Source organism: Bariatricus sp. HCP28S3_D3, from assembly GCF_052065755.1.
GTDB lineage: Bacteria > Bacillota > Clostridia > Lachnospirales > Lachnospiraceae > Allocoprococcus.
The window spans coordinates 1-57455 of sequence record NZ_JBQHTK010000010.1 but is presented as its reverse complement, the minus strand read 5'-3'; the positions used below and the strand labels follow the sequence as shown (position 1 = coordinate 57455).

At 42.5% G+C, this 57455-nt stretch carries 58 protein-coding genes, 2 tRNA genes, 1 rRNA gene and 2 riboswitches (1 of these 63 running past the window's edge); of the genes, 50 read left to right on the top strand and 11 right to left on the bottom strand.

The features are described from left to right. The 14 genes from rpoC to tuf form a co-directional block, all read left to right on the top strand. Positions 1 to 120 carry the 3' portion of a DNA-directed RNA polymerase subunit beta' gene (gene rpoC, locus ACTNB3_RS08725; RefSeq protein WP_441025113.1) on the top strand. It extends 3588 nt beyond the left edge of the window, so 120 of the gene's 3708 nt are visible here — the last part of the coding sequence; the start codon falls outside the window, past its left edge; its stop codon occupies positions 118 to 120. Between the two features lie 184 nt (positions 121 to 304). Further along, positions 305 to 847: an XRE family transcriptional regulator gene (locus ACTNB3_RS08720; protein WP_441025111.1), complete on the top strand. Its 543-nt coding sequence runs from the start codon at positions 305 to 307 to the stop codon at positions 845 to 847. Positions 848 to 1215: 368 nt separating this feature from the next. Beyond that, a complete protein-coding gene (locus ACTNB3_RS08715; RefSeq protein WP_441025109.1) occupies positions 1216 to 2289 on the top strand; it encodes a M24 family metallopeptidase in 1074 nt (357 codons plus the stop codon). A 17-nt stretch (positions 2290 to 2306) separates the two neighbouring features. Further along, positions 2307 to 3950 carry a peptide ABC transporter substrate-binding protein gene (locus ACTNB3_RS08710; RefSeq protein WP_441025107.1) on the top strand — a complete coding sequence of 548 codons (1644 nt, stop codon included), beginning with the start codon at positions 2307 to 2309 and terminating at the stop codon, positions 3948 to 3950. Positions 3951 to 4133: 183 nt separating this feature from the next. Beyond that, on the top strand, positions 4134 to 5060 hold the full coding sequence (locus tag ACTNB3_RS08705) for an ABC transporter permease (RefSeq protein ID WP_427806084.1): 927 nt from the start codon (positions 4134 to 4136) through the stop codon (positions 5058 to 5060). Positions 5061 to 5070: 10 nt separating this feature from the next. Beyond that, on the top strand, positions 5071 to 5994 hold the full coding sequence (locus ACTNB3_RS08700; RefSeq protein ID WP_427806083.1) for an ABC transporter permease: 924 nt from the start codon (positions 5071 to 5073) through the stop codon (positions 5992 to 5994). 17 nt (positions 5995 to 6011) lie between these two features. After that, complete coding sequence (locus ACTNB3_RS08695; RefSeq protein ID WP_427806082.1) at positions 6012 to 7037, top strand: ABC transporter ATP-binding protein; 1026 nt, start codon at positions 6012 to 6014, stop codon at positions 7035 to 7037. Beyond that, entirely contained in the window at positions 7037 to 8011 is a 975-nt protein-coding gene (locus ACTNB3_RS08690; protein WP_427806081.1) for an ABC transporter ATP-binding protein, read from the top strand. Before ACTNB3_RS08695 ends, ACTNB3_RS08690 begins: the two co-directional genes overlap by 1 nt. A 181-nt stretch (positions 8012 to 8192) precedes the next feature. Beyond that, positions 8193 to 9278 (top strand): M24 family metallopeptidase, encoded by a 1086-nt coding sequence (locus ACTNB3_RS08685; RefSeq protein WP_441025106.1) that lies wholly within the window; start codon positions 8193 to 8195, stop codon positions 9276 to 9278. A 229-nt stretch (positions 9279 to 9507) separates the two neighbouring features. Continuing rightward, on the top strand, positions 9508 to 11265 hold the full coding sequence (locus tag ACTNB3_RS08680) for an LCP family glycopolymer transferase (protein WP_441025104.1): 1758 nt from the start codon (positions 9508 to 9510) through the stop codon (positions 11263 to 11265). Positions 11266 to 11460: 195 nt separating this feature from the next. Continuing rightward, a complete protein-coding gene (gene rpsL / locus ACTNB3_RS08675; RefSeq protein ID WP_427806078.1) occupies positions 11461 to 11883 on the top strand; it encodes a 30S ribosomal protein S12 in 423 nt (140 codons plus the stop codon). Between the two features lie 201 nt (positions 11884 to 12084). Continuing rightward, positions 12085 to 12555, top strand: coding sequence for a 30S ribosomal protein S7 (gene rpsG / locus ACTNB3_RS08670; RefSeq protein ID WP_427806077.1), 471 nt, complete (start codon positions 12085 to 12087; stop codon positions 12553 to 12555). Between the two features lie 117 nt (positions 12556 to 12672). Then, on the top strand, positions 12673 to 14790 hold the full coding sequence (fusA, locus tag ACTNB3_RS08665) for an elongation factor G (protein ID WP_427806076.1): 2118 nt from the start codon (positions 12673 to 12675) through the stop codon (positions 14788 to 14790). Positions 14791 to 14909: 119 nt separating this feature from the next. Beyond that, complete coding sequence (gene tuf, locus ACTNB3_RS08660; protein ID WP_427806075.1) at positions 14910 to 16103, top strand: elongation factor Tu; 1194 nt, start codon at positions 14910 to 14912, stop codon at positions 16101 to 16103. A 428-nt stretch (positions 16104 to 16531) separates the two neighbouring features. Here tuf and ACTNB3_RS08655 read toward each other — a convergent pair whose 3' ends face one another. Beyond that, positions 16532 to 17449, bottom strand: coding sequence for a cation diffusion facilitator family transporter (locus tag ACTNB3_RS08655; RefSeq protein ID WP_441025103.1), 918 nt, complete (start codon positions 17447 to 17449; stop codon positions 16532 to 16534). A gap of 158 nt (positions 17450 to 17607) precedes the next feature. Further along, positions 17608 to 17692: riboswitch (NiCo riboswitch) on the bottom strand. A gap of 155 nt (positions 17693 to 17847) precedes the next feature. Between ACTNB3_RS08655 and ACTNB3_RS08650 the strand changes: the two genes are divergently transcribed. The 3 genes from ACTNB3_RS08650 (at position 17848) to ACTNB3_RS08640 (ending at position 20647) form a co-directional block, all read left to right on the top strand. Beyond that, on the top strand, positions 17848 to 18486 hold the full coding sequence (locus tag ACTNB3_RS08650) for a 4'-phosphopantetheinyl transferase family protein (protein ID WP_427820020.1): 639 nt from the start codon (positions 17848 to 17850) through the stop codon (positions 18484 to 18486). Between the two features lie 30 nt (positions 18487 to 18516). After that, positions 18517 to 19452 carry a carbohydrate kinase family protein gene (locus tag ACTNB3_RS08645; RefSeq protein ID WP_441025101.1) on the top strand — a complete coding sequence of 312 codons (936 nt, stop codon included), beginning with the start codon at positions 18517 to 18519 and terminating at the stop codon, positions 19450 to 19452. A 73-nt stretch (positions 19453 to 19525) separates the two neighbouring features. Further along, positions 19526 to 20647 (top strand): diguanylate cyclase, encoded by a 1122-nt coding sequence (locus ACTNB3_RS08640; protein ID WP_441025100.1) that lies wholly within the window; start codon positions 19526 to 19528, stop codon positions 20645 to 20647. 30 nt (positions 20648 to 20677) lie between these two features. On the opposite strand, the gene ACTNB3_RS08635 is transcribed toward ACTNB3_RS08640, so the two are convergent. Beyond that, positions 20678 to 21460: a triose-phosphate isomerase gene (locus tag ACTNB3_RS08635; protein WP_427820017.1), complete on the bottom strand. Its 783-nt coding sequence runs from the start codon at positions 21458 to 21460 to the stop codon at positions 20678 to 20680. A 317-nt stretch (positions 21461 to 21777) separates the two neighbouring features. On the opposite strand from ACTNB3_RS08635, the gene pdxA reads away from it, so the two are divergent. From pdxA to mutY, 6 genes are all read left to right on the top strand, one after another. Beyond that, a complete protein-coding gene (gene pdxA, locus ACTNB3_RS08630; protein ID WP_427820016.1) occupies positions 21778 to 22797 on the top strand; it encodes a 4-hydroxythreonine-4-phosphate dehydrogenase PdxA in 1020 nt (339 codons plus the stop codon). Between the two features lie 27 nt (positions 22798 to 22824). Next, positions 22825 to 24171 (top strand): four-carbon acid sugar kinase family protein, encoded by a 1347-nt coding sequence (locus ACTNB3_RS08625; RefSeq protein WP_441025097.1) that lies wholly within the window; start codon positions 22825 to 22827, stop codon positions 24169 to 24171. A 63-nt stretch (positions 24172 to 24234) separates the two neighbouring features. Continuing rightward, a complete protein-coding gene (locus tag ACTNB3_RS08620; RefSeq protein ID WP_441025096.1) occupies positions 24235 to 25260 on the top strand; it encodes a 2-keto-3-deoxygluconate permease in 1026 nt (341 codons plus the stop codon). Positions 25261 to 25456: 196 nt separating this feature from the next. Next, positions 25457 to 25960 carry a YcxB family protein gene (locus ACTNB3_RS08615; protein ID WP_441025095.1) on the top strand — a complete coding sequence of 168 codons (504 nt, stop codon included), beginning with the start codon at positions 25457 to 25459 and terminating at the stop codon, positions 25958 to 25960. 24 nt (positions 25961 to 25984) lie between these two features. Beyond that, positions 25985 to 26767, top strand: a complete 783-nt coding sequence (locus ACTNB3_RS08610; RefSeq protein WP_427806067.1) for a DeoR/GlpR family DNA-binding transcription regulator — start codon at positions 25985 to 25987, stop codon at positions 26765 to 26767. Further along, positions 26757 to 28523, top strand: coding sequence for an A/G-specific adenine glycosylase (mutY, locus tag ACTNB3_RS08605; protein ID WP_441017573.1), 1767 nt, complete (start codon positions 26757 to 26759; stop codon positions 28521 to 28523). The genes ACTNB3_RS08610 and mutY overlap by 11 nt, the downstream gene beginning before the upstream one ends. Before the next feature lie 57 nt (positions 28524 to 28580). Here mutY and ACTNB3_RS08600 read toward each other — a convergent pair whose 3' ends face one another. From ACTNB3_RS08600 to ACTNB3_RS08590, 3 genes are all read right to left on the bottom strand, one after another. Further along, a complete protein-coding gene (locus ACTNB3_RS08600; RefSeq protein ID WP_441025125.1) occupies positions 28581 to 29231 on the bottom strand; it encodes a phosphatase PAP2 family protein in 651 nt (216 codons plus the stop codon). A gap of 98 nt (positions 29232 to 29329) precedes the next feature. Further along, the gene (locus ACTNB3_RS08595) at positions 29330 to 30148 is read right to left on the bottom strand and encodes a glycerophosphodiester phosphodiesterase family protein (protein ID WP_427806064.1); all 819 of its coding nucleotides are present in this window, start codon (positions 30146 to 30148) and stop codon (positions 29330 to 29332) included. Between the two features lie 24 nt (positions 30149 to 30172). Continuing rightward, the gene (locus tag ACTNB3_RS08590; RefSeq protein WP_427820011.1) at positions 30173 to 31090 is read right to left on the bottom strand and encodes a diacylglycerol/lipid kinase family protein; all 918 of its coding nucleotides are present in this window, start codon (positions 31088 to 31090) and stop codon (positions 30173 to 30175) included. Positions 31091 to 31257: 167 nt separating this feature from the next. On the opposite strand from ACTNB3_RS08590, the gene ACTNB3_RS08585 reads away from it, so the two are divergent. Further along, positions 31258 to 31623, top strand: coding sequence for a CidA/LrgA family protein (locus ACTNB3_RS08585; protein ID WP_441025093.1), 366 nt, complete (start codon positions 31258 to 31260; stop codon positions 31621 to 31623). Positions 31624 to 31625: 2 nt separating this feature from the next. Next, positions 31626 to 32315 (top strand): LrgB family protein, encoded by a 690-nt coding sequence (locus ACTNB3_RS08580; protein WP_441025091.1) that lies wholly within the window; start codon positions 31626 to 31628, stop codon positions 32313 to 32315. Positions 32316 to 32379: 64 nt separating this feature from the next. Here ACTNB3_RS08580 and ACTNB3_RS08575 read toward each other — a convergent pair whose 3' ends face one another. Next, on the bottom strand, positions 32380 to 34122 hold the full coding sequence (locus ACTNB3_RS08575; protein ID WP_441025090.1) for a [FeFe] hydrogenase, group A: 1743 nt from the start codon (positions 34120 to 34122) through the stop codon (positions 32380 to 32382). Next, a complete protein-coding gene (locus ACTNB3_RS08570) occupies positions 34116 to 35948 on the bottom strand; it encodes an NAD(P)-binding protein (protein WP_441025089.1) in 1833 nt (610 codons plus the stop codon). The genes ACTNB3_RS08575 and ACTNB3_RS08570 overlap by 7 nt, the downstream gene beginning before the upstream one ends. Before the next feature lie 300 nt (positions 35949 to 36248). Between ACTNB3_RS08570 and ACTNB3_RS08565 the strand changes: the two genes are divergently transcribed. Both ACTNB3_RS08565 and glpK read left to right on the top strand, forming a co-directional pair. Beyond that, complete coding sequence (locus ACTNB3_RS08565) at positions 36249 to 37280, top strand: aldose epimerase family protein (protein WP_427806194.1); 1032 nt, start codon at positions 36249 to 36251, stop codon at positions 37278 to 37280. Positions 37281 to 37720: 440 nt separating this feature from the next. After that, on the top strand, positions 37721 to 39214 hold the full coding sequence (glpK, locus tag ACTNB3_RS08560) for a glycerol kinase GlpK (protein WP_441025087.1): 1494 nt from the start codon (positions 37721 to 37723) through the stop codon (positions 39212 to 39214). A 97-nt stretch (positions 39215 to 39311) separates the two neighbouring features. Here glpK and ACTNB3_RS08555 read toward each other — a convergent pair whose 3' ends face one another. Continuing rightward, positions 39312 to 39917, bottom strand: coding sequence for a TetR/AcrR family transcriptional regulator (locus tag ACTNB3_RS08555; protein ID WP_427806057.1), 606 nt, complete (start codon positions 39915 to 39917; stop codon positions 39312 to 39314). A gap of 106 nt (positions 39918 to 40023) precedes the next feature. Between ACTNB3_RS08555 and ACTNB3_RS08550 the strand changes: the two genes are divergently transcribed. The 11 genes from ACTNB3_RS08550 (at position 40024) to ACTNB3_RS08500 (ending at position 47877) form a co-directional block, all read left to right on the top strand. Beyond that, positions 40024 to 40506 carry a DUF4143 domain-containing protein gene (locus ACTNB3_RS08550; protein WP_441025086.1) on the top strand — a complete coding sequence of 161 codons (483 nt, stop codon included), beginning with the start codon at positions 40024 to 40026 and terminating at the stop codon, positions 40504 to 40506. A 58-nt stretch (positions 40507 to 40564) separates the two neighbouring features. Then, positions 40565 to 40699 carry a hypothetical protein gene (locus ACTNB3_RS08545; RefSeq protein WP_441025084.1) on the top strand — a complete coding sequence of 45 codons (135 nt, stop codon included), beginning with the start codon at positions 40565 to 40567 and terminating at the stop codon, positions 40697 to 40699. 169 nt (positions 40700 to 40868) lie between these two features. Then, complete coding sequence (locus tag ACTNB3_RS08540; protein WP_441025082.1) at positions 40869 to 43025, top strand: Tex family protein; 2157 nt, start codon at positions 40869 to 40871, stop codon at positions 43023 to 43025. Positions 43026 to 43043: 18 nt separating this feature from the next. Next, positions 43044 to 43448: a C-GCAxxG-C-C family protein gene (locus tag ACTNB3_RS08535; protein ID WP_427806054.1), complete on the top strand. Its 405-nt coding sequence runs from the start codon at positions 43044 to 43046 to the stop codon at positions 43446 to 43448. 61 nt (positions 43449 to 43509) lie between these two features. Further along, the gene (locus ACTNB3_RS08530) at positions 43510 to 44346 is read left to right on the top strand and encodes a DUF5685 family protein (protein ID WP_427806053.1); all 837 of its coding nucleotides are present in this window, start codon (positions 43510 to 43512) and stop codon (positions 44344 to 44346) included. Further along, complete coding sequence (locus ACTNB3_RS08525; RefSeq protein ID WP_441025080.1) at positions 44343 to 45101, top strand: J domain-containing protein; 759 nt, start codon at positions 44343 to 44345, stop codon at positions 45099 to 45101. Before ACTNB3_RS08530 ends, ACTNB3_RS08525 begins: the two co-directional genes overlap by 4 nt. Then, positions 45092 to 45619 (top strand): hypothetical protein, encoded by a 528-nt coding sequence (locus ACTNB3_RS08520; protein ID WP_427806193.1) that lies wholly within the window; start codon positions 45092 to 45094, stop codon positions 45617 to 45619. The genes ACTNB3_RS08525 and ACTNB3_RS08520 overlap by 10 nt, the downstream gene beginning before the upstream one ends. Before the next feature lie 2 nt (positions 45620 to 45621). Further along, a complete protein-coding gene (locus ACTNB3_RS08515) occupies positions 45622 to 46611 on the top strand; it encodes an HD domain-containing protein (protein ID WP_441025079.1) in 990 nt (329 codons plus the stop codon). A gap of 139 nt (positions 46612 to 46750) precedes the next feature. Continuing rightward, positions 46751 to 47626 (top strand): pyridoxal 5'-phosphate synthase lyase subunit PdxS, encoded by an 876-nt coding sequence (gene pdxS, locus ACTNB3_RS08510; RefSeq protein WP_441025078.1) that lies wholly within the window; start codon positions 46751 to 46753, stop codon positions 47624 to 47626. A gap of 6 nt (positions 47627 to 47632) precedes the next feature. Next, positions 47633 to 47782, top strand: a complete 150-nt coding sequence (locus tag ACTNB3_RS08505; protein WP_441025077.1) for a hypothetical protein — start codon at positions 47633 to 47635, stop codon at positions 47780 to 47782. Further along, positions 47773 to 47877, top strand: coding sequence for a hypothetical protein (locus ACTNB3_RS08500; RefSeq protein WP_441025075.1), 105 nt, complete (start codon positions 47773 to 47775; stop codon positions 47875 to 47877). Before ACTNB3_RS08505 ends, ACTNB3_RS08500 begins: the two co-directional genes overlap by 10 nt. Before the next feature lie 44 nt (positions 47878 to 47921). Here the strand turns inward: ACTNB3_RS08500 and ACTNB3_RS08495 are convergent, their stop codons facing one another. Together ACTNB3_RS08495 and ACTNB3_RS08490 are read right to left on the bottom strand one after the other, a co-directional pair. Continuing rightward, positions 47922 to 48293, bottom strand: coding sequence for a zinc ribbon domain-containing protein (locus ACTNB3_RS08495; RefSeq protein WP_427806048.1), 372 nt, complete (start codon positions 48291 to 48293; stop codon positions 47922 to 47924). Positions 48294 to 48385: 92 nt separating this feature from the next. Beyond that, complete coding sequence (locus ACTNB3_RS08490; protein WP_427819999.1) at positions 48386 to 49411, bottom strand: helix-turn-helix domain-containing protein; 1026 nt, start codon at positions 49409 to 49411, stop codon at positions 48386 to 48388. A 179-nt stretch (positions 49412 to 49590) separates the two neighbouring features. After that, a riboswitch (FMN riboswitch) is annotated at positions 49591 to 49718 on the top strand. 153 nt (positions 49719 to 49871) lie between these two features. Here ACTNB3_RS08490 and ACTNB3_RS08485 point away from each other — a divergent pair. Next, positions 49872 to 50510, top strand: coding sequence for an ECF transporter S component (locus ACTNB3_RS08485; protein ID WP_441025073.1), 639 nt, complete (start codon positions 49872 to 49874; stop codon positions 50508 to 50510). Between the two features lie 4 nt (positions 50511 to 50514). Here ACTNB3_RS08485 and ACTNB3_RS08480 read toward each other — a convergent pair whose 3' ends face one another. Then, positions 50515 to 50835, bottom strand: coding sequence for a hypothetical protein (locus ACTNB3_RS08480; RefSeq protein WP_427806045.1), 321 nt, complete (start codon positions 50833 to 50835; stop codon positions 50515 to 50517). 233 nt (positions 50836 to 51068) lie between these two features. Here ACTNB3_RS08480 and ACTNB3_RS08475 point away from each other — a divergent pair, with 233 nt between their 5' ends. From ACTNB3_RS08475 to ACTNB3_RS08425, 11 genes are all read left to right on the top strand, one after another. Continuing rightward, a complete protein-coding gene (locus ACTNB3_RS08475) occupies positions 51069 to 51581 on the top strand; it encodes a YcxB family protein (protein WP_427819998.1) in 513 nt (170 codons plus the stop codon). Positions 51582 to 51608: 27 nt separating this feature from the next. Then, a complete protein-coding gene (gene tsaE, locus ACTNB3_RS08470; protein ID WP_427806043.1) occupies positions 51609 to 52034 on the top strand; it encodes a tRNA (adenosine(37)-N6)-threonylcarbamoyltransferase complex ATPase subunit type 1 TsaE in 426 nt (141 codons plus the stop codon). 15 nt (positions 52035 to 52049) lie between these two features. Further along, positions 52050 to 52805 carry a tRNA (adenosine(37)-N6)-threonylcarbamoyltransferase complex dimerization subunit type 1 TsaB gene (gene tsaB / locus ACTNB3_RS08465; protein WP_427806192.1) on the top strand — a complete coding sequence of 252 codons (756 nt, stop codon included), beginning with the start codon at positions 52050 to 52052 and terminating at the stop codon, positions 52803 to 52805. Then, positions 52805 to 53284, top strand: a complete 480-nt coding sequence (gene rimI, locus ACTNB3_RS08460; protein WP_441025071.1) for a ribosomal protein S18-alanine N-acetyltransferase — start codon at positions 52805 to 52807, stop codon at positions 53282 to 53284. The genes tsaB and rimI overlap by 1 nt, the downstream gene beginning before the upstream one ends. A gap of 158 nt (positions 53285 to 53442) precedes the next feature. Continuing rightward, on the top strand, positions 53443 to 53682 hold the full coding sequence (locus ACTNB3_RS08455; RefSeq protein ID WP_427806041.1) for a hypothetical protein: 240 nt from the start codon (positions 53443 to 53445) through the stop codon (positions 53680 to 53682). Positions 53683 to 53690: 8 nt separating this feature from the next. Next, complete coding sequence (locus ACTNB3_RS08450; protein ID WP_427806040.1) at positions 53691 to 54599, top strand: ribonuclease Z; 909 nt, start codon at positions 53691 to 53693, stop codon at positions 54597 to 54599. Positions 54600 to 54667: 68 nt separating this feature from the next. Next, positions 54668 to 55699 (top strand): tRNA (adenosine(37)-N6)-threonylcarbamoyltransferase complex transferase subunit TsaD, encoded by a 1032-nt coding sequence (gene tsaD / locus ACTNB3_RS08445; protein ID WP_427806191.1) that lies wholly within the window; start codon positions 54668 to 54670, stop codon positions 55697 to 55699. Between the two features lie 87 nt (positions 55700 to 55786). After that, the gene (ispD, locus tag ACTNB3_RS08440; protein WP_427806039.1) at positions 55787 to 56545 is read left to right on the top strand and encodes a 2-C-methyl-D-erythritol 4-phosphate cytidylyltransferase; all 759 of its coding nucleotides are present in this window, start codon (positions 55787 to 55789) and stop codon (positions 56543 to 56545) included. Positions 56546 to 56617: 72 nt separating this feature from the next. Further along, positions 56618 to 56703, top strand: a tRNA-Ser gene (locus ACTNB3_RS08435). A 230-nt stretch (positions 56704 to 56933) separates the two neighbouring features. Then, positions 56934 to 57022, top strand: a tRNA-Ser gene (locus ACTNB3_RS08430). A 317-nt stretch (positions 57023 to 57339) separates the two neighbouring features. Continuing rightward, positions 57340 to 57455, top strand: a 16S ribosomal RNA gene (locus ACTNB3_RS08425); the annotation flags it as partial.

Genomic DNA, 57455 nt, shown 5'->3' with positions numbered 1-57455 from the left:
GATGATGCGGAAGAAGGCGAAATGGTTGAAGCACCAGAACTAAATGCAGAAAATGATGCTGCTAATGTCGAAGAAACTGCGGATACAGAGACCGAATTTGCTGAAATAACAGAAGAATAGGCTCATTATTTCATGTGAAATTGACAGGGGATAGTATGTGAAAATACTATGCCCTGTTATTATTTTCGGGTTTATGAATTTATTATACATTCTTATAGATTTCATTTTAATATTGCAAATTTGAAAAAAATCAGCTATCATTAACGACATATTCAAAATTACTTTGCAAAAATGAGGTGGGAAGATGTTGGATATACGCCATCTTGGGGAGAGAATCAGAGAAAACAGGAAGAAAAAGATGATGACAATTAAAAGCCTTTCGGAGTATACCGGATTGTCAGTAGGGTATCTGAGCATGCTGGAACAGAATAAGACGACTCCTACAATCGATAACCTTGCCAGGATTTGTGAATCGCTGGAAATCAGTATCGTTGACATTCTTGAGTCTGAATGTGAGGCGAAAACAATCATTCGCAAGGAAGAACTCACAGAGGCAAGTTATCCGGATGAGAACTTAGTTGTTAATATAGCAGATTTCAGACGTTCCGACTATGTTTATGAATATATTACGATACAGCCAGGGGAACCGCCTAAAAAAAAGGAATATCGTCACAATCGTGACGAAATGTGCACGGTGATATCCGGATGTCTGAACTTGATTATCGAAGGAAGAGAATACACATTGCATGAGCGGGATTCGGCATATATCAAAGAGGGAGAACGTCATTGTATATACAACACCGGTGAAAAAGAGTCGGTCAGTCTTTGGGTATACCATAGAAAATAGTTGAGTTTAAGTGGATTAAAGTAAAAAAGGATATTGTGAAAAAAATAGCAAAATTCATATTTCCCTTGACACAAGGTGAAATAAAGGATATAATAGAAAAATCATATTGATGAAGAAAAAATCATCTTCGTGAAAATGATAAATGAGAATCTGCAATACTAGAAACAGATGGTTGGCTTCCGGTTTCACGTAACCTTCTGCTTAGTCAAGCGTGAAAGAAAGGGTTTTCAATACAATTTCATAAGCGGACGTCATAGCGTGAAACTATGACTTGGGAAGACAAGGACGTCATGATGAAAATCATGGCGCTTTTTTATTATCAAAATAGACTGCGTTCTAGTATGCGGTATAGAAATTGGGGGATTGCAATGAGTAAGATTGAACAACTGAGAGAGTACATGGAGAAGGAAGGCTTGGATGGTTTTTATGTGGCGAAGCCGGCTAACGTGAGAGCGGTCAGTGCATATACAGGAGAGGATTCTTTTCTTTTTATTACGAAAAGTAAACAGTACTTTCTTACAGATCCGCGGTATACTGAACAGGCATCATATGAATGCCCGGAGTATGAAATCAGGAATTGGCGAAGCACAAGGAGCCGCAGCATAGGGGAAGCAGTTGCGTTATGTGCTGAAGAAGAAAAAGTTGAAAGAATAGGATTTGAACAGGATTATCTCACATTTGGAGCATGGAAATCCATGCAGGATGCCATGAAAGTTGAGCTGGTTCCCACTCTTAACGTAATAGAAGAACTTCGTGCGGTGAAGACGCCTGAAGAGATTAAGAACCTGACAGTGGCATGTGATATTGCATCCAGAGCATTTGAAAAAATCTTGAAAGACGTGCGTGTGGGTGTAACTGAGAAAGAACTTGCATCAAAGCTTGCCCATTACATGGTAATGGAAGGAGCTGATACCAAGCCTTACGGAGGAATTCTTATATCAGGAGCGAGAACATCGCTTCTCCATGGAATTCCGAGTAATAAGGCAATCGAATATGGCGACTTTGTATTGATGGATTATGGATGCCAGTACAAAGGATATTTGTCAGATATGACAAGAACCGTTGTTGTAGGGAAAGCGGATGAAAAACAAAAAGAAGTATACAATCTCTGCAGACGGATGACAGAAGAAACAGAAGCTTCTGTCAAAGCGGGAGTGACGGGCACATCCTGTTATGAAGCGTCACTCAAAGCAATTGAAGGGACCGAATATTTCCAGTATCACTATACGGGAATCGGTCATGGAGTAGGGCTGTTCGTACATGAGCTTCCGAATATTGGAGCAAATTGTGGGAATATTCTTCCGGAGAACAGCGTGATGACGGTAGAACCAGGACTTTATATTCCAGGCTGGGGCGGTGTCCGGATCGAAGATCAGGGTATTGTCACAAAAGACGGATATGAAAACCTGATAAGTGCTACACATGAGCTAATAGAACTTTAAATGAAGGAGGAAAAGTTATGAAAAAGAGATTATTAGCAGCATTACTTTCTGCAGCTATGGTAGTTACCATGTTTGCAGGCTGCGGTACACCTGGATCAAAGAAATCCGATGACAGCAGTGAAACAGAAGGTACAGGTAAGAAAAGAGTTACATATACTCTGCGTGAAGACATTCCGTCAGCAGATCCGCAGAATAGTAACTCCATTTCTTCCGCATCAGCAAATATCCATATGCTGGCTTGCCTTACAAGAAATGTAGAAGGAGAAGTGAGAGGAGACGCAGCAGAAAGCTGGGAAGTTTCTGATGACGGACTTGTTTACACCTTCCATCTTCGCGATGGCCTGAAATGGAGTGACGGTGTGGATGTAACTGCAGATGATTATGTTTACGGTATGCAGAGATTGATGGATCCGGCAGAAGCTTGTGACTATGCATTTATCGGTTACATCCTGAAAAACGGTGCAGCTGTAAATAATGGTGAAGTTTCTGTTGAAGAACTGGGTGTTAAGGCACTTGATGACAAGACTGTAGAAATTACTCTGGAACATCCGGCGGTATACTTCGAATCAATGGCATCTATGTGTGCACTTGGACCAGCAAGAAGAGACCTTGTAGAAAAATATGGAAAAGAATATGCAGCAGATCCTGAAAAAGCAGCATATAATGGACCGTTCACGATGACTGAGTGGAAACATGGTGATCAGCTTGTTATGACAAAGAATCCGGATTATTGGGATGCCGACAGTGTAAAACTTGACGAAATCTGCATCAAGACAGTCGCTGATGCTAAGACAGCAGTTGCTATGTGGGAGAATGGCGAAGTTGATATTACAATTGTTCCTACAGAAATGACAGAACAGTATGCAGATGATTCAGAATTCTACTTCACAGGTGCGGATGATTACATCATGCTGAACCAGAGTGAAGGCAAGCTTCTTGCAAATAAGAACTTAAGATTTGCTCTTAACTATGCAATCAATCGTTCTGAATACAATACGCTTGTTAATAATGATGTTTACGAACCGGCACAGAGACTTGTTCTTCCGAACGTAACAGCAGCGGATTCTACATATGGTGAGAGATATCCATATGAACCATTCCCGCTTGAAAATGATGATGCAAAAGCAAAAGAATATCTTGCAGCAGCTATGTCTGAACTGGGCGTAAGCAATGCAGCAGATATCAAGCTTGAACTTCTTACAACTGATACAGAAGGTGCTAAAAAGCAGGCAGAAGTTCTTCAGGAACAGTTCCAGAAGAACCTTGGAATCACAGTAGAAATCAAACAGGTTACTTACAAACAGAGACTTGAAATGGAACAGACTAAAGAATATGATATGGTAGTTACGGGATGGGTACCGGATTACTCAGATGCTTATTCTTACCTGGAACTCTGGATCAGCGATGGACAGTACAACCATTCAGGATATAACAATCCTAGATATGATGAACTGCTGGAAGCTTCTCAGTTTGAGACTGACGCTGCAAAGAGACAGGATATGTTGTTCGAAGCAGAGCAGATCTTCCTCGGAGCAGATTCAGCACTTGTTCCGCTGCAGCTCCGTCGTGATCAGTATCTTGTAAATCCGAAGCTTGAAAACTTCAATGTTTACTTTGTAGGATATGACTTCAACCTGGTATATGCAGATCTTGCAGAATAAAATATTATATAATATTTTAGTCAGAGAGGACAGTTTGTCCTCTCTGACTAAGTAATAAAACTTGTTGGGAGGGAAAAAGTATAGTTTCCCTTCCTCTTTAACGGTTTTGATTATCCGGAGGGGCATGTGGTGTGGGATAATCAAAACCGTTAAGGAAACGGGCTGAAGAAAGGAGAAGCACAAATGGCAAAATATATTGCAAAGCGAGTTTTACTTGCAATCGTCACATTGTTTGTTCTGACAAGTGTAGTGTTTGTTCTTGTACGTTTGATGCCGGGTGATCCATTTTCCAGTGATAAAATGACACCGGAAATCCGCGCGAATCTGGAAGCGTATTATGGTATGGACAAACCGTTGCCGGTTCAATACATAACTTATATGAAGAATGTACTTCACGGAGATTTGGGATATTCCATGAAGTATGAAGGAAGAACTGTTAATCAGATTATTGCGGAATCTTTCCCGTATTCTGCAGACCTTGGTATCCGTTCCCTTTGCTTTGCATTGTTCTTCGGACTGATCCTTGGAATAATTGCAGCGCTGAATCGTGGGAAAAAGCTTGACTTTTTCTGTATTTTGATTGCGATTATCGGTACATCTATGCCGGACTTTATTATGGGATCTGTATTGCAGTATTTCTTCGGAATCAAATGGAAGATTCTTCCGGTTGCGCAGTATACAAGCTTTAAACACACGATTCTTCCATCGATTGCTGTTGGATTCTATACGCTGGCTTCTGTATCTCGTTTAATGCGTTCGAGTATGCTGGAAGTTGTTACGTCTGATTACACAAAGACAGCTAAGGCAAAAGGGCTTTCTGATTTACGAATTACGATAAAACATCAGATCAGAAATGCGATTACTCCGATTATTACGATTATGGGACCGACAGTTGCCTCTGTACTTACCGGTACTTTCGTAATCGAAGCCTTATTTGCAATTCCTGGAATGGGAAAACATTATGTAGACAGTATCAATATGAATGACTATACACTTGTGCTTGGAATGACGATCTTCTATGGAGCATTCTTGATTATCGCTATTTTAGTAGTAGATATTCTGTATGGTATCGTTGATCCGAGAATTCGTCTCAGCGGTAAAAAAAGGTAGGTGACAGGAAATGGCAGAGATAACAAGAGATAAATTTAAAGTAGTAGGTAAAAATATTCAGAGCATGGAGTCCATTTCACGTCCGAATATCGGTTACTGGCAGGATGCGTGGAGACGAATTCGCAAAAATAAGGTTGCATTCTTTTCCTTGTGTTTGATTGGATTTTATGTACTTATGGCAATCTTTGCTCCGATGCTGAGCAGATATGATTTTTCAACACAAAGTGTTGCCGAGATGAATCAGAGCTTTTCTGCAAATCACTGGTTTGGTACAGACTCTCTTGGACGAGACCTCTGGGTTCGTGCCTGGAAAGGTGCAAGGGTATCCCTTACAATTGGGTTTGCAGCAAGTATTATTAATGCTTGTACAGGTTCACTCCTTGGAGGTATCTCCGGCTTCTATGGAGGAAAAGTGGATATGATCATCCAGCGAATCGTAGATGTACTTTATGGTATTCCGAGCATGATCGTTACGATTCTGCTGATGGTTGTTATTGGTAATGGTGTCCACTGTCTGATCCTTGCGATGTGCTGCGTAGGATGGATCGGGAGCTGCCGTTTCGTTCGAGGAGAAGTGCTGAAACTTCGTGAATCGGATTTCGTGGCTGCTGCAAGAATTCTTGGTGTGCCTGACATTGTTATAATTGTAAAACATATTCTGCCGAATATCATGGGACTTATCATTACGAACCTTACCATGGCAATTCCGGGAGCAATTTTCCAGGAGGCATTCCTGAGCTATATCGGTCTTGGTATTAAGCCGCCGAACTGTAGCTGGGGTGTTCTGGCGAAAGATGGTATTGCGCAACTGAGAATTCATCCGTATCAGGTAGTTGTTCCGGCATTTTTGATCTGTACAACAATGCTTGCACTTAACCTGTTAGGTGATGGCCTTCGCGATGCGTTCGACCCGAAACTTAGAGGAACTGAGTAAGAAAGGAGTAGGAAGAGATGGAAAATTTATTAGAAGTAAAAAATCTGACATTCTCCTTTCGTACATACGGAGGAGTAGTAAAAGCAGTACGGGATGTAAGCTTTGAAGTGCGTCCGGGAGAAATCCTTGGAATCGTTGGAGAATCAGGATGTGGGAAGAGCGTTACTTCGTCATGTATTATGAGACTGAATCCGGAACCACCGGGATTCTTTGAGGGTGGAGAGATCCTTTATAAAGGGAAAGATATTCTGAAAATGAATAAAAAGGAACTGCGCCAGATTCGCGGTACAGAGATTGGATTTATTTTCCAGGACCCAATGACTTCTTTGAATCCGACGATGAGAATCGGTAAACAGATTGAAGAAGTATTTGTCAATAAGAAAGGCATGAGTGCTGCAGAAAAAAAACAAAAAGCGCTTGAGATTCTGAAACTAGTTGGTATTTCTGATGGGGAGAAGAGATATAGACAGTATCCACATGAACTTTCAGGTGGTATGAAGCAGCGTGTTATGATCGCAATTGCGCTGGTAGGAAGTCCGAGTATTGTAATTGCAGACGAACCGACCACATCACTGGATGTTACGATTGAAGCACAGATCCTTGAACTGCTTAAGAATCTTCAGAAGACATTGGGAACCTCTATTATTCTGATAACACATGACCTTGGCGTTATTGCAAAACTTTGTGATCGTGTTCTTGTTATGTATGGAGGAAAAATTGTAGAGCGAGGTACTGCTGAAGAAATCTTTTATGACACGGCGCATCCGTATACCAAGGGACTTATGCAGTCTATTGCTAGATTGGATACAGCAAAAGGTGAAAAACTGAAACCGATCGAAGGAACTCCGCCAGATCTATTCAGCCCACCGGTAGGATGTCCATTTGCCGCACGTTGCGAATATTGCATGGATATCTGTAATGAGATGCCTCCGGAAACATATGATTTGTCCGGTGAGCACGAGACCTGCTGCTGGCTGCAGCATGAATTTGCACCGGACAGTGATTTGAGAAAAGTTCCGGCTGAGAAAGGAGAGGTGGAATAATGGAAAATAAAGAATTAAAGCAGCCTCTCGTACAGGTGAAAAATTTATGTAAGTATTTCCAGCTTAACAGAAAAGCAACACTGAAAGCAGTAGATGATGTCAGCTTTGATATTTATAAAGGGGAAACGGTCAGTCTTGTTGGAGAGTCCGGGTGTGGAAAATCAACGACAGGTCGCTGTATGATTCGTCTGTATGACCTTACAAGCGGTCAGGTATTGTATGATGGAAAAGATATTTCTAAATTAAATAAAACTGAGCAGAAAGAGTTCTGCAAAAAAGTACAGATGATTTTCCAGAATCCATATTCTTCATTGAATCCGAGAATGACGGTGAAAGAGATTGTTGGAGAAGGGCTGAAGCAGCATGGAATGTCTGCGAAGGAAGTCGATGAAAAAGTTGAACAGCTGTTGAAAACAGTCGGTCTTAATAAAGATCATATGTCTCGTTTTCCGCATGAATTTTCTGGCGGACAAAGACAGCGTATCGGTATTGCGAGAGCACTTTCTGTAGATCCTGAATTCATTATCTGTGACGAACCGATTTCGGCCCTTGATGTATCTATTCAGGCACAGGTGATCAACATGCTAAAAAATCTGCAGGAAACAATGGGACTGACCTATTTGTTTATTGCTCATGATTTGAGTGTTGTAAAATATATTTCGGATCGTGTGGTAGTTATGTATCTGGGGACGATCGTTGAGACGGCCGAGACGGAGGAGCTCTATTCGAACCCGACACATCCTTATACAAAGGCTCTTCTGTCTGCAATTCCGGAAGCAGATCCGAAAAAAGCAAAAGCAAATGAGCGTATTCCGATAAAAGGCGAGATTCCAAGTCCGATCAATCCGAAGAACTGTTGCCGATTTGCTGAAAGATGCCAGTATGCAACAGAACGCTGTTTTAATGAAATGCCACAGTTACATGAAATCAAACCCGGACATAAGGTTGCATGTCATCTTACAGAGAATATGTAAAGAAAATAGAAGGAAGTCTTTCGAATCTGAAAGGCTTCTTTTTATTGCCTTTCAGATATCAAAAAGGTCGGGAGGGACTTTTTGGTCGATTTTGACTTTGTTGACAGAAATACGGAAAGAGCATATAATTGATTCAATTGAAAAAATATATATCAAATGATGTATAAACAGGAGGAATAAAATGGATACAAATAAACTGAATCGTATTCTTGATTTAATGAAAGAACAAGAAGTACCGCAGATGATTATTTCTGATCCTATGGCAATTTTTTATTTGACAGGGAAGAAGATCGTTCCGGGGGAAAGATTACTCGCATTATATTTAAATATTAACGGCGGGCATAAACTGGTAGTCAATAAGTTGTTTCCACAGGAAAAAGACCTTGGTGTTGAACTTGTATGGTACGATGATATTGAGGATGGAGTAGAAATCTTAAGTAGATTTGTTGAAAAAGGCAAAACAATCGGAGTTGACAAGACATGGCCTGCAAAATTTCTTCTCAGACTGCAGGAATTGGAACCGGAAAGTAAGTTTGTTAATGGCTCTCTCATTATAGATGCAATCAGAAAGGTGAAGAATGACGATGAAAAACAACTGTTAAGGGAAGCATCACTTGCAAATGATAGAGTAATGGAAGAACTTATTCCATTGACGGCCAAAGGATATACCGAAGTGGAATTAAACAGGATCGTGCGTGGCTTATATGAGAAATCAGGACATTCGGGAGTTTCTTTTGATCCAATAACGGCTTATGGTAAATCCGGAGCTGATCCGCATCATGTAACAGATGGATCAAAGGGTAAAAGAGGAGACAGTGTTGTCCTTGATATCGGCGGTATTTTGAATGATTATTGCTCTGATATGACAAGAACTGTTTTCCTTGGTGAGGTTTCGGACAAAGCGCGTGAGGTTTACGAGATTGTAAAAGAAGCACAGCAGAGAGGAATTGAGGCTGCAAAACCTGGAAATCGCTGGTGTGATGTTGATTTTGCCTGCCGTAATTATATAGAAGAAAAAGGATATGGGGCATATTTTACACATCGTACAGGCCATTCCATTGGACTTGAAGATCACGAATATGGGGATGTCTCAGCAGTCAATGAAGAAATAATCAAACCGGGGCAGTGCTTTTCGATTGAGCCGGGAATCTATCTTATGGAAGAGGGGATCGGTGTTCGAATAGAGGACCTTGTACTGATTACGGAGGACGGATGTGAAGTTCTGAATAAGTTTCCAAAAGATCTGATTGTGGTACCTATGGAATAGTGGATGAGAACACCGGTTCGTATTTCATGAATTTTTAAGATTTGACAGTGACTGAATGGACTGAAAGCGGTTGACAATAGATATAAAAACCGTTATGATATACAATTGTAATTGTAAATTTTACGTTAAAGGACGTAATAGAATTGTAACAAAGTCTAGGGGCGGTCAACTGGGAAGCAGGCAGCGTGGAATTATGCGCCCGGCATAAGATGAATGAAAGAGAGAGGACATGGGCCAGAAAAGAAATAGAGCAGGAAATAACAGCCAAAATCGAAATGAACGGAACATTAGCAACAGCCGCGAAGTGAGCAGACGGACTAAGGGGAAAAACCGGTATTCTTTTGAAGAAGACAGAAGAACAACGGCCAGATATTACGATGATGATGGATATTACCAGACTGAGCCTAAGAGAAGGAAAAAATCAGCATCCGCAAAGAACAGGGATGATTATACAAAGAAATCTAAAAACCGAAGTTCCGAATACGGCAGCAAAGGCAGAAAAAGGAAAAGACGTGGAAGAAGAAAGAATGTGGTCAGTAAGACGATCGGTATCATCTTGGCAATCATTCAATTTGTTTTATCAGTAGTCCTTACGGTAAATGTTTTGTTCTTTGATATGCTGACGGTTACCTATATCATGGTTCTGGCCGGTGTACTGCTTATTTTACTCGGAATAACACTATTGTCTCAGATAGGGGCAAAAGAAAAGGGAATCGGAGGAAAAATCTTCTGTATCTTGCTGTGTATCATTCTTGCGATGGGATCTTTCTATATAGGTAAAATAAATAATGCATTTCAGAAGATAACCGGAAGCAACACGATGACAAGTTCCATGGTTGTCGCAGTAAGACAGGATGACAGTGCGCAGAAACTTGTGGATACGTCTGATTATACATACGGTGTACAGTATGCCACAAATGCAGATCAAACAAAGTCGACGGTCAAACAGATTGAAAAAGAAATAGGTAATGAGATCACGGTTCGAGAATATGCCGGCATGATTGAAGCGGCACAGGCATTGCTCTCAGGAGAAGTGGATGCGCTGGTTTATAATTCCGGTCAGACGGGGATTATCAAAGATCAGATCCCTGACTTTGAAAATGAGGTCAGAGTGATTTATAAGCACAGCATTGTTGTGCAGATAGAAAATACAGCAGCTGATGCCAGCGTGACAGAACCGTTTGCGGTATATCTGAGCGGAATGGATACTTATAATGATATCACTTCCGGAGACCGGAGCGATGTAAATATTATTGCAGTCGTGAATCCAAAGAGCCACCAGATTCTTTTGGTTACGACACCGAGAGATTATTATGTCCCGATTCCGGGAATCTCAAATGGCCAGGAAGATAAGCTGACGCATGCAGGAATTTATGGTATTGAAGCATCTATGGATACCTTGGAAGAACTATATGAGATGGATATTCCATTCTTTGGAAGGGTAAACTTTACATCTATGATCAATATCGTTGATGCATTAGGCGGATTGGATGTGGAATCAGATGAAGAGTTTGATACGGGTGAAGAATCTGGAAAAGTAGTTCATATTAATGAGGGAATGAATCATCTGAACGGCAGAGAAACACTGGCGTTCTGTCGTGAACGTCATGCTCTTGCCGATGGGGATAATGCTCGCGGAAGACATCAGCAGGCTGTTATTACTGCAATCATTAAAAAGATGATGTCTCCGTCCATGTTAAGAGGTGCTTCCGATATTATTGCAAGTGTGAGTGACGGCGTTGATACGAATTTCAGTATGAATCAGATCCAGTCTTTGATTAAGACACAGCTTCGAACGAACGCAGAGTGGAATATTTATTCTGTTTCAGCCGAAGGTGTTGGTGATAAGCAATATTGTTATTCTTCCGGAGATGCATTATTGTATGTATGTATCCCGGACGAAACATCCGTTTCAAATATTATTGATCTGGTCAACCGTGTTGAAGCGGGCGATGTGCTTGAAGAATCAACTGTCGTTGGACAATAGAATATATAATATACAAAGAAAAAGGCATTTACTGGAAAATATTCGTCAAAATATTTCCGGTAAATGCCTTGACTTTTCTTGCGGTATATAATACAATAACCTAGCGTGCAAAGAAACGTGCGGTTATTTTTGTGCGCATTTAAACAGACAATGTTTAAAACGTAACCAATTATTACATCATAGGAGGTGAAAGAGATGCCAACATTTAACCAGTTAGTAAGAAAAGGTCGTCAGACAGCTGTTAAGAAATCTACCGCTCCGGCTCTCCAGAAAGGATACAACTCTCTGAGAAAGAAAGCTACGGATACATCTGCACCGCAGAAGAGAGGTGTTTGTACAGCAGTTAAGACAGCTACACCGAAAAAGCCGAACTCAGCTCTTAGAAAAATTGCCAGAGTACGTCTTTCTAACGGAATCGAAGTAACAAGCTACATTCCAGGAGAAGGACACAACCTTCAGGAACATAGCGTTGTTCTGATTCGTGGTGGTCGTGTTAAGGACTTACCAGGTACAAGATACCATATCGTTCGTGGAACACTTGATACAGCAGGTGTTGCAAAGAGACGTCAGGCTCGTTCTAAATACGGAGCTAAGAGACCAAAAGACGCTAAGAAATAATAACGAAACAACAAAGTTATCGTATCACAAACAGAACTATGAGGATTATAGTTGGTTGCGGGTTTAATCCAGATAAATGCCCATCTCTGGCATCAGGATGTCCCGTGAGCTGATGACACATAGAGAGACACATGTGAGTACCGATGAATTATTCAAGCAGGGCCAGAAGGCTTTGCCAATATGTATAAGGAGGGAAGGACCGTGCCACGTAAAGGACATACTCAAAAAAGAGACGTATTAGCGGATCCGTTATACAATAACAAAGTTGTTACAAAACTTATCAACAACATCATGTTAGATGGTAAGAAAGGTGTAGCACAGAAGATTGTATACGGAGCATTTGAAAGAGTTGCAGCAAAGGCTGATAAGCCGGCTATCGAAGTGTTCGAAGAAGCAATGAACAACATCATGCCAGTACTTGAAGTAAAGGCAAGACGTATCGGTGGTGCAACATACCAGGTACCAATTGAAGTAAGAGCAGACAGAAGACAGGCTCTTGCACTTCGTTGGCTTACATTGTATTCTCGTAAAAGAGGAGAGAAGACAATGGAAGAAAGACTGGCAAATGAAATTCTTGATGCAGCAAACAACACTGGTGCATCTGTAAAGAAAAAAGAAGATATGCACAAGATGGCAGAAGCAAACAAAGCATTTGCTCATTACCGTTTCTAAAACTGGGACATATTATAAAATGTTCCGGAAACAAGATGCAGAAGATCGTCTCACAGTGCCTGCATTATGCTGCGCATAGAGACGAATCTGCGCGACAAATATTAGGAGGACAAAATCTTGGCTGGAAGAGAATATCCATTAGAGAGAACCAGAAATATCGGTATTATGGCACATATTGATGCTGGTAAGACAACTCTTACAGAGCGTATCTTATATTATACCGGTGTTAACTATAAGATTGGTGATACTCATGAAGGAACTGCTACCATGGACTGGATGGAACAGGAGCAGGAAAGAGGTATCACAATTACTTCAGCAGCTACGACATGTCATTGGACTTTGGAAGACCATACAAAGCCGAAAAAAGGTGCTCTCGAACATCGTATCAACATCATTGATACTCCGGGACACGTTGACTTTACCGTAGAAGTTGAACGTTCACTTCGTGTACTTGATGGTGCCGTAGGTGTATTCTGTGCTAAGGGTGGTGTTGAACCTCAGTCAGAAAACGTATGGCGTCAGGCAGACACATACAATGTACCGAGAATGGCTTTCATCAATAAGATGGACATTTTGGGTGCAGATTTCTACAATGCAGTAGAACAGATTAAGACAAGATTAGGTAAGAACGCAATCGTTCTTCAGCTTCCAATCGGTAAGGAAGATGATTTCAAAGGAATCATTGATCTTATGGAAATGGAAGCATATATCTACAATGATGATAAGGGAGATGACATTACAGTTTGTGAGATCCCGGAAGATATGAAGGATGATGCAGAGCTTTATCACCAGGAATTAGTCGAAAAGATCTGTGAATTAGATGATGATCTGATGATGATGTATCTGGAAGATGAAATTCCGTCAAATGATGAACTGAAAGCAGTTTTAAGAAAAGCTACATGCGAGTGTACAGCTGTACCTGTTTGCTGTGGTTCTGCTTACAGAAATAAAGGTGTTCAGAAACTTCTGGATGCAATTATTGAATATATGCCGGCTCCGACTGATATTCCGGCTATTAAGGGTGTGGATGAAGACGGAAATGAAGTTGAAAGACATTCATCCGATGAAGAGCCGTTCTCAGCTCTGGCGTTCAAGATTATGACTGACCCGTTCGTAGGTAAACTGGCGTACTTCCGTGTTTACTCAGGAACAATGAATTCTGGATCTTATGTGCTGAATGCAACAAAAGGAAAGAAAGAACGTGTTGGACGTATCCTTCAGATGCATGCAAATAAGAGACAGGAATTAGATAAGGTTTATTCAGGAGATATTGCTGCTGCAATCGGATTTAAGTTCACCACTACCGGTGATACAATCTGTGATGAACAGCATCCGGTTATTCTTGAATCCATGGAATTCCCGGAACCGGTTATCGAGCTTGCTATTGAGCCGAAGACCAAAGCTTCTCAGGGTAAACTTGGTGAATCACTTGCAAAACTTGCAGAAGAAGACCCGACCTTCCGTGCTCATACAGATCAGGAAACAGGTCAGACCATCATCGCAGGTATGGGTGAGCTTCATCTGGAAATTATCGTAGACAGACTTCTTCGTGAATTTAAGGTAGAAGCTAATGTTGGTGCACCTCAGGTTGCATACAAAGAAGCATTTACCAAGGCAGTTGACGTTGACAGCAAATATGCTAAGCAGTCCGGTGGTCGTGGACAGTACGGACATTGTAAAGTTAAGTTTGAACCAATGGATGCTAACGGAGAAGAGACATACAAGTTTGAATCTACCGTTGTCGGTGGTGCAATTCCGAAGGAATATATCCCGGCTGTAGGTGAAGGTATCGAAGAAGCTATGAAGGCTGGTATTCTTGGTGGATTCCCGGTTGTTGGTATTCATGCTAACGTTTATGACGGATCTTACCATGAAGTTGACTCTTCTGAAATGGCATTCCACATTGCAGGTTCCCTTGCATTTAAGGATGCGATGAAGAAAGCTGAGCCTGTACTTCTTGAGCCTATCATGAAGGTAGAAGTAACCATGCCTGAAGAATACATGGGCGATGTAATCGGTGATATCAACTCTCGCCGTGGACGTATCGAAGGTATGGATGACCTTGGCGGAGGAAAGATCGTAAGAGGTTATGTACCGCTTTCTGAAATGTTCGGATACTCTACAGACCTTCGTTCGAGAACACAGGGACGTGGAAACTACTCAATGTTCTTTGAAAAATACGAACCGGTTCCGAAGTCTGTACAGGAAAAGGTATTATCTAACAAAAACGCATAAAAAATGCGAAAAAGGCTTGAAAAACTGTATTATTTGAAATATAATCAGAATTAGCCGAGTTAAAACATCGAAACTAAAAATGCCCAAAGTGGGTGCTATATTTAAGGAGGATATTCAAAATGGCAAAGGCTAAATTTGAAAGAACAAAACCGCATTGTAATATCGGTACCATCGGACACGTTGACCATGGTAAAACAACTTTAACAGCTGCTATCACAAAAACTCTTTCTCAGAGAGTACCTGGTAACGCTGCAGTAGATTTCGAAAACATTGACAAAGCTCCGGAAGAAAGAGAACGTGGTATCACAATCTCTACAGCTCACGTTGAGTATGAGACAGAAAAACGTCACTACGCTCACGTAGACTGCCCGGGACATGCTGACTACGTTAAGAACATGATCACTGGTGCTGCTCAGATGGATGGTGCTATCCTCGTTGTAGCTGCTACTGATGGTGTTATGGCTCAGACAAGAGAGCACATCCTGCTTTCTCGTCAGGTAGGCGTTCCTTACATCGTTGTATTCATGAACAAATGTGATATGGTAGATGATGAAGAACTTCTTGAATTAGTAGAAATGGAAATTCGTGAACTTCTTGATGAATACGAATTCCCGGGAGATGACACTCCGATTATCCAGGGATCAGCTCTGAAAGCTCTTGAAGATCCGTCAGGAGAATGGGGAGACAAGATCATGGAACTTATGGATGCAGTAGATTCATACATTCCGGATCCAGAACGTGCAACAGACAAACCATTCCTTATGCCTGTAGAAGACGTATTCTCTATCACAGGACGTGGAACAGTTGCTACTGGTAGAGTAGAACGTGGTGTTCTTCATGTTTCTGATGAAGTAGAAATCGTTGGTATCAAAGAAGAAAACCGTAAAGTAGTTGTAACAGGTGTTGAAATGTTCCGTAAACTTCTTGATGAAGCTCAGGCTGGTGACAACATCGGTGCACTTCTTCGTGGTGTTCAGAGAAACGAAATCGAAAGAGGACAGTGTCTGTGTAAACCAGGTTCAGTAAAATGCCACCACAAATTTACTTCTCAGGTTTACGTATTAACAAAAGATGAAGGTGGACGTCATACTCCATTCTTCAACAACTATCGTCCACAGTTCTACTTCAGAACAACAGACGTAACTGGTGTCTGCGAACTTCCAGAAGGAACAGAAATGTGTATGCCTGGTGACCACGTAGAAATGACATGTGAACTGATCCATCCAGTAGCTATGGAGCAGGGACTTCGTTTCGCTATCCGTGAAGGCGGACGTACAGTAGGTTCTGGTGTAGTTAAAGAAATCATCGAATAATTTCTTTGAATTAACATTATTGCAAAATATAAATCCCGGGAAACTAAAGTTTCCCGGGATTTTGGTATCAAAAACATATCTTATGTATCAAAATTAAAAAATCTCTTATCAACCCTTACTATATATCTTCAGAAGAATATGTAAAAAGATGGGAACAAGTGACGTATGAGAAAAAAGCATTTGCAGAAGGGACAGTTGAAACAAAGGCATTGCCAATTAATATTGGCTTAATTGATACATTAATTAAAGAATATTTGATTTGATATAAGATATTATTCTGTGTAGAAAGCATGCCAGAAATAAGTTTTCTAATATACCAAAAGCATGCCGGAGATAAGTTTTCCAATACATCAAAAGCGGGCCGTTAAAAAAGAGAAGATATATATCTTCCCCTTTAACGTATTATACATACAAAAAATATATCTCTTTTATCCCTGATAAGGATTCACATGCACCATAATATGCTTTACCTTCGGAAATTCATTTTCAATAGCATCATGTGCTTTCTCAGCAATCTCATGTGCCTCATTCAGTGAGAGGTTTCCGTCAGCACTGATTTCAATATCAACATAGATCTTATTGCCAAATACGCGGGTCTGAAGGAAATCAATACCCATTACACCGGTTTGAGATTCTGCGAGGCGTCTAATGGCATTTTCTGTATCAATATCACAAGAATGATCTACCATTTTATCTATTGCATCCTTGAAAATATCCAAAGATGCTTTCGCAATAAAGAAACAGATGATCAGGCTCGCAATCGGATCAAGAATAGGAAATCCCATGCGGGCCCCTGCAATACCGATCAAAGCACCTATGGAAGAGAGTGCGTCGCTTCTGTGATGCCAGGCGTCGGCCATTAGTGCACTGGAATCGATTCGTTTGGCATTGATTCGAGTATACCAGTACATGGCTTCCTTCGTGACGATGGAGATCAAAGCAGCTATAAGTGCAAGCTGTCCGGGGATGGCGAGAGATTCATAATTTCCACCCATAATATTCTGAAGAGCCTCTGCTCCTATTGCGAGTCCGGTGAATAGAAGCACCACGGACAGTATAATGGCAGCGACGCATTCGAAGCGCTCATGACCATAAGGATGTTCTTTGTCGGAATCTCTGGCGGATAATTTCACTCCTATAATTACGATAATGCTGCTGAACACATCGGAAGCCGAGTGAATTGCATCGCTGACCATCGCGCCGGAATGTGCGAGGATACCTGCCAGAAGCTTAAAAGCCGAGAGGATAAAATTGCCGATAATACTTACCATAGTTACCTTTGTCGCGACTGCTTCGAAATAATCAGAAGAAGACGGCTCGGAAAGATTTGTGTTGTTTGTTCCCATAAAAGTTACCTCCTGTTAATAAAGTATGATAGCTCTATGTCACTTGCTTGATTGTCGAAAGGGTGTTTCTTCGTATATGAAGTGGGGAGAAAATGAGATGTCATAGAAAAAATATGACCATGTAATAAAAAAACACCCACGAACCCAGTAAAAGCAACTACTGTCCCGCGGATGCGTTATCCACTGCCACTTATGTGACCCGGCTCCCTTGGCATATGCCACGGCCTGCTCAGTTTGTACTGTAGATTAATATGCAGTGCAAAGAGTATTGAAGATAATATAGCAAAATATAGGAGAATTGTCAAGCAAAAAACGTGTATATACTTGAACTGCTAAATTTTTTATAATACAATCAATTGTATTAAGCATTTAATAATCACGGGAGTATAGTAAGAACGATGATACATTTGTATTTGGCAGACATAGAGGATCTGGAGAAGATAAATGATATAGAAGGTGCGCTGAAACTTTTGACGGAGGAACGCAGAAGAAAGTACCTAAAACTCAGAAATGAAAAGGCGAGGAGAGAATGCCTGGCTGCCGGGCTCCTTTTAAGAAAGGTGCTCGAAATACATGGAGTGGATTTGAAAACGGTGCATACAAATGATGACGGGAAACCGGAGGCAGAAGGAATCTGCTTTAATCTGTCGCATTCTGGAAATGTTGTGATATGCGCTGCCTCAAAGGATAATGTAGGATGTGATATCGAGAAGATCGGAAGTGCACCGAAGCGGGTTGCAGAGCGGTTTTTCTGCGAAGATGAAATCGACTGGATCGAGAGTTTTGCGAATGAAGACAAAAATCGGGAATTCTTTCGAATCTGGACGATGAAAGAAAGTTATTTGAAAATGACTGGCGAAGGACTTCGGACAGCATTGAACAGTTTCCGGGTATTTCCGGATATCTTGAAGATTTCCAGAGAAGGAAATATGCAGCCTTGTCTGATGAAAGAATATAAATATTCCGGATATCAGATTACCGTATGTGCAATGGAAGAAGAATTCGCGGAGCAAATCATGCGGGTTGCTCTCCTTTGAAAAGATTGAATTGAAGGAAAGGGTAAAACAATGGAAGAAAATGATGAAAAAAAGGTGGAAAAAGAAAGAGATAAAATCATGATTATCGGAACATCGATTCTTGATGTGATGGTCAGACCTGCAGACAGACATGTATTTGAAACGGGATCGAGTGCTGCAGAAGATATCAGCATATCCTTTGGAGGAGATGCACTAAATGAAGCGACTGTTCTAGCGTCTCTCGGTAAGAAAGTGAGTTTGCAGACCCTGATCGGGGAAGATGCAGAGGCCGGAATGATCAGAAGGCATTGTACAGATATGGGAATTGCTTTACAGACGAAGAATAAGTATGAAAATGTAAAAACAGGAGTAAATGTCGTGCTTGTGCAGGAAAATGGAGAACGGAATTTCCTCACGAATAAGAATGGGAGCCTTCGGAAGCTTACAGTGGAAGATCTGGATATTCCATTTCCCGATGATATCGGAATTCTATGTTTTGCCAGTATTTTTGTATTTCCTGAGATCGGGAATCGTGAATTAGAGTATATTTTCAGGACGGCAAAAGAGCAGGGGATTCTGGTGTGTGCAGATATGACGAAAAGAAAATTTGGAGAAAGTCTGGAGGATGTAGCGGATGCGCTTGGTTATGTGGACTATCTGATTCCCAATGAAGAAGAAGCGCGTCTCCTTACGGGAGAGAACTCTGCGGAACTGTCTGCTGAACGTTTTATAGAAGCGGGAGTCGGCTGCGTTATTATCAAATGTGGATCGAGAGGATGCTACATCAGAACCAGAGAGAGGAAAAAACATATTGAAGCAGTGCGGGACGTGAAATGCATCGACACGACTGGAGCCGGTGACAGCTTTACGGCGGGATTTCTCTATGGATTGTCGGAACAATGGGAAATTGAGAAATGTGCTGAATTCGCCAATCAGTGCGGAGCCAATGCGGTTCAGGTGACCGGTGCAGTTAATTGGTGTATTTAGATACATTAAGCAACATAATGTTTTCAATAACCTCTTATGTATAGTAGAATATATTAAGAGGAGCATTGAAAAGATGAAGAATATTTTTATGGAGAATCAAAAAGAAATTACATTTGAAGAGTATATGGCATATAAGAAGGATGGAAGGGAGAATCTGGGGGATAACCTTCCTGTAGCTGTTTACCGTATGCTGGAGTATTCTCTTAGAAGCACGCTTATTGAGGAGTATGGAAAGGAAACGCAGATCAAGATTTTCCGGAAAGCGGGTTATCAGGCCGGTACATTTTTTGCGAAGAATTATCTGAATTGCGATTTGCCTTTGGAACGTTTCCTTGGAGATCTGCAGACACAGATGGAGACTATGAAAATAGGTGTACTTCGTGTAGAAGGTGTAAACAGTGATGATGGAACAATTATGCTGACTGTTTCGGAAGATGCAAATATGAATCATCTTACATGGCAGGCGAAACAAGTGGCTGCGGGAGATTATTCCCAGCATGCTTCTTATCTTGGGGAATTTTCGGAAGCCTTTAATACAATGATAGAACAGCTTCGGGAAAGAGAAAATCTGCTTATGAAAAAAGCGGAAATGGCTGAAAATTATAATCGACTTCTGATTGAACTGACACATTCTCATCAGGAATGTATTATGGTGGTTGATGCACATTCGGGAGAGATCGTATATTGTAATAAGTCTAAGAACGGAGACGGTGAGTTCGCGGAAGGAAAATGTAGTACCTGCTGTGGTTGTGAACAACGACTGACAATTCATGATGAAATATTGAAGTGGAAAGATACAGAGAAAAAAATATCAAGAAATGATTCGGATAAATATACTGTTTGGGAAAAAGAAGACAGTGAAGGACGAATCTATCAAATAACAACCTATGCTATTGAATGGAAGGAAAAAGAGGTATACGTACATATTATTACTGATATTACCGAAAGTCGCAGAAAAGGTATGATCTTGGAAGATAAGGCTTATCGTGATCCAGGGACAGGACTTTATAATAGGCGGTATTTTGAAGAGTATATGGAGCGGGCTCTTTTGAAGAGGGAACAGCTTACGTTGTGCTATATCGATATTGATGGACTGAAATATGTGAATGATAAATATGGACATCTTGAAGGCGATAATTATATTGCGATGATTGTAGCCGCAATCAAGAATAAAGCAAAATATATACGGGTGTAGCTTTTGGGGCTGCACCCGATATTTTTTCCTTTATTGCGCCTCATAAGTGGCCTTTGCATTCCGGATAAGCATGTTGAACTTATCAGCATCCCAGGCTGCACGTCCTGTGAAAAGTCCGTCAATGGAAGGCTGTACAATCAGTTCGTTTGCATTTCCCGGATTTACGCTCCCGCCGTAAAGAACCGGAATCTCATCAGCTGCTTCGCCGAAAATCTCCCGCAGACAGTTCTTGATGACTTTGTGCATTTCTTCCGCATAATCTGCGCTCGCCGGCGTCCCGTTTACGCCGATGGACCATACTGGTTCATAAGCAACCCAAATATTATTTGCTTGTTTGGCCGGAACATCATGGAATCCGATTTTAAGTTGTGTGCGGAGCACTTCTGCGCTGATGCCGAATTTTTTTTCTTCTGCAGTTTCACCGATGCATAACAGTGTGGTGAAACCATGATTCAGGGCGGCTTTTACTTTTTTGTTCTCTTCTACGTCTGTTTCTCCGAAAACATGGCGTCTTTCAGAATGGCCAATCATTACCAGATCCAGGCCAAGCTCTTTCAACATAAGAGGAGAGATCTCACCGGTAAATTGTCCCTGGTCTTCCCAGCTCATATTCTGTGCACCGAGTTTTACATATTTACGATCGACTTTGCTGGTTGCGCTTTCCAGTGTTGTGTAGGACGGGATGATAAATAATTCAATCTCGTCACGGCTGATGTCTTTTGTGTTTTCTACCAGCCTCTGTAAATATGCTACAGTGTCCTGAATATTCTTATACATTTTCAGGTTGCTTCCAAAATAAAGTTTCTTTTGCATGATATCCTCCTTTAAATTGAATATAGATGTGTTTATCTGTAAGATTGTATCCAATACTGACATGAAAATTATACTACGAAAGCGATGAAAAAACAATAGAAAAAACAAATGACAAATAAAAAACAAAAAAACGAAAATAAACGAAAAAACAGGGGTGAATTTTTGGGAATAATGCATAAAACCAAGGGCGAAAAAATGGATAACGTAACGAAATAACAAAAAATACTTGCGTAAATAAAAATAATAATATAAAATGAAATTACAAACGAAAGGCAAACGGAAGTTTAAACGAAAATAAACGAAAAGGAGAACGAAAAATGAGCGAAGCGAAATTCAAACCAGTAACAGCTATTACCATGGGAGATCCGGCAGGAATCGGACCGGAAATTGTAGTAGGAACTATGCTTGACGAAGGAATTCATGAATGCTGCAAGCCATTCGTAATCGGAAGCATTGCCATTCTGGATCGCGCGGCAAAAGTACTTGGAAAGGAATTAAAGTACAACAAGATCGAAGATCCGTCTGAAGCAAAATACGAGTACGGAACGGTAGACGTACTCGAGACCGGAGATTATGATACAGATTCCATCAAATGGGGCGAGGTTCAGGCTCTGGCAGGACAGATGGCAATCGACTGGATTATGAAGTCAATCGAACTCGGTATGGCAAAGAAAGTAGATGCTGTTTCTACATCTCCGATTCATAAGGGAGCAATCAAACTTGTTGGCATTAAAGAACCGGGACACACAGAGATTTATCAGCATCAGACAAATTCTCCATATGCACTTACCATGTTCTCGTGCCATAAACTGAGAGTATTCTTTGTAAGCCGTCATATGTCACTTGTAGATGCATGTCACTATGCAACAAAAGAAGTGGTTCTCGAGAATGTTATCAATATTGATAAAGAGCTCCGTAAAGTAGGAATTGAGAATCCGCTGATCGCAGTTGCAGGACTGAATCCGCACAATGGTGATAACGGACTTTTCGGAACGGAAGAAATCACAGATCTCGGACCGGCCGTAAAAGCAGCTCAGGAGATGGGAATCAATGCAGTAGGTCCATGCCCGGCGGACTCTGTTTTCCACATCGGCAAATCTGGAAAATATGATGCGATCCTTTCACTCTATCATGATCAGGGACACATTGCATGTAAGACACTTGATTTCGAAAAATCAGTTACCTTAACATTCGGACTTCCGTTTATCAGAAGCTCTGTAGACCACGGAACAGCATTTGACATCGCAGGAAAAGGAATTGCCAACAGCATCAGCCTGATCGAGTCAACCAAAGTTGTTGCTGAGTATGCGGCAAAGCAGCATGAGAAGGAAGCATAAATAGAACGAAAAGGGAGGATTTCAGCCATGCCAATTATTGGTTCAGTAGCAGATGACCTTACCGGCGCAACCACAACAGGGGTATTGCTGGCAAGAAGTAAAGCAAGAACGGCAGTATTTTTCAATGTAGAAGCTGCCACAAAAGCGGAAGGCGTTGATGAGCTGGACGCAATTATTATCAGCAGCAACAGTCGGCCACTTCCGGCGAATGAGGCATATGACAAAGTAAAAGAAGCAACGATCGCTCTGAAAAGCATGGGCGTGAAATATTTCCAGAAGCGTATTGACACAACATGCCGCGGTGGAATCGGAGTTGAAATTGATGCAATGCTGGATCAGCTGGATCAGGATACCGTTGCAATCGTTGTGCCGGCTATGCCACAATCAAGACGAATCCTGGTAGGCGGTTATTCCGTAATTGACGGAGTAGCGCTCATCAATACTCCGGTAGCACAGGATGTGCGTACACCGGTAAAAGAAAATTACATACCAAGACTGCTTGGCGGTCAGACAAGACGTAAGGTCGGACTTGTCACATTGGATAAAGTACTTGCAGGTGACGAAGCAATCAAAGAAGCGTTAAAAGCAGAACGCGAAAATGGATGTGAAGTAATCGTAGTAGACGCAATCACACTGGAAGATGTTGAGAATATTGCTCAGGCATGCATTTCTCTTTGCTGGGATGTTGTGAGCGTGGATCCGGGGCCGTTTACTTCCAAACTGGCATATCACAGAAGCCTGATTGGCATGGAAGAAGCCAATATTCCGCCGGAGGCAGATGAAGCAGGCAAGACAGTACTGATTGCCGCAGGAAGCGCGACACCGGTAACGAAGAAACAGATGGAAATTCTTTGTCAGGACGAAAGACATGTCCGGATCAGCGTAGAACCGATTCCGCTGATTGAAGGCGGAGAGGAAGCCGTAGCGGAAGTAGAGAAAGCGGTTGCAAAGGCGACGGAACTTCTGAGTGCAGAAACAAGACCGCGCGCCATCCTGTTTGAGACAGCTCTTCATGGAGAACTCCTGAATCTGGACGAAGAGGATTCCAAACGTCATTATGCAGGAGGCATGAGTGCAAATCGTATCAATGCAGGCCTTGGAAGAATCATTTCCCGCGTATTGGAAAATACTGGAAAGGAAAAGATTGCGGGACTTTACACAACAGGTGGAGATACCATGGTAAATGTATGTTATCAGCTTGGTGTAGAATGTCTGGAGGTGCTGGATTATGTAATTCCGCAGACAGATATCGGAAGACTGATCGGAAGTGCGTATAGCGGTCTGCCGGTAGTTGGAAAGGGCGGACTTACCGGAAACGATAATACTGCATGCGATATTGTAACACGACTTTTCCGCGAAACGGCAAGAAAATAGATAGATTGAAAAAATCACGGTTATAGCAAATAGAAAATAAAAATGTAGAGGAGAAGAGAGAAAATGAGCGAAAACACAAACAAACCTAAAGATCTTGATTTGTTAAACAAAATGAAAAACCTTCCGGGCGGGCTGGTTATCATTCCACTGGTAATCGCTGTACTGCTTGCAACATTTGTACCACAGGTATTCCAGATCGGTGGATATGTAACAGCGTTGTTCTATGAAGGTAATGCATGTATGATGGGATTCTTCCTTATTGTATGTGGTTCAACAATTAACATTAAACAGGTAGGTATGCCGCTTTACAAAGGTGTTGTACTGACAGGTATCAAATTTGTGCTTGGTGTACTTCTCGGTCTGGCAGTAGGTAAAATCTGCGGACCTACAGGATTCCTTGGTATTACTCCATTCGTTATGATCGCAGCGATCACAAACTCAAATGGTTCCCTTTATATCTCACTGTCTTCACAGTTTGGTAATGCGACAGATACAGGTGCTATCTCAATCCTGTCTCTGAACGATGGACCGTTCTTCACACTGGTAGCTCTGGGAGCAACAGGACTTGCATCTATTCCGTTCAAGTCTCTGGTTGCAACATTGATTCCGATTCTGATCGGATTTATCTGGGGTAACCTTGATGCCGGATTCAGAAAAGCATGCGCAACCGCACAGCCGATCGTTACATTCTTTATGACAATTTCAATTGGAGCTAAGACGAATGTTAAGACGATCCTCACAGCAGGAGCTTCCGGTATCGTACTTGGTCTTATCTCTGCTGCAACAGCTGTTATTTTCTTCTTCGTATTCAATCTTCTTCTTCCGAAGAAGGAAAGAAATGCTATGGGCGCAGCAGTTGGTACAACCGCTCTGAACTCTGCGATGACTCCGGCAGCCGTTGCAGAAGCTGACCCATCCATGGCAGGATATGTAGATATGGCTACAGCACAGTGCGCAACCGCGTCTATCATTACACTGTTCCTTGCACCGTTTATTACCGCATTCTTTGATAAAATGATGCAGAAGAAACAGCTTGGTATCTACTCACCGGAAGGCTGGGCACACGAGAAGGTAGTGAAAGCTGAATAGTTTGAAATGAAATTTACAGAATAGAAAACGAAAATATTTGTTATAATGGTGGTAAAAAAGTCCTCTTGTGTGTTACAATACAAGAGGACTTTCTGACGTTGCCATGCATACGACAAAAAGATCTGCCAGATCTTTTTGAACGGAATATAATTTTTGCCGGACGGTATGAAAGTTTCCGGTATATGGGGGGACGAAAATGAAAGAAAAAATAACAGTCAAAATGACGGACAAGTATTTGTTTGATTTTACACTTTACCATACGTATTCTAAATTTGCCGGTTTTCTGACGAATGTATTGGGAGCGGCGATCGCGTTCATGGGTATTATCATGTGGATCATGGGGAAAGCAAAGGGCTTGAACGTGCTGTTTTATTTTGTGGCGGCGGCGATTTTTATCGCATATACAACTCTGCTCCTGAGATTCCGGGCTAAAAAGCAGGTGCAGGAGATTGAGCAGTATCGTGAACCAAATGAGTTTACCTTTGATGAAGAAGGAATTACGGTTGAATGGAAAGGGAAGGTTCGGAATTATCCTTGGGAGAAGACTGTCAGGGTAGTTGCAGCGCCCAAAACGATTGGGTTTTATTATGATGAGAATCAGGCTTTGATCGTTCCAAAAGAGGATTTCAAAGACCGATTCGTGCCAATTATGACGATGGTAACGCAGCATGTGCGTCCGGGATGTGTGCGGCTTAGATAGAAGATATAGAGGTGGATTTTCAAAATGATGCAGGAAAGGCGGAATGCCATTTTACAGGAACTGAATGAGTATGGTAAGGTGAAAGTTGCTGATTTGAGTAAGAAGCTTGAATGCTCTGAAGTAACAATACGGAATGATATTAAGAGTATGGATAAGGAAGGTCTTCTGAAAAGGACCCATGGAGGAGCAATCAGACTGGATGAGAAAGTGCAGAGAAAATATTCTGCGGAGAGTATTTATCGGAACACGGAAAAGAAACGCCAGATCGCTGCCTGTGCATATGCGTATATCGAGGATAGAGATACCATTATTATCGATGATACATCCAGCAGTTTTTATCTTGCTTTATATATTAAAGAGCATCCTGAGAAAAGGATTGCTGTTGTGACGAATTCTCTTTTGGTGGGCAACGAGCTGGCCGGGGTGCGTCATGTGGAGTTATATCTGATTGGTGGTCATGTGGGTGGTCATCTGGCAGCAACAATGGGAGAGTCAGCTTTACAGAATATGGAACAGTTCCATGTGGACAAAGGATTTATAGGAGTCCACAGTATCAATTTTGATGTAGGTCTTACCTCCATCGCGACTCCTCAGATGCAGGTGAAACGGGCGATCTTGAAGGCGGCTTCCCAGGTGTATGTACTTGCTGACAGCAGTAAGTTCGGAGGGGGATATGTATCGGTGATCTGTCCGGTGAAGCAGGTGTATAAGATTATTACTGATGCGCAAATTGGAAAAGAATATGTCCGAAAAGCGGAAAGAGAGCAGATTCCGCTGGTTGTTGCGAGTACGAAATATGAAATATAACAGAATAATAAAGGGAAGATTTCTTGCGCGGCCGAACCGCTTTATTGCTCATGTGGAGATAAACGGGTGTGAAGAAATCGTGCATGTCAAAAACACTGGGCGATGCGCGGAGCTGTTCTGCAAAGGCAGCGAAGTCTTTGTTCAGGAATCGGATAATCCGCAACGTAAAACACGTTGGGATCTGATTGGAGTTGTGAAAGACGGGAAAATGGTGAATGTGGATTCACAGATTCCGAACCGTGTGGTTCAGGAGTGGATCGAACAGGGACATTTATTTGAAAATGTCAGAATGGTTCGTCCGGAGACGACCTACGGGAATTCCCGATTTGATTTATATGTAGAATATGATAATAAAAAGGCATTTGTCGAAGTGAAAGGCGTGACGCTGGAAGAAGATGGTGTCGTGCGGTTTCCTGACGCGCCAAGCGAACGGGCGGTGAAGCATGTAGAGGAACTGATACACGCTGTTCAGGAAGGATACGAGGCATATGTCTTTTTTGTGATACAAATGAGAAATGTCCGTTATTTCACACCAAACAGGGATACGCATCCGGCTTTTGCGGATGCGCTGGCGCGGGCAAAAAATGCCGGGGTTCAGATCCTTGCATATGACTGCCGGGTTGGATACGATTCGATCGAAATTGCCGAAGAGGTTCCGGTGGTATTGGAGAATCCGGAATTGTATGAGATGACGGTGCCACTGGTCTCGTGGTATCGTGAAAATCACAGAGAACTTCCCTGGCGTCAGAATGTCAGTGCATATCGTGTCTGGGTTTCGGAGATCATGTTGCAACAGACACGGGTGGAGGCTGTAAAACCATATTTTGAACGGTTTTTGAAGGCGTTTCCGACGGTAAAGGAATTGGCCCAGGCTGATGAGGATCAGCTCCTTAAGATGTGGGAGGGGCTTGGATATTATAATCGTGTGAGAAATATGCAGAAAGCGGCCAAAGTGATTATGTCGGAATATCAGGGGATTTTTCCGTCCGAATATGATCAGATACGTGATCTGCCCGGAATAGGCAATTACACGGCAGGTGCGATTGCATCATTTGCATTTGGTATACCCAAAGCTGCTGTTGACGGAAATGTTCTGCGGGTTGTATCCAGAATGATGGCGAGTGAAGAAGATATTATGAAGGCATCTGTTCGAAAAAACATGGAGCAAATGCTGGAACAGGTGATTCCGGCGGATGCGGCGTCTGACTTCAATCAAGGATTGATTGAGCTTGGAGCAACAATCTGCGGACCGAACGGAGAACCCAGATGTGATATCTGTCCGCTTGCGTCTTTGTGCCTGGCTTATAAAGAAGGATGCCAGGATCGGCTCCCAGTCAGGAAAAAGGCGAAGGAGCGAAGAATCGAAGAAAGAACAATCCTGATTTTTCAGGATCTGGAGACAGTGGCAATCCGGAAACGTCCGAAGAACGGATTGCTTGCGGGGATGTATGAATTCCCGAATGTCGAAGGAAGGCTTTCGATGGATGAGGTGATTGCCTACAGTAAGAAAATCGGATTGATGCCGGTTCATGTGCAGAAACTTGCGGATGCAAAGCATATTTTCAGTCACGTAGAATGGAGAATGACCGGGTATCACATTCAGGTTGATGAATTGGAAAAAAACTGTACAGAGTCGATGATCTTTTTGAATCCGAAGGAAGTGCAGGAGAAATACTCCATGCCGGCAGCGTTTGAGGCCTACACTTCCTATATGAATATCCAGCTTGGACAGAAGAAATATGGAGTCGAATTATAGAAGAAGAGCTTTGATCAACATGTAAATCTGTTGCTCAAAGCTCTTTTATTATATGCACTATATAGTAGGCTGTGCCAACGCAGGCGCTTTTACCTGTTCTGGGATATAAACAAATTGGTAAATGAAATAAATCATTACAATTGCGGCAATTACATCGACTACTGAATGTTGCTTTAGGAACATAGTGGAAAGAACGATGGAAACTGTTAACACCAGAGAACCATTCTGTACCCACTTGTATTGACGCAGCTTCTGGCTGTTACGGATTGCGATATAGCAGCCGATGGAATTATAAACATGAAGACTTGGCAATACATTCGTTGATGTGTCTGATCTATAAATGAATCGAACCAGATCAACAAAAATGTTATCCCGTGCAAAAGTGGAAGGGCGTAAATTGAGTCCGTTTGGAAAAATGGTACAAATTATTAAAAATAAAGTCATCCCAGTTATAAGAAGGGTACAGATTCTGTAAAAACCCTGCTTATCTGTAAAAAAGAAGTAAAGTACAGTACCGGAAACATATACAAACCACAACAAATAAGGAATAATGAATATTTCAATAAAAGGAATATAATCATCGAAAACAGAGTGAATCACAAAATAATTGGAGGTTACATGTTTCTCAAGCCATGAAAACCAGGGCATATAGATGAAACCATATAAAAAAACCCAGGCATGATGGTACTTATCAAATAATTCTTTTATATTTATTGTAAGACGTTTCACTGGAAACTCCTCCTTTCTTTAATCTTCGGTCATTATAACATTATTCGTTTTCATCTACAATATTCTTCATAAAACCTTCATATTTTTTTAGAAAATCCTTCGAAAATGTACATATCATATTTCTGCTGAGCCTGGTTATAAGTTTTGGGATTACGCAATGTCCAGACGGCAATTGGAATGCGATAAAGGTGTTGATTTAACCATACACCAAGATTTGAGGTGTCTGTCATTTTGTAGGAAATAAAATCTGGATGACAGAACATGTTTGTCAGTAAATGCTGCACGAAAAAACGTGCCAAATAAGGGCTTTCTGGATTAGTTTTTGTAAGTGAGGATGAAAGCTGTCCGCGAAGGATATCAGGTGCATTTTTAAAAAACCAGCGTACTCCAAGGCTATTAAAAGACTGAATTAAAACAGGTCCGTTGTAAGTTCTAAGTAGTTTCAGCGTATAATTACAAAGACGAGTATCTGTTGAAGGAAGCTTTAGTTCAATCAGAAGAGGAACACGGCCGTTTACGTAATTCAAAACATCTGAAAAAAGAGGAATATGCTCTGAAGTCCCTTGTAATCGAAGAGATCGTAACTCTTCATAAGAGGAATTTTCTATTGTGCCGGGAACATGACAAATCCGATCTAATGTTTCATCGTGGAAAACAACAATTTGATTATCGCGTGTCAGATGGATATCCAGTTCAATGGCAAGATTGTTATTTAATGCTTCGCGGAAAGCAGCCATGGAATTTTCCGGAATGAGCTTATCTGCACTGTGCAGGCCTCTATGTGCATAATCACGCTGAAGAAAAGGTTTCATTTCTTTTCGGCGTAAAAAATTCGGCATAATCATAATAAGATAAAACGTTAATAATAAAGAGAGAACAATTAATATTTGTAACATTTAGAAATCTCCTTATAAAACTGGTTATGGTACAAGTATTTGTAATGAGTCTGATTCGAGCATCCATTCTAATTCCGATTCTGCAGGAAAGGGTTCACCGTCTGAATGAAGTACTAAAGGAACATCGACTTTTACATTCGCATGTTTAAAACGATAAATATGTACACCTTTCATGTGAGTGTGTTTACCTGAAAAAACCGTAGGAAGAATTGTAAGTGCAGCAACTTTCGGAACATCTGCGATAACAATAAGATCCAAAAAATTATCATCAGGTTTTGCAGTCGGACAAAATTTACAGCCGCCTCCTTCAAAAGGGAGGTTCATAGCAGCAGCAAAATAAACCTTTTGAAAATGCAATGTTTTGGTTCCATCTATTAGTAGTTTCATTTTAATGGGGTGCCATCGAAATAACGTTCCTACTGAAAGTGCGACATAACCAAGTTGACCCAGATTGATTCTGTTCAGAATACGCTTGATACGAGATCTGTTTATTTGATGACAGATGGCGGCATCATAACCGATACCTGAACTTACGGCAAAGCGGTGTGACTGATAATGAAAGTTCAGAACGCCGAGGTTAAGAGTGCGCTTATGGGGAGAATGCAGAATGATTTCCAATGCTTTTTCGGGATCAGATGGAATCTGAAGACCTCGTGCGAAATCATTGCCTGAGCCAAGTGGAATATAGCCTAAAGTGGTTTTGTCAAGATAACAGATACCGTTTATTACTTCGTTTATGCTTCCGTCACCACCAAGCACAACCAGAGTATGTTGGTGTCCATCGGATGTGATCTCTTGGGCAATTTTAGTGGCATGACATTTGTATTGTGTAAAATACATTTGATAAGCCACTTGTTCGTCCGCAAGTTTCTGCTCGATCTTTTCCCATACGATTTTTCCAAGACCGGAACGGGCACACGGATTTACGATGAAATGTAACATATAATTAGCACCTCGTTTCATTAAGGAATTGTTGCTTTTATTATATCTTTATTGATTTGTTGTGTAAAGGGAAAGATCAAAATGGAATTGTGTATAAAATGTGTTCTTGCATCAACAAAAACAATGTGATACGATGAAGTGGTATTTATTGAATAGGAGGGGATTTTATGAAATATATAAAACAATTCGGAATTATTTTGATTTTTTCATTTGCAGGTGAACTATTGAATTATTTGATACCATTGCCAATTCCAGCCAGTATTTATGGTATTATTCTCTTATTTTTATGTCTTGAAGTGAAATTGATTCCGCTTGATAAGGTGGAAGAAATAAGTCGATTTATGATAGAAATCATGCCGCTTATGTTTATTCCTGCTGCTGTTGGACTGGTGGAATCATGGAATATCATTAAACCTGCCTGGATGCAGTATATTACTGTTACGGTTATTTCAACGATTGGAGTTATGGTTGTAGCGGGAAGAGCAACACAGGCTGTAATACATCGGGATTTACGAAAGAAAGGGGAAAGGTAAAAATGGGATTTTTTGAAAATTCGGTTTTTTTTGGGGTATTGTTAAGCTTGATAACATATGGAATAGGAAACCTCATGAAAGCAAAACTAAAACTGCCAATTTTTAATCCCTTATTAATCTCAATCATTTTGTCTGTTGTGGTATTGATTGTGTTCCGAATTGATTATTCGACTTACTATGAAGGAGCAAAATATCTGAGCTATCTGTTGACACCGGCAACAATTTGTCTTGCCGTACCATTGTATGAGCAGATGGAGCTTTTGAAGAAAAACTGGAAAGCAATTTTGGGGGGGATTTTTGCAGGAGTTCTTACAAGTCTTGGAATCATATTAATAATGGCATTTTTATTTGAATTTAGTCATGAAGAGTACGTTACTTTTCTGCCAAAATCTATAACGACAGCCATTGGAATGGGAGTTTCGGAAGAATTGGGAGGATATGCATCCATTACGGTTGCAATCATAATTATTACAGGTGTTGTGGGTAATATATGTGCAGACACTGTTTGTAAATTATTTAAAATAACGGATCCTGTTGCGAAAGGAATAGGTATAGGTACTGCTTCTCATGCGATTGGAACGGCGAAAGCTATGGAGATGGGAGATGTAGAAGGGGCTATGAGTAGTCTTTCTATAGTTGTATCAGGGATTTTAACTGTGATTGCTGCGTCGGTTTTTGCGCAGTTTTTATAATGATGTTATAAGAATGCCCTCCGTTAAAACGGAGGGCATTGTATTTAGTAATTATAATCTCAGATTAATTCCCGCGCGGCATCTCCCATGCATTATGGTCTGTATGGAGAAGCATATGAGCTTTATGAGAACATGGTTTTTCCATATAATCTTCATAGAGCTTCAGAACATCCGGGTTCTCGTGTGAGAAACGGATCTTGGAATGCTCATCCAGGAAGTACAGATTCTTTCCACGCTCATGTGCAAGTTCTTCGCCGTCGTGGATCGGCTGGCCACCGCCGCCTACACATCCGCCAGGACATGCCATGACTTCTACAAAGTCATAATGTACTTCCCCGTGTTCAATCGCTTCAATCAGCTTTCTGGTATTGCCAAGTCCGCTGACAACAGCAGCGCGAACGGTTGCGTCTCCAAGTTTTACTTCTGCTTCAATAACACCGGTACCGAAAGCAGGGCTTCTTACAGCTTTGAAAGCATCCGGATCCGGATTGCGTCCTGTTACCAGATAGTGAGCGGAACGAAGAGCTGCTTCCATTACACCGCCGGTTGCACCGAAGATGACACCTGCACCGGAACCTTCTTTCATAAGCGGATCACATTCACGATCAACCAGAGTTTTCGGATCAATGTGAGCAGAACGGATCATACGTGTCAGCTCGCGGGTGGTAAGAACAACATCGGTGTCGTGTCCGGCATATTCTTTGTAGAAGAGTTCCATATTGCTTTCACCTTTCTTTGCCACGCAAGGCATAATAGAAACCGTGAAAATATCTTCCGGAGCAACTCCGATAGACTGAGCAAAGTAAGTCTTCATAACAGCGCCGAACATCTGCTGCGGTGATTTCGCGGTAGACAACTGTGGAACCAGATGCGGATACTGGGATTTGATGAAACGGATCCAGCCCGGGCAGCAGGATGTGAACATCGGTCGGAGCTTCAGTTCACCCTTTGTAAATCTTTCAAGGAACTCATTTCCTTCTTCCATGATAGTAAGGTCGGCAGAGAAGGTGGTGTCAAATACGTAATCAACACCGAGTCTCTTGAGAGAATCCATAATCTTTCCGACAGTAGCCTCTTCGATTGGAAGGCCGAGTGCTTCGCCCCATGCTGCACGAACGGCAGGAGCAACCTGGGCAACGACTACTTTCTTCTTATCTGCAATAGCGTTCCATACTTTCTCCGTGTCATCTCGTTCACGAAGAGCACCAACCGGGCAATGTGTAATACACTGACCGCATAATGAGCAGGATACTTCGGAAATCTTGCGGTTTCCGGTAACATTGATTGTGGTTCTTGAACCGGTACTGGTTACATCCCAGATATGTAAATCCTGAATCTTATCGCATACCTGAATACAGCGCATACATTTGATACATTTCTTAGAATCCCGGATTAGTGGGAAGTCTTTGTCCCACGGGAATTCTTCCAAACGCTGTTTGAATGGAATATCAATAATATTTAAATCATTGGCAAGCTGCTGAAGAGCACAGTTTCCGCTTCGAACACAGGTTGCACACTTGCTGTCATGCTGAGAAAGAATGAGTTGGACATTCTTGCGTCTGGCCGCACGAACCTTCGGGCTGTTGGTGTAAAGCACCATACCTTCTTTTACAACATTGTTACAAGAAGTGATCAGCTTCTCCATGCCTTCCAGTTCAACAAGACAGACACGGCATGCTGCGATTTCATTAATTCCCTTTAAATAGCAGAGCTTCGGAATCGGAATGCCGGCACTTGCTGCGGCCTCCATAATCGTTGTACCCTCAGGTACTGAAAGTTGTTTATTATCAATTGTAATGTTTACCATAATTTTTCCCGGCCTCCTTTGAAGCTGCCGTAGCCGAAGTGGTCGCAGCGCAGACATCTGCTGGCTTCCTGTTTTGCTTCTGCTTCGGTCATACAGTTTTCTACACCGTTGAAGTCACAGACACGTTCGCAAGCTTCACGTTCGGTCATGTTGACTCTTCCGCACGGCGGGCGGTCGTCGAGACGAGCTTCCGGAATCTCAACATCACAGCTGATTACGTGATGGTATCCGAGATATTCGTCAATATTTGCAGCTACTACTTTGGCAGCAGCAATTGCTTTGATTACAGATGCAGGACCTGATGCACAGTCACCACCGGCAAATACGCCTGGGATATTATCAAATCCGCCGTATTTCTGCGTGCTGATCTTACCGCGCTGTACAGGAACACCTGCTTCTTCGAAATGCTGGTATTCAATATCCTGTCCGATTGCTACGATCAGAGTTTGGCACGGAATAAATATATCCGGCTCTCCGGTCGGGCGTACACTTGCACGGCCGTCCTTGATCTTACTGATCATCTGAGGAGTTACATAAATACCTGTTACATGTCCGTTCTCATCGGTTGCGATGCGTGACGGAGCCATCAGGGTCTGAACTTCGATTCCTTCTGCAACAGCACCCTCAATCTCAGCCGGAAGAGCAGTCATATCTGCAACACGGCGACGATAAACGATGCTCACTTTCTTGGCACCGAGACGTTTTGCAGTACGTACAGCATCCATAGAAACGTTTCCGCCTCCGATGACAGCAACTTCCTGTCCGGTAAGATCCGGATTCTGTTCTTTTCCGACATCACGAAGGAACTGAACTGCGGAAAGAACACCTTCAGCATGTTCACCTTCGATACCAAGCTTCTTATCGGTACTTGCACCGATCGTGATAAGTACGGCATCATACTCTTCGCGAAGGCTCTGAATGGTCATATCTTCACCGATTCTTTTGCCGTAGATTACTTCCACACCGGTCTCGAGAATTGCATTGATATCATCATCAAGACGATCTTTCGGAAGACGATAGTTCGGAATGCCATAGCGGAGCATACCGCCGAGCTTCGGAAGCATCTCGAACACGGTTGTCTGGTGACCCATAAGCTGCAGATAATAAGCCGCACTTAAGCCGCCCGGACCTCCGCCTACGATAGCAACACGTTTGCCGGTTGACGGTCCGCACTTCGGAGGCGGTACCTTTCCGGCATAGTCAGCAGCCATTCTCTTAAGACCACGGATATTGACAGCATCATCCACAATATTACGACGGCAGCGTGCCTCGCATGGATGTTCACAGATAAATCCACAGGTAGTCGGGAACGGATTGTCCTTACGAATCAGGCGGATCGCATCTGCATAGCGTCCTTCTCCAACCAGAGCGATATATCCAGGAATATCAACATGAGCCGGGCAAAGAGATACACACGGAACCGGCTGTGAGTAATGGCATGTACATCTCCCCTGATGCACATGTTCTTCGTAATCTTCACGGCAGCCGATCAGGCTCTTGTAAACCATATGTGCTGCTTCATAGCCAATCGCACAGTCAGCACCTTCCATGATTGATACTGCGAGCTCTTCCATAAGATCAAGCGTATCCATCGTTGCATCGCCGTTCATAACATCTGTCAGCAGGTTCTTCAGCTGCCACAGACCGATTCGACACGGAACACATTTTCCACAGGTGTGTGTATGACACATCTCAAGAAATGCACGTGTCATGTCCACCGGACAAAGTCCCGGAGGACTGGATTCGATTCTGCGTTCCAGATCTTTGTAAAGCCCTTCAATGACAAGCTGGGCACGATCCGGAGCAGAAATTTCAAGTCTACTCATAGTTCTTTTCTCCTTTAAATATAAAATGATGTTGGGGGCATAAGCCTATGGCATCTGCTTGGCCTTTTCTATCGATTTAATTTATAAGCAGACGTCATAAAACTGAACATTCTATAAATACATTGTACTAAAATTAAAACAATTTAGCAAGCTAAGTTAAAATATAGTCAGGATGGATAAAAATATAACAATGTGGTGGATTCTTTGATTTTAAATCATATCTTTTTTTGCTGAAATATGGTATTCTAAAAATAAAAATAACCTCGGCGTAGGGGATTTGAAGAAAGGGCGGATGGAATGATGAAAATAACAGATTTTGGGGCAACCGTGAATGGTGATGAGACGAAGCTTTATACTTTGACGAATTGTAATAACATGGAGATTTCCGTAACAGACTATGGAGCTGCGCTTACTCAGGTTATCGTGCCGGACAAAGAGGGAAATCTCTGTGATGTGGTTCTCGGCTATGATGAAGCAGCGGAATATGAAGCAGGCGGACTTTTCCTGGGGGCAACCGTGGGAAGAAGTGCGAACCGGATCGGCGGAGCTTCTATTGAGATTAATGGGAAGATCTATGAACTTGTGAAGAATGATAATGATAATAATCTGCACAGTGGACCGGATTTTTATCATAACAGAGTCTGGGATGTTAAAGAAGCTGAAGAGGATCATGTTACCTTTGTTCTGGAAAGTCCGGACGGAGATCAGGGATACCCCGGAAATCTGCATATAGAAGTAACATACACACTGACAGAGGATAATGCCGTAAAGATTTCTTATTATGGTGTATCGGATGAGGATACCGTGATCAATATGACGAATCACAGCTATTTTAACATGGATGGACATGCATCGGGAGATGTGATGGAACAGGAAGTATGGATCGATGCGGATGCATTTACCCGCGCAGACAAGGAATCCATTCCGACCGGAGAAATTGTTCCTGTTGAGGGGACACCGATGGATTTCCGTACAAAGAAAAAACTTGGACGGGATATCTATGATGATTATGAAGCGTTAAATTATGGTATGGGATACGATCACAACTGGGTTCTGAACAATGATGGTAAATTCGCCAAAGTAGCAGAAATGCATTCGGATGAAAGCGGTATTACGATGGAAGTCTATACGGATTTACCGGGAATGCAGCTTTATACCGGTAACTTTATTATTGATGAAAAGGGCAAAGGCGGTGCGAGCTATCATAAACGGCAGGCGGCATGCTTTGAGACTCAGTATTTCCCGGATGCAATCCACAAAGAGAATTTCCCGGGACCGATCTGCAGAAAAGGAGATACCTACAAGACAACCACAATGTACAAATTTGTGTAGCGCTATAGATATAATCTATATATTGGCTTTATATATCAAAATAACTGATTTGCTTTTTGCGTTGATACGAGATACAATAGAGACACAAAGAGGTAGCCAATACCAATAATTGCAAAATTCCCTTCTAAAATTAAAAGACCTTTCAGGAACGCTTGCCTGAAAGGTTTTTTGCATGCAAGAGAATATCTTTTTTACAGAAAATGTGTTATTCTAAAATTGCAAAGAGTTTCTGCTGAAATAGCTTATAGATATGATCTATATATAGAGGGGTTATATTAAAATTACTGATTTGATTTTTGCATTGATACGAGATACAATAAAGACACAAAGAGGTAGCCAATACCAATAATTGCAAAATTCCCTTCTAAAATTAAAAGAGCCTTTCAGGAACGCTTGCCTGAAAGGTTTTTTGCCATATAAAAATAAATGGAGGAATGGTAATGAAAAAATACGTAATGGCACTGGATCAGGGCACCACAAGTTCGCGCTGTATCTTATTTGACAAGCAGGGCAATATCTGCAGTATGGCACAAAAAGAATTTAAGCAGATCTATCCTCAGCCCGGTTGGGTAGAACATGATGCGATGGAGATCTGGGCATCGCAGCTCTCCGTTGCAGCGGAAGCGATCAGCAAGATCGGTGCATCGGGGACTGAGATTGCTTCGATCGGAATCACGAATCAGAGAGAAACAACGGTCGTATGGAACAGGCATACCGGAAAACCGGTATATCACGCGATCGTGTGGCAGTGCAGAAGGACGGCAGACCGGATCGAAAGACTGGTGGAAGACGGGCTCTCTGATTATGTTCATGAGACAACAGGCTTAATACCGGATGCGTATTTCAGTGCTTCGAAGGTGGCGTGGATCCTGGATAACGTCGAAGGAGCAAGGGAAGAAGCAGAGGCGGGAGATCTGCTGTTCGGTACGATCGATACCTGGCTGATCTGGAACCTGACGAAAGGAACTGTACATGTTACTGATTATACCAACGCTTCCAGGACGATGATGTTCAATATTCATGATCTTTGCTGGGATGAAAAAATACTGGAATATTTCCGGATTCCGAAATCCATGCTCCCGGATGTGAAACCGTCCAGCCATATCTACGGATATACAGAAGGAAGCGTATTGGGAGACAGTATCCCGATCGCAGGGGCAGCAGGTGATCAGCAGGCTGCACTTTTCGGACAATGCTGTTTCACGGCGGGAGATGTGAAGAATACATACGGGACCGGATGCTTCCTCCTGATGAATACGGGGGAAAAGGCGGCAGCCTCCCGGAACGGTCTTCTTACAACGATAGCAGCCAGTGTGGAAGGAAAAGTCCAGTATGCGCTGGAAGGCAGTGTGTTCGTGGCCGGCGCGGGAATCCAGTGGCTCCGTGATGAGATGAGGATGATTAAGAATGCCGCGCAGTCGGAAGAATACGCCATGTCAGTAAAAGACACGAATGGAGTCTATATTGTACCGGCGTTTACTGGTATCGGAGCACCATATTGGAATCAGTATGCCAGAGGAACCATTGTCGGAGTTACAAGGGGATGCAGTAAGGAACATTTTATTCGGGCAATGCTTGAATCTATGGCTTATCAGACAAAAGACATTCTTGATGTGATGGAACAGGAATCCGGCGTGAAGATCACAAGCCTGAAAGTGGATGGCGGCGCTTCCATGAATAATTTCCTGATGCAGTTCCAGTCCGATGTTCTGGACGTGGATGTACTGAGGCCGGAATGCGTCGAGACAACCGCTCTGGGCGCTGCGTATCTGGCCGGAATTGCTGTCGGATATTGGGAAAATACGGACGATATCCGTGAAAACTGGGCACTTTCCAGAACATTTGCTTCTGAAATGCCGGGTGAAACCAGAGAAAAACTGGTGAAGGGATGGAAGAAAGCTGTGAAATGCGCGCTGGTGTGGGCAGAAGAATAAAGAAGGAGACTGTAGGAAAATCGAAAGTCTTAGAAAGGAGGAGGTGTGACCCGAATGGGGCACGCCTCCCAATAACGTCTTTTATAAAAACGTTTTTCTAAAATATCCCATCCAGATAATGCCCCAGTGAACGCCGGATATTTCCTTCAAAATCTGTATCTCCGTTATGGAGACACCATTCAAATACATTTCCGATGACCAGCATACGGATATCGGTACAAATATCCTCAAGGGGGATGGTGGGCGTTACAATACCGGCATCGATTGCTTTTTGGAGATAGTGCTCCACCGTAATAATCGGATAAGGGCGTTCCGTGCGTATACTGGGATTCAATGCCTGATTCTTCGGGGTATAATAATTGGCCATGAATTCCACACCGAGTTCGCGGCAGTATTCGGCATAATTTAGATATACATGAATAATGGCAATTTTTGCCTCTTCTGCATCTTCAGGCGGCTCCAGAAGATCCGGATTGATGCTTGGCTGCTCTTCTATATAATATGAAAGCAAATCGTCTTTCGTCTTAAAATGATGGTAGAAACTTCCGTTAGAAACTCCTGCCTCTTCACAGATATTTTTAATAGACAACTGTTCATAGCCCTGTTTTTGAAGTATTGTTTTTGCGGCACGGAAAATTCTGCCTTTTGTTTCTTTGGATTTCAGTTGTTGCTTCGATAGTGGTTCCTTTTCAATATCGCTCATTTCATTACCTCTTACTTTTTATTTCGTGATCAAAAATGACCGTCTCCGTATGTTAGAGTATACCATAATCATTCAGAAATAGCAAGAAAACAGAGTGGACTCTAAAATGTGTGAAAATAAATACAGCACTTTGGGAATCATTTTTTATCTTCACCCATACTCTGACAATTTGCTGAAACGACTTGTAAAAACGCCAAAGTTGTATTTCTATGATACGGGGTTAGTCTGTTATTTGACTCGTTGGAGCAGTGCAGAGACGTTGGAAAGTGGAACTATGAATGGTGCGATTTTGGAAAATTATGTAGTGTCAGAAATAATGAAGACGTATTTAAATAGTGGTAAACAGCCGTTTATGTATTATTATCGGGACAAGGATGCCAAAGAAATTGATGTGATATTAGAACACGATGGGGTCTTGAACCCAATTGAAATTAAAAAAACATCAAATCCCGGAACAAAACTGACGAAAGTATCTGGTTTATTAGATAAAGCATCCACACCTAGGTCAAAAGGAGCAGTTATCTGTATGAAGCCTGCGCTTAGGGCGGTTGATAAAGATAATTATATCGTTCCGATTTGGATGATTTGATTTTTATTATTGCATCATTTTCAGTTATTCGGCGGAGAAAAGGGCGGACGGTCAGCTTTTGATTCTGTTGTATCCGAAGACGACTTTTGCACTTGTTGGGAGGAAAAAGGCAGCATTTATGGGGCAAACCTGTATTAAGAATGTCGGATATCAGCTCAAAAATGGTATGATTAAAGAAGTGATTTTGAAATAACTGCTGATACTGAAGGAGAAAAAATATTTTGTGTATATGTGATAAATAGCGTCGTGGACAGAGGCCCCGGCGCTATTTTTAGATGATTCGTTGAAAAATTGAAATCATCATGATATGATAAGCAGTAGTGTTTCTGTGCTTTGGCATAAAGAAAGTGAGGATTTATTACATGGACATTAATCAAAAGATTACCGAAGAACTTGGCGTAAAAAGGTGGCAGGTGGATGCCGCGGTCAAGCTGATAGATGAAGGAAATACGATCCCGTTTATTGCACGTTACCGTAAGGAAGCGCATGGTACGCTGGATGATGAGCAGCTTCGTAAATTACATGAAAGACTGATGTATCTCAGAAATCTGGAGGAGAAGAAAGAACAGGTACTTTCCAGTATTGAAGAGCAGGGTAAGCTGACACCGGAACTGAAAGCACAGATTCTGGCGGCAGAGACACAGGTGCTGGTGGATGATCTCTATCGCCCGTATCGTCCGAAGAGACGTACCCGTGCAACCATCGCGAAAGAAAAAGGTCTGGAGCCGCTGGCGGTATATATTTCCCTGCAGAACGCGAAAGGTCCTCTGGAAGAAACGGCAGCAGAGTATATATCAGAGGAAAAAGGAGTGGCAAGTGCTGCGGAAGCAATTGAAGGTGCGAAAGATATTCTGGCAGAATCGATTTCCGATGAGGCGGAATACAGGACGCATATCCGGAATCTGACGGTGAAAAAGGGAATGCTGACCTCTGCGGCAAAGGATGAAAAGGCAGAATCTGTATATGAAATGTACTACGATTTCGCAGAGCCGGTTGCAAAGCTTGCAGGGCACCGCGTGCTGGCATTAAACCGTGGTGAAAAAGAAAAATTCCTGACTGTGAAGATCGAAGCGCCGGAGGAGGATATCATCCGCTATCTTGAGAAAAAGGTTATTCACAAAGACAACCAATACACCACACCTGTATTAAAAGCAGTTGTGGAAGACAGTTATAAGAGACTGATCGCGCCGGCGATTGAGCGTGAGATCCGCAATGACCTTACGGAGAAAGCGGAAGATGGTGCGATTCTCGTATTTGGCAAGAATCTGGAACAGCTTCTGATGCAGCCCCCGATTGTCGGACAGGTCGTTCTGGGATGGGATCCCGCGTTCCGTACCGGATGTAAGTTGGCCGTCGTCGACCCGACCGGAAAAGTAATCGGTACGACGGTTATTTATCCGACAGCGCCGACCACACCGCAGAAGATTCAGGCAGCGAAAGATTTGCTTAAAAAGATCATTCCGAAGTATAATGTGAGCCTGATATCACTGGGCAACGGAACCGCTTCCCGGGAATCAGAGCAGTTTATCGTAGAGCTGCTGAAAGAAATTCCGCAGAAGGTACAGTATGTGATCGTAAATGAAGCAGGTGCATCCGTTTATTCTGCAAGTAAACTGGCAACCGAGGAGTTCCCGAAATTCGATGTCGGACAAAGAAGTGCGACTTCGATTGCAAGAAGGCTTCAGGACCCGCTTGCCGAACTCGTGAAGATCGATCCGAAATCCATCGGTGTGGGACAGTATCAGCATGATATGAACCAGAAGAAATTAAGCGAGGCACTTTCCGGAGTTGTGGAGGACTGCGTAAATAAGGTCGGCGTGGATTTGAATACCGCATCGGCGCCGCTGCTTGCTTATATTTCCGGCATTTCCGGTACTCTTGCGAAAAATATCGTGGCATACCGCGAAGAAAACGGAAAATTTGAGGATCGCAGGCAGCTCCTGAAAGTTCCGAAACTGGGACCGAAGGCGTTCGAGCAGTGTGCAGGTTTCATGAGAATCCAGGGAGGCAAGAATCCGCTGGACGGAACCAGTGTACATCCGGAGTCCTATGAAGCAGCGACAAAACTTCTGGAAAAACAGGGATTTAAACCGGAAGATATTGTGGCAGGAAAGCTGACCGGCCTTTCTCTCACGATCCGGGATTACAAGAAACTGGCAGAAGAGCTTGGAATCGGTGAGATTACTTTAAGAGATATTGTAAAAGAACTGGAAAAACCGGCCCGTGACCCGCGTGACGAGATGCCGAAACCGATTCTCAGAACAGACGTACTGGAGATGAAAGACCTGAAGGAAGGAATGATCCTGAAAGGAACGGTCAGAAATGTCATTGATTTTGGGGTGTTTGTTGATATCGGAGTTCATCAGGACGGTCTGGTACACATTTCACAGATCACAGACAAATTTATCAAGCATCCGCTGGAAGCAGTCAGCGTCGGTGATATTGTGGATGTCAAAGTCATGAGTGTAGATCTGCAGAAAAAGAGAATTCAATTGACCATGAGAGGAATACAAAAATAGAAAAAGGAGACAGATGCTATGGGAAAATACGCTGAAAAGGCATTGGAATTGCACGCAAAGGGTTATAATTGTGCACAGGCAGTAGCGTGTGCATTCAGTGATCAGGTGGATATGGATGAGGACCAGTTGTTCAAAGTTATGGAAGGATTCGGAGCCGGAATGGGCGGAATGCACGGAACCTGCGGTGCGATCTCCGGTGCGGTTGCAATCGTGGGACTTATGAACAGCAAAGGCAATTCTCAGGTGAAGAGTAAGGTGGATACGTATCAGACTTCCAAGAAGATCGTATCCGGTTTTGAGGAAAAGAACGGTGCTTCGATCTGTGGAGAACTGAAGGGGATCCAGACGAAGAAGGTCTTAAGAAGCTGTGACGGATGTATTCAGGATGCAGCGGAACTTCTGGAGAATATTCTCGGAGTTTAACACATATCGTAAAGAGTAGCGAAACGTCAAGGGGGAGGAAAATGACGGGGAGAAGGCGGATATGTTTGGATATGTAACGGCCTATGAGCCGGAACTTAAGGTGAAAGATTTTCGAAAATATAAAGCATACTATTGTGGCCTGTGCCGTTCTTTGAAAGAAAGACACGGGACGCTCGGGCAGCTTACACTGACCTATGATATGACATTTCTGGTTATATTACTGACTTCACTGTATGAGTGTGAAACGAAAGGGAGTATGCATCGATGCAAGGTCCATCCTGCGAAGAAACAGCTCATGCTTCAGAATGAGATTACGGAATATGCTGCGGATATGAATATGATCCTGGCATATTATCATCTGAAGGATGACTGGCAGGATGAAAAAAAAGTGAGTGGTTTTGCGGGAACCTGTGCGCTTCGGCACAAGATGAAGAAGATAGTACGCAAATATCCGAGACAGTGCAGGGCGATACAGCGGGAACTGAAAAATCTTTCCCGCTGCGAAAAAAGCGGAACGATGGAGATTGACAGACCTTCCGGATGCTTTGGGAGAATGATGGCAGAACTCTTCGTTTATAAAAAAGACGGGTGGGAAGACAGGCTCAGGAAAATCGGATTTTACCTTGGAAAATTCATTTACATTATGGATGCCTGGGAGGACCTGGAAAAGGATATGCGGACAAAAAGTTATAATCCACTGAAGGAACTTTCCCAAAAAGAAGATTATGAGGAGCAATGCAGGGAGATGCTCTGTATGATGATCGGAAATTGCACTGCTGAATTTGAGATGCTTCCATGCCTGCTGGATGTAGACATTTTGCGGAATATATTATATGATGGAGTCTGGAATCGTTACAAAAAAATGAAGGATAAGAAAAGTGAGGAACCTAAGTTATGACAAAGAATCCTTATGAAGTGCTTGGTGTATCACCGAGTGCATCGGATGATGAGATAAAAAAGGCATACCGCGAGCTGACAAGAAAATACCATCCGGATGCCAATGTAAATAATCCGTTGGCAGACCTTGCAGAAGAGAAATTCAAAGAGGTTCAGGAAGCTTACGACATCATTATGCGTGAACGTGAGAATCGTGGTAACGGCGGATACGGCGGTTATGGGTATGGAAACAGCAGCTATGGGAACAATGGCAGCTACAGGAACAACAGCAGTCGTGGAAATAACAGCTATGGCGGTCAGGGATATGGATATAATTACGGCTATGGAAATGGCGGCAATCAGGGATATCAGCAGAATCGTTCATCAGGGAGCCAGCAGGATGTGGAATTCCAGGCAGTTTACAATTTTATCAACAACCGCAGATATCAGGATGCACTGAATGTATTGAACAGAATGCCGAGCCGCACTGCTCAGTGGTACTACTTAAGTAGTATGGCAAATGCAGGCGTTGGAAATAATATTCTTGCCAGAAACCATGCAGAGCAGGCTGTCAATATGGAGCCGAACAATCCGCAGTACCGTCAGCTTCTGAATCAGGTAAACTGGAATTCGCAGCGTTATCAGAATAATCCATATGGCGGTGGATATGGAAACCAGAACAGTACCCCGTGCGGTACCGGAAATATGTGCTGTGACCTTTGGATCATGGACACGTTATGTGAATGTATGGGAGGCGACCTTTGCTCATGCATGTAAATGCGAAAAAGATTGCAATTGGCGGACTTTTACTGGCACTTACCGAAGTGTGTATCGCGCTTGGAAGCGTGATTGAGACAAATACATTATTTCTCCTGGCGGCGGCATCTTATTTTGTGGGATTTTTGATCCGGGAGACGGATATAAGAACCGGAGCGGTATTCTATGCGGCAGGTGTTCTTCTTGGGATACTGATCTCACCAAATAAACTGTATGTAATTTCTTATGCTGCCATGGGATTTTATATTCTTGCCATAGAATTGATCTGGAAGCGTATAGGACAATTGCAGGGAGAGCGGAATCGGGCTGCTTTATTCTGGGGAGCCAAATATGTAATTTTCAATCTGCTCTTTTTGCCAATGGTGTTTGGATTCAGGGAAGTTTTTTTTCCGGGAACGGTCACCCCTGCAATGTTGCTTGGAATCGTGGCAGCAGGACAGGCAGGCCTTTTTGTCTATGACAGAGCATATGAATATGCGCAGGCGCAGATCTGGAGCAGAATGAGGAAGATACTGTAAATATGGAAGAACGCAAATTATTAGAATTTCTGTCACTGGCAGAAAAATTAAAATGTAACACCCGTCATTCCTGGACTTCAAGTGGAAGACGCGAAAGTGTGGCAGAGCATACCTACCGGCTGATGGTTTTTGCCTGGCTGGTTAAGGATGAATTTCCCGACTATGATATGAACCGTGTGATGGAACTTTGTCTTTTTCATGATCTGGGAGAAGCAGTGACCGGGGATATTCCTGCATTCATTAAGACGGAGGCGGATGAGAAAACGGAAGAAGAGTCTTTAATGGAAATCACTGGGATGCTCTCGGAAGGGAGAAAAGAGGAGCTGGAAGGGATTTTTCGGGAAGTTCTTCAAAAGGAGACGAAGGAGTCCCGGCTGGTACAGGCTCTTGATAAGCTGGAAGCGGTGATTCAGCATAATGAAGCGTCGATTGATACCTGGCTCCCGCTTGAGTATGATCTGCAGTTTACCTATGGGCAGGACCAGACAAAAGACATCCCATATATGAAAAAGCTTCGGCAGAGAGTTTACAGAGATACACTGGAAAAAATCAGTAGAGAAAGCCATTTTATCGAAAAAACATTTGGTGAGCCGGTTGAAGGTGCGGTATATTATGACCGACCGGGGGCTTATCTGATTGCAACGCACGAAGGGAAGGTGGCTGTCATTCGGACACCGAAAGGATATTTTCTTCCGGGCGGAGGTATAAATGTAGGGGAAACTCATATCGATTGCATTGTGAGAGAATGTATGGAAGAGACGGGATATTCTGTGGTAATTGAGCGGTATGAAGGTTCGGCGGAAATATATGGGATACATGAAAGAATCGGGTATTTTCATCCGATACAATTCTATTATTCGGGGAAGCTGGAAGAGAAAGTTGCAGAGCCGATAGAAAAAGATCATGTGCTGGAATGGCTTCCGTATGAAGAAGCATGTGATAAAATGTTCGTAGAAGCACAAAAATGGATATTGAAAAAACGGAGGATGTAGATTTACTGCATCCTCTTTTTAGATTCATTTTAAAACTGTCCTCTATAAAATAATGAAAATTGTATATTCATTTCATGTCAGTTTTGAGATACTATACATACCAATACGATAGGTTATGAGATAAACGGAGGTAATCAAAATGGACACAAAACGATATGAATTGAATAAACAGCTTGCGCAGATGTTAAAAGGCGGAGTGATTATGGATGTAACGACTCCGGAGCAGGCGAGAATTGCGGAGGAGGCAGGTGCATGTGCTGTTATGGCGCTGGAACGTATTCCGGCGGATATTCGTGCGGCAGGCGGAGTTTCCAGAATGAGCGATCCAAAAATGATCAAAGGAATTCAGGAAGCAGTATCGATTCCTGTCATGGCAAAATGCAGAATCGGACATTTTGTGGAAGCACAGATTCTGGAAGCGATAGAGATTGATTACATCGACGAAAGTGAAGTATTGTCACCGGCAGATGATGTGTATCATATTGACAAGCGTAAATTCAAAGTTCCTTTTGTGTGCGGAGCAAAAGATTTGGGAGAGGCACTCAGAAGAATCAACGAGGGCGCATCTATGATCCGAACAAAAGGAGAACCGGGAACCGGCGATGTTGTTCAGGCTGTAAGACATATGAGAATGATGAACAGCGAAATCGCCAAAGTCGTTTCTATGCGCGAGGACGAGTTGTTTGAGGAAGCAAAGAATCTGAGAGTGCCATATGAATTGATTGAATATGTGCATAATAACAGTCGTCTTCCGGTAGTGAATTTTGCGGCAGGCGGTGTGGCAACTCCTGCAGATGCGGCACTGATGATGCAGCTTGGCGCAGAAGGTGTATTTGTAGGATCCGGTATTTTCAAATCCGGTGATCCGAAAAAACGGGCAGCGGCAATCGTAAAAGCAGTGACAAACTATCAGGACAGCAAAATGTTTGCTGAACTTTCCGAAGACCTTGGCGAGGCCATGGTAGGTATTAACGAACAGGGAATTCAGCTTCTGATGGCAGAGAGGGGCAAGTAGAGTAGAATGAAGATCGGGATACTTGCTGTGCAGGGAGCATTTATAGAGCATAGAAAAAAACTGGAATCGTTGGGAGCCGAATGTGTAGAGCTGCGGCAGAAAAGTGATCTGGAACAGAAATTCTGGCAGAGGTTGACGGAAATATTGTGGCTGTAAAATCTGGAAAACAGTATGGCCTTTCGTTTCATCCGGAACTGGATGAGGATGATCGAATCCATGAGATGTTTTTGAAAGAATGTGAAAATCAATAATAATAGGCCTTTGGTGAGATAAGATTCATCAAAGGCCAAACTTTTTATGGATGCATGCGGCTTCCGCATTTGGGGCAGAAGTCAAAATTTTCATTGGTATGATAACCGCAGTTCGGGCAGTGTCTGCCGGATGAAGACCCCGGGGAAAATATCAGATCATTTTCATTCACCGAGGTTACATTTCCGCGTGCAATTTCCTTGCCCAGTTCGGGAGAAAGTTCGCAGACGGCTCCGCAGCAGTTCATTTTGGCATAGTAATGCCTGTTCCATTTAAAAAGCGGGATAAAGAAAAATGAGAAATAAGAATAGGTCATGATAATCTGAATATGGCCGAATTTCCCGCAGCATTTGCAAAGCATGATCTGGTCAAATGGGAGGACTTTCTGATCCTGTCCGGCACCCATGATAAAAAACATAATCTTCCACCTCCGGTAAGTATGAATATATGCGAATATACTGTTTATTATAGCACACCAACTGAGAGAAGAGGTAATTTTTTCTTGCCGGTTTATTCGTTGGCGTAATTCGTCTGTTCCTCGAGAAAATTAAATGTTTCTTTGTCTTGAAAACACAAAATCAAGTTATTTTTTAATTTCTCTATGAAGTTGGCTTGTGGTTCTTTGAACGTCATATGTTCATAAAGCGGTGAATTGCGGAAACAGAATATATCATCAACCGAGTCCAACATCTGTGACATGATTTCAGCGGAGTTTTTCGCATCCTTCTCAAATGCAGCCAGATCCAGTCGACATGAAATTTCATAGTATTTACCCATTTCAAATAATCTGGCCAGCCCGCTTTGTTTCTCAATCAGCAGGTGGGCTTTTGAACTATCATGTTCCTGTAAGGCAAGCATATACATACCGGTGAGTATTCCGCTTACCACCTGATATTCGGCAAATAGCAATTCTTCATAAGTTTTGTAGGCTTCTTGAATCCGACCTGTTTTTTGATAAATTTCAGCCTGTTTCCGCTTTCGTTCCGGATTCTGCACCGATAAGTACTGTAAATACTTGCCGGCAGTTTCGTATTCTTCTTTGCGCATGTAGAATCCGAACAAAGAGTCTGCAGCATGATATCGTAGAGTCTCATCCTTGCTGCTCAGGACACGTGTATAGCAGCTGCAGATGTAATCATCGTAATCATCGGAATCCGGCAGGCCTTTCAAGAGTCGGTTGGCGTCGAGCATGACGGCCATCTGCCAGATCAGCTGCTCGCAATTCGGGTATAGTTCCAGTTCTTTTTTGATCCATCGGAAAACATCTTCATAATTTTCTTCTTGAAATTTGGTGTTTGCTGTACGAACAAGTTCTTGTATTTCTTCGGAAGAAAGCTCTTCACGATATGAGAGCAGTTCATCTGTTGAAATGCCGAGCAGTCTGGCAATCGGGGCGAGAAGTGTGATATCCGGATAAGAATTTCCATTTTCCCATTTATTGACTGCCGGGGCAGTCACACCAAGACGGTTCGCCATTTCTTCCTGAGTCATATCGGCGGATTTTCTGTATTTACGTATCACTTCACCTATTTGCATAAGCGGTACCTCCTTAGTTTGTATGCATCGGTCTTTGCTTGATTTTAGGATAACAAATTCATGCGGGGTTCACAATTGATTATAAGTTAAATATCAGGAAAAAAACTTAATTGACAGTTATGAATAAAAAACTTGAATTCTGTGCAGCACTGCGCTATAATATAGCCGAAAAGAAAAAGGAATTTCTTCGGGGCAGGGTGCAATTCCCAACCGGCGGTATAGTCCGCGACCCGCGATCGAAAATGAGAGCGGCTGATTTGGTGTAATTCCAAAACCGACAGTAGAGTCTGGATGAGAGAAGAAAATCGGCTGTTTTTAATACAGATAAAAGAGTACGCCCCGGTTAGCAGTAGCCGGGGCTTTTGTATTACGAAAACCGATGATTTCCTAATTAACCAGGAAGATTTTCCTCCTTTTTAACTCAATCGAAAATCTTGCATTAAGAAAAGGAGAGAAAAACATGAGTACAGATGCAATGACAAACACAAAAAATGGTAAGAAAACAAAAGTAAATGTAAAAATGATCGCACAGATCGGTATGCTTGGAGCAATCGCAGTTGTTTTGATGCTGTTCGAAATCCCGCTTCCGTTTGCGCCAAGTTTTTATGAAATCGATTTCAGCGAAGTTCCGGTATTGATCGGAGCCTTTACTATGGGGCCGGTTGCCGGTGTGCTGATTGAGTTGGTGAAGATTTTGCTTAACTTCCTGATCAATGGATCGACAACCGCAGGAGTAGGCGAACTTGCCAATTTCCTGATTGGATGTGCATTCTGCCTTCCGGCTTCCTATATTTACCGCAAATTCCATACAAGAACAGGTGCAATCATCGGAATGCTGACTGGAACCTTGTTTATGACGTTTGCCGGATGTTTTTTAAATGCGTATGTCCTGATTCCGACCTATGCGAAGGCGTTTAATATGCCGATCGATGCACTGGTGGGAATGGGAACTGCGGTAAATGCAAATATTACGAGTCTTTTTACGTTCGTTGTGTTTGCAGTCGCACCATTCAATTTGCTGAAGGGTGTTCTGGTATCGCTGATCGTATTTCTGATTTATAAAAAGATTAGTCCGATTCTGAAAATGGGACGGGAATAAAAGTTTAGTGTGGAAGCAGTGCCTTAAGTGCACTGCTTTCTTTTTCGATTTGATCTTTCAGTTCAAAAATAAGCCGGCATTGCTGGCGGATATCGGCTGAGCGCTCTTCACACTGCTTTTTGATGCGTTCCAGACGTTCATGATACAGGATTACACTGTGGTTGTTTTCCTCCTTCCCTTTCAGCATTTCCTCTTCTAAAAGCGCCTTCTGATACATTTTCTCGACTGTATCCAACTGTTTAAGTAATTCCGGAATCTTCCGAAGATATTCGTTATATACTTCCACGCGCTGACATTCTGTCTGGTTGCTTAATAATAATTCCATAATTGCCTCCATGTGTTTTTGCTGTAAAATATGTAATTTGAAATAGAAATATTTGTGCGATTAATGACAGTATAGAATAAAGTTTTGAAAATGTCCATAATGCTGTGAGCGACGAAGAAGTTGGAACCAACTTGTGCCTTTTTGAAGGAATTGGGATTGTTTCGGAAAAGTCAGTGTGTTATAATCGGAATAACGCAGACGGAAAACAGGATAAAACGTCGGGAGGTAGTGAGATGACGGTTAAATTTGATGTGAAAATGACGGAAAAAGCGATGTATGATTTTATGCTTCATACTACGTATACGAGTCTGAATGGAATAATGGGAGTGATTCTGGGAGGGATTACGCTGTATCTGGGAATCCGACAGACGATGAACGGGGTGTATCCGGCGGCAGCTACATTTTTCTTGATTGCGATATTCTTCTTAGTGGGAACGCCGCTGAATATGAAGGCAAAATCTTCCGAACAGGTTAAAAAATCACCCATGTTCCAGAAGCCGATCACTTATGAATTGACGGAAGAGGGCGTTCAGATTTCTCAGGAAGATCAAAGTACGCTGAACGAATGGGGGAATTTTCAGAAAGCAGTTTCAACAGATACATCTATTATTTTATATGTCACGAAAGTGAGAGCGCTGATTTTTCCAAAAGAAGCATTGGGCGAACAGTATGCGGCAGCTGTGAAGATGATCTCCACGCATATGTCTCCAAGAAAAGTGAAAATACGTCATGTCAGCGCGGATTAACAACAGATTGAAACGGAGAGAAGCAGTATGGTAATAGAGACTAGAAGTGCAAAGGAGACTTTTTTGCTCGGTGAGAAGATAGGGAAAGAAGCCAGAGCCGGTCAGGTATATACATTGATCGGAGATCTGGGTGTCGGGAAAACGGTTTTTACTCAGGGGATGGCAAAAGGGCTTGGAATCAAAGAGCCTGTCAGCAGTCCTACATTTACCATTGTACAGGTATACGAAGAGGGGCGTCTTCCGTTTTATCATTTCGATGTATATCGCATCGGTGATGTTGAGGAGATGGATGAGATTGGTTTTGACGATTATATATATGGTGATGGAGTGAGCCTGATTGAATGGGCAAATTTGATTGAAGAGATTCTGCCTGAGAAACGGACAGAGATCATCATTGAGAAGGATTTGAAAAATGGATTTGAATTCCGCAGGATTACGGTGGAAGAACGATAGAAAAGAGGTTGAATGATGCGGATATTGGCGATTGACAGTTCCGGGCTTGTTGCAACGGTAGCAGTGGTGGAACAAGACGAAAAGGCAGTCGGGAAAACGGTTGCGGAGTATACGATCAATTATAAAAAGACACATTCACAGACGCTTTTGCCGATGTTGGATGAGATTGTGCGCATGACAGAGCTGGAGCTTGGTTCGGTTGACGCGATTGCTGTGGCAGGAGGACCGGGTTCATTTACCGGACTTAGAATAGGCTCGGCAACTGCAAAAGGGCTGGGGCTTGCGCTTGAAAAGCCCCTGATTCATGTGCCGACAGTAGATGCACTTGCATACAACCTGTGTTATACAGATCAGATTGTATGCCCGATCATGGATGCAAGAAGAAATCAGGTGTATACCGGAATTTATGAATTCGAAGATGAAAAACTGAACATAATAGAGCCTCAGATGGCTGTGGGAATTGAAGAACTGGCAGAGAGACTGTGCAGATTTCCAAATGACAGGGGAATCATTTTCCTCGGAGACGGGGTCCCTGTTCATCGTGAAAGATTACAGAATGAGTTGCTTGTTAATTATAAAATTTCTTTTGCGCCTGCTCATATGAATCAGCAAAGGGCGGCAGCGCTTGGAACACTGGCAATGGATTATTATCGAACGGGCAGGGTGGAGACGGCGGCAGAGCATAAGCCTGATTATTTGAGACTTTCGCAGGCAGAGCGCGAAAGAGCGGAACGTGAACTGGCGAAAAAGAACACGGAGAGTAACTGCTAATGGCTGATGAATGGACTTTTAAAGAACTTTCAGCATCGGATACAGACGAAATATACCGGATTGCCCAGTTGGAATATGCTGTATTCCCAGATCCCTGGAGTGAAAAAGAGATAAAAAATACTTTGCAACAGGATCATACTTTTTGTGTTGCGGCAAAGTGCTGTGATATCGTTTTGGGGTATTTCATTTGTTATTTTGTTCTGGATGAATGTGAAGTCGCACGAATTGCAGTTGCGGAAGATGCCAGATGCAGAGGGATTGGCCAGAACCTGTTTGAAAATATGATGGATATCTGCCGAAGAAAAGGACTGGGAAGAATTCTGCTGGATGTCAGAAAGAGCAACCGGACAGCAATTCGCTTTTATGAAAAAAATCATTTTCAGGTGGATGGGATACGCAGGAATTATTATGGAGGAACGGCACCGGAAGATGCGATCCTTATGAGCAGGGATGTGCTGATTTCAAAACTTGCGGAATAAACGAATGTGTCAAGTGGAATTTTTAGCATAAACATGCAGTGGTTTCCGATGGAAAAACGATCATGCTGGCGATATAATGAAAGCGTAATACAGAATACTTCCCGGATATGCCGAGCGAGATGAGCAGGCGGTATTTGAAGGGGATACTATGGAGGAACATGATGCGTCAGTATGAGATTTGTAATGAAAAGAAAAAAGAAATTCGCAGAATTATCTGTAATATGTGTAAAAAAGAAATTGAAGTCATAGATGGAATTGGAAAAGAGGATGTACTGAGTGTTGAAAAACGATGGGGATATTTCTCTGAGAAGGACAATGAGGTGCATCGTTTTGACCTTTGTGAGGCGTGCTACGACAAGCTGGTCGGCTCTTTTGCGATTCCGGTAGAAATAGAATAGGAGAGAACATGTTAGATGTATGTTTGTTGGGAACCGGCGGAATGATGCCGTTGCCATATCGTTGGCTGACGGCCTTGATGATCCGATTTAATGGAAGCCAGCTTTTAATTGATTGCGGCGAAGGCACACAGATTGCGATGAAAGAAAAGGGATGGAGCTTTAAACCAATTGATGTGATATGCTTTACACATTATCACGGTGATCATATCAGCGGCCTTCCGGGACTTCTTCTTACAATGGGAAATGCAGACCGGACAGAGCCACTCACTTTGATTGGGCCAAAAGGGCTCGAAAGAGTGGTGAATTCGCTGAGGGTTATTGCACCGGAACTGCCTTTTGAACTGAAGTTTATTGAAATAACAGAGCCGGAGCAGAGCTTTGAACTCAACGGATACCGCCTCACTGCTTTTCGGGTCAGACATAATGTGATTTGCTATGGTTATACGATAGAAATCGACCGTGCAGGAAAGTTTGATGTTCAGCGGGCTATGGAACAGGAGATTCCGAAAGAATATTGGAAACATTTGCAGAGAGGTGAGAATCTCGAGCTGGAAGGGAGGAAACTGACACCCGATATGGTGCTTGGACCGCCCAGAAAGGGAATCAAACTGACTTATTGTACCGATACTCGTCCTACAGATTCAATCCGACAGCATGCAAAAGGGTCAGATCTGTTCATATGTGAAGGCATGTATGGAGAAAAGGAGAAAGCAGCGAAAGCGGTGGAATACAAACATATGACATTCTATGAAGCTGCGGAAATTGCAAGAGATGCTGAAGTAAAAGAAATGTGGCTGACACATTACAGTCCGTCGCTTACCAGACCGGAAGAATATATGGATGATGTGAGAACTATTTTCCCGCGTGCAATAGCCGGAAAGGACAGAATGACGACGGAATTGGATTTTCCGGAATAAGTAATGGTGCTGTAAAAGATAAATGAATGGATAGTGTAAGGCTACCTGAAAAGAAAGAAGAGAAGCAGATGGAAACAGAAAATAAAGAAATTAAGATTTTGGCAATAGAAAGTTCCTGCGATGAGACTGCAGCTGCGGTCGTAAAAAACGGAAGGGAAGTTCTGTCGAACGTGATTTCGTCCCAGATTGATCTCCATAAATTATATGGAGGAGTTGTACCGGAGATCGCATCCAGAAAACATATTGAGAAGATTAATCAGGTAATAGAGGAAGCATTGTCAGAGGCGAATGTAACGTTGGATGACATTGATGCAATTGGCGTGACATACGGTCCGGGACTCGTCGGGGCGCTTCTTGTCGGTGTCGCAGAAGCAAAAGCGATCGCATATGCGAAAAAACTGCCTTTGATAGGAGTACATCACATCGAAGGGCATATTTCTGCAAACTATATAGAGAATAAAGAACTGGAACCACCCTTTTTATGCCTGGTGGTTTCTGGAGGGCATACGCATCTTGTTTGTGTAAAAGACTATGGTACCTATGAAATCCTCGGACGGACGAGAGACGATGCTGCAGGGGAGGCTTTTGATAAAGTGGCAAGAGCGATTGGCCTGGGATATCCGGGAGGCCCGAAGATTGATAAGCTTTCGAGAGAAGGAAATCCGGATGCGATTCCATTTCCAAGAGCACATATCGAAGATTCGCCGTATGATTTCAGTTTCAGCGGGGTGAAGTCTTCTGTACTTAATTATATAAATGGATGTCAGATGAAAGGAATTGAATACAACCGTGCTGATATTGCGGCGTCTTTCCAGAAAGCAGTTACTGATGTGCTCGTGGGAAATGCTATGCATGCGGTAAAAGAATATGGATTAAATAAACTGGCGATTGCGGGAGGAGTGGCTTCGAACAGCACTCTGCGCACGGCAATGAAGCGGGCATGTGAAGAAAATGGAATTGAATTCTATTACCCATCTCCGATTCTGTGTACGGACAATGCGGCTATGATTGGAGCTGCAGCATATTATGAATATCTCGCAGGAACCAGGCACGGATGGGATCTGAATGCAGTTCCTAATCTGAGACTTGGAGAAAGATAAGGCTTTTTGAACGAAAAAGATATATGGAAATATGATTGTTTCATATTATTCGGTGTGCTAGGAAGCAAATAATGAGAAGGAGCTGGCATGGAACAGGAACACAATACAAAAAAACGCTGTACAGCGATCGTCCTGGCGGCAGGACAGGGTAGCCGTATGGGGACAAAAGTTCAGAAACAATATCTGGAGATTGCGGGAAAGCCTGTGCTTTATTATTCACTCGCTGCTTTCGAAGAATCTGAAATCATCGATGACGTTATTGTGGTTGTCGGTGAAGGACAGACTGAATATTGCCGGAAAGAGATTGTGGAAAAATATAACTTTGACAAAGTGGACTTGATTACTATCGGTGGAAAAGAGCGATATGAATCGGTATATCGTGCACTGCTTGCTATGGACAGGGAAGAAATGAAAGTACCTAATCGGGATGGATATGTATTCATTCATGATGGTGCGCGCCCGTTTGTGGATGAAGGAATTATTGAGAGAACATATGAGGCAGTGCGTAAACATAGGGCGTGTGTGGCGGGAATGCCGTCTAAGGACACAATAAAAGTGGTGGATGCAGACGGATTTGCAAAAGAGACTCCTGACAGAAAAACGCTTTGGCTGGTACAGACACCACAGGTGTTTGAAGCTCCATTGATCAAAGAAGCATATTTTCGATTGATGAAAAAGGAATGTATTCAAGTCACCGACGATGCAATGGTGGTTGAACAAATGCTTGGAATTCCGGTTAAATTGATTGAGGGATCGTATGAGAATATAAAGATTACAACGCCGGAGGATCTGCCTGTGGCAGAAGCTTTCATTAATCGAAAAAATAAATTAAAAAATTTGAAATAAGTTATTGACATTAAAGAAGCAGTTATGCTATAATTCCAATTGTCGCTGATACAGCGAAACAATTTAATAGATGCAGAGGTATCGAAGTGGTCATAACGAGGCGGTCTTGAAAACCGTTTGTCCGAGAGGGCGCGTGGGTTCGAATCCCACCCTCTGCGTTGAGAGAAAAGCACATTTATCTAAAGGATGGATGTGCTTTTTACATTCTTAAAATGATAATTGAATGCAAATTACTTTGTACCCTTTTGGAAAAAGTGCAATGATATTAATAGAATAGTGAATAGACAGAAAATTGCGAAGCAAATCGAGAGATGTAGAATAATTAAAAAATGAAAAAAAATACTGGACAAAATTGCTGAGTTCGTGTATATTATTTCTCGGACGTTTTGGAGAAATACCCAAGAGGCTGAAGGGGCTCCCCTGGAAAGGGAGTAGGTCGTTAATAGCGGCGCGAGGGTTCAAATCCCTCTTTCTCCGTTCGCTTGTAAAGCTGTATGATGTGAAATGTGAAGGATATATTTACATATATTGTGTATGTAAAAATCAAGTCAAAAAAATGTAAAAAAAGTTGAAAAATATACTTGACATTAAACGACACACATGGTATTATACAAAAGCTGACTCGCAAGAGACAAGCAAAACACAAAGAACATTGATAACTAAACAATAGACAACAACCCTGAAAATTCTTTAAGAGATTTTTCAAGAACGGTTGAATCGACAGATTTAACAAACCTAAAAACAGTAAGAAGGAACAGAATTGCCAAGCGATTCTGGACTGGATACAAACACTTTATAACGAGAGTTTGATCCTGGCTCAGGATGAACGCTGGCGGCGTGCCTAACACATGCAAGTCGAACGAAGCACTTTTACTCGATTCTTCGGATGATGGTAATAGTGACTGAGTGG

What these genes read in the sequence shown, in the direction of transcription:
- ACTNB3_RS08720 (WP_441025111.1), top strand. Translation starts at nt 305, where the DNA reads ATGTTGGATATACGCCATCTTGGGGAGAGAATCAGAGAAAACAGGAAG.
- ACTNB3_RS08715 (WP_441025109.1), top strand. Translation starts at nt 1,216, where the DNA reads ATGAGTAAGATTGAACAACTGAGAGAGTACATGGAGAAGGAAGGCTTG.
- ACTNB3_RS08710 (WP_441025107.1), top strand. Translation starts at nt 2,307, where the DNA reads ATGAAAAAGAGATTATTAGCAGCATTACTTTCTGCAGCTATGGTAGTT.
- ACTNB3_RS08705 (WP_427806084.1), top strand. Translation starts at nt 4,134, where the DNA reads ATGGCAAAATATATTGCAAAGCGAGTTTTACTTGCAATCGTCACATTG.
- ACTNB3_RS08700 (WP_427806083.1), top strand. Translation starts at nt 5,071, where the DNA reads ATGGCAGAGATAACAAGAGATAAATTTAAAGTAGTAGGTAAAAATATT.
- ACTNB3_RS08695 (WP_427806082.1), top strand. Translation starts at nt 6,012, where the DNA reads ATGGAAAATTTATTAGAAGTAAAAAATCTGACATTCTCCTTTCGTACA.
- ACTNB3_RS08690 (WP_427806081.1), top strand. Translation starts at nt 7,037, where the DNA reads ATGGAAAATAAAGAATTAAAGCAGCCTCTCGTACAGGTGAAAAATTTA.
- ACTNB3_RS08685 (WP_441025106.1), top strand. Translation starts at nt 8,193, where the DNA reads ATGGATACAAATAAACTGAATCGTATTCTTGATTTAATGAAAGAACAA.
- ACTNB3_RS08680 (WP_441025104.1), top strand. Translation starts at nt 9,508, where the DNA reads ATGGGCCAGAAAAGAAATAGAGCAGGAAATAACAGCCAAAATCGAAAT.
- rpsL (WP_427806078.1), top strand. Translation starts at nt 11,461, where the DNA reads ATGCCAACATTTAACCAGTTAGTAAGAAAAGGTCGTCAGACAGCTGTT.
- tuf (WP_427806075.1), top strand. Translation starts at nt 14,910, where the DNA reads ATGGCAAAGGCTAAATTTGAAAGAACAAAACCGCATTGTAATATCGGT.
- ACTNB3_RS08655 (WP_441025103.1), bottom strand. Translation starts at nt 17,449, where the DNA reads ATGGGAACAAACAACACAAATCTTTCCGAGCCGTCTTCTTCTGATTAT.
- ACTNB3_RS08650 (WP_427820020.1), top strand. Translation starts at nt 17,848, where the DNA reads ATGATACATTTGTATTTGGCAGACATAGAGGATCTGGAGAAGATAAAT.
- ACTNB3_RS08645 (WP_441025101.1), top strand. Translation starts at nt 18,517, where the DNA reads ATGGAAGAAAATGATGAAAAAAAGGTGGAAAAAGAAAGAGATAAAATC.
- ACTNB3_RS08640 (WP_441025100.1), top strand. Translation starts at nt 19,526, where the DNA reads ATGAAGAATATTTTTATGGAGAATCAAAAAGAAATTACATTTGAAGAG.
- ACTNB3_RS08635 (WP_427820017.1), bottom strand. Translation starts at nt 21,460, where the DNA reads ATGCAAAAGAAACTTTATTTTGGAAGCAACCTGAAAATGTATAAGAAT.
- pdxA (WP_427820016.1), top strand. Translation starts at nt 21,778, where the DNA reads ATGAGCGAAGCGAAATTCAAACCAGTAACAGCTATTACCATGGGAGAT.
- ACTNB3_RS08625 (WP_441025097.1), top strand. Translation starts at nt 22,825, where the DNA reads ATGCCAATTATTGGTTCAGTAGCAGATGACCTTACCGGCGCAACCACA.
- ACTNB3_RS08620 (WP_441025096.1), top strand. Translation starts at nt 24,235, where the DNA reads ATGAGCGAAAACACAAACAAACCTAAAGATCTTGATTTGTTAAACAAA.
- ACTNB3_RS08615 (WP_441025095.1), top strand. Translation starts at nt 25,457, where the DNA reads ATGAAAGAAAAAATAACAGTCAAAATGACGGACAAGTATTTGTTTGAT.
- ACTNB3_RS08610 (WP_427806067.1), top strand. Translation starts at nt 25,985, where the DNA reads ATGATGCAGGAAAGGCGGAATGCCATTTTACAGGAACTGAATGAGTAT.
- mutY (WP_441017573.1), top strand. Translation starts at nt 26,757, where the DNA reads ATGAAATATAACAGAATAATAAAGGGAAGATTTCTTGCGCGGCCGAAC.
- ACTNB3_RS08595 (WP_427806064.1), bottom strand. Translation starts at nt 30,148, where the DNA reads ATGTTACAAATATTAATTGTTCTCTCTTTATTATTAACGTTTTATCTT.
- ACTNB3_RS08590 (WP_427820011.1), bottom strand. Translation starts at nt 31,090, where the DNA reads ATGTTACATTTCATCGTAAATCCGTGTGCCCGTTCCGGTCTTGGAAAA.
- ACTNB3_RS08585 (WP_441025093.1), top strand. Translation starts at nt 31,258, where the DNA reads ATGAAATATATAAAACAATTCGGAATTATTTTGATTTTTTCATTTGCA.
- ACTNB3_RS08580 (WP_441025091.1), top strand. Translation starts at nt 31,626, where the DNA reads ATGGGATTTTTTGAAAATTCGGTTTTTTTTGGGGTATTGTTAAGCTTG.
- ACTNB3_RS08575 (WP_441025090.1), bottom strand. Translation starts at nt 34,122, where the DNA reads ATGGTAAACATTACAATTGATAATAAACAACTTTCAGTACCTGAGGGT.
- ACTNB3_RS08570 (WP_441025089.1), bottom strand. Translation starts at nt 35,948, where the DNA reads ATGAGTAGACTTGAAATTTCTGCTCCGGATCGTGCCCAGCTTGTCATT.
- ACTNB3_RS08565 (WP_427806194.1), top strand. Translation starts at nt 36,249, where the DNA reads ATGAAAATAACAGATTTTGGGGCAACCGTGAATGGTGATGAGACGAAG.
- glpK (WP_441025087.1), top strand. Translation starts at nt 37,721, where the DNA reads ATGAAAAAATACGTAATGGCACTGGATCAGGGCACCACAAGTTCGCGC.
- ACTNB3_RS08555 (WP_427806057.1), bottom strand. Translation starts at nt 39,917, where the DNA reads ATGAGCGATATTGAAAAGGAACCACTATCGAAGCAACAACTGAAATCC.
- ACTNB3_RS08550 (WP_441025086.1), top strand. Translation starts at nt 40,024, where the DNA reads ATGTGTGAAAATAAATACAGCACTTTGGGAATCATTTTTTATCTTCAC.
- ACTNB3_RS08540 (WP_441025082.1), top strand. Translation starts at nt 40,869, where the DNA reads ATGGACATTAATCAAAAGATTACCGAAGAACTTGGCGTAAAAAGGTGG.
- ACTNB3_RS08535 (WP_427806054.1), top strand. Translation starts at nt 43,044, where the DNA reads ATGGGAAAATACGCTGAAAAGGCATTGGAATTGCACGCAAAGGGTTAT.
- ACTNB3_RS08530 (WP_427806053.1), top strand. Translation starts at nt 43,510, where the DNA reads ATGTTTGGATATGTAACGGCCTATGAGCCGGAACTTAAGGTGAAAGAT.
- ACTNB3_RS08525 (WP_441025080.1), top strand. Translation starts at nt 44,343, where the DNA reads ATGACAAAGAATCCTTATGAAGTGCTTGGTGTATCACCGAGTGCATCG.
- ACTNB3_RS08520 (WP_427806193.1), top strand. Translation starts at nt 45,092, where the DNA reads ATGCATGTAAATGCGAAAAAGATTGCAATTGGCGGACTTTTACTGGCA.
- ACTNB3_RS08515 (WP_441025079.1), top strand. Translation starts at nt 45,622, where the DNA reads ATGGAAGAACGCAAATTATTAGAATTTCTGTCACTGGCAGAAAAATTA.
- pdxS (WP_441025078.1), top strand. Translation starts at nt 46,751, where the DNA reads ATGGACACAAAACGATATGAATTGAATAAACAGCTTGCGCAGATGTTA.
- ACTNB3_RS08505 (WP_441025077.1), top strand. Translation starts at nt 47,633, where the DNA reads ATGAAGATCGGGATACTTGCTGTGCAGGGAGCATTTATAGAGCATAGA.
- ACTNB3_RS08495 (WP_427806048.1), bottom strand. Translation starts at nt 48,293, where the DNA reads ATGTTTTTTATCATGGGTGCCGGACAGGATCAGAAAGTCCTCCCATTT.
- ACTNB3_RS08490 (WP_427819999.1), bottom strand. Translation starts at nt 49,411, where the DNA reads ATGCAAATAGGTGAAGTGATACGTAAATACAGAAAATCCGCCGATATG.
- ACTNB3_RS08485 (WP_441025073.1), top strand. Translation starts at nt 49,872, where the DNA reads ATGAGTACAGATGCAATGACAAACACAAAAAATGGTAAGAAAACAAAA.
- ACTNB3_RS08480 (WP_427806045.1), bottom strand. Translation starts at nt 50,835, where the DNA reads ATGGAATTATTATTAAGCAACCAGACAGAATGTCAGCGCGTGGAAGTA.
- ACTNB3_RS08475 (WP_427819998.1), top strand. Translation starts at nt 51,069, where the DNA reads ATGACGGTTAAATTTGATGTGAAAATGACGGAAAAAGCGATGTATGAT.
- tsaE (WP_427806043.1), top strand. Translation starts at nt 51,609, where the DNA reads ATGGTAATAGAGACTAGAAGTGCAAAGGAGACTTTTTTGCTCGGTGAG.
- tsaB (WP_427806192.1), top strand. Translation starts at nt 52,050, where the DNA reads ATGCGGATATTGGCGATTGACAGTTCCGGGCTTGTTGCAACGGTAGCA.
- rimI (WP_441025071.1), top strand. Translation starts at nt 52,805, where the DNA reads ATGGCTGATGAATGGACTTTTAAAGAACTTTCAGCATCGGATACAGAC.
- ACTNB3_RS08455 (WP_427806041.1), top strand. Translation starts at nt 53,443, where the DNA reads ATGATGCGTCAGTATGAGATTTGTAATGAAAAGAAAAAAGAAATTCGC.
- ACTNB3_RS08450 (WP_427806040.1), top strand. Translation starts at nt 53,691, where the DNA reads ATGTTAGATGTATGTTTGTTGGGAACCGGCGGAATGATGCCGTTGCCA.
- tsaD (WP_427806191.1), top strand. Translation starts at nt 54,668, where the DNA reads ATGGAAACAGAAAATAAAGAAATTAAGATTTTGGCAATAGAAAGTTCC.
- ispD (WP_427806039.1), top strand. Translation starts at nt 55,787, where the DNA reads ATGGAACAGGAACACAATACAAAAAAACGCTGTACAGCGATCGTCCTG.